The following is a 57671-nucleotide window of genomic DNA, read 5'->3' on the forward strand; positions in this document are numbered from 1 at the left end:
ATGCGTCTATCCTCTATTATCTATTTGTCTATTATCTATGCGTCTATCCTCTATTATCTATTCGTCTATCCTCTATTATCTATTTGTCTATTATCTATGCGTCTATCCTCTATTATCTATGCGTCTATCCTCTATTGTCTATCCTCTATTATCTATTCGTCTATTGTCTATCCTCTATTATCTATTCGTCTATCCTCTATTAAGCAAAATATTTTTTACTACATTTACGTTTGCCTTTACCGGGATAATTAGACCATAGACAAAAATTAAAAACTTTTAAAACTTGCAGCTGCCGTCAATCGGCAAAGCACAGCCTTACCATAAAAATTATAATGACAAAAAACAGGATGAATACACTAATCAAATCAGGTTTCCTTTTATTAACAATTACTGCATTCTGCTCCGCAGATGCGCAAAACAGGGTAAAAGCAAGCCCTGTTTTTACCAATGGTGAAGCCCAGATCGTACCGGAATTTAAAGATGCCAACCAATGGATCAGAACTGATCTTTGGGTAGAAACGACTTTTGATACCGATGGTGATGGTAAAAAAGACCGCATGCACGTGGATATTACCCGACCTTATCAAACCGAAACTGAAGGATTAAAGCTTCCGGTCATCTATGAATCGAGTCCTTACTATTCTGGGGTTGCTCCTGATGTAGAAGGTGCTTTCTGGAATGTCAGTCATGAATTGGGAGCAGCCGGAAAAGAACGCGTTCATGCAGAAGTTGTTCGCACAGGGACCCGTCCCATTATTTCCAACTCCCTCATTGCAACCTGGGTACCCCGTGGTTTTATTGTAGTTCACTCCTCTTCTCCGGGTACCGGTTTGTCGCAGGGTTCACCCACCGTGGGCGGCGATAACGAATCTTTAGCTCCAAAAGCCGTCATAGATTGGCTCAACGGCAGGGCAAACGGATACACTTCCGCTGACGGAAATGAAAAAGTAAAAGCGTACTGGACTACCGGAAAAGTAGGCATGACCGGAACTTCCTACAACGGAACTATTCCGCTTGCCGCCGCTACAACTGGCGTAAAAGGCCTGGAAGTGATCATTCCGGTAGCGCCCAATACTTCGTATTACCACTACTACCGTTCTAATGGATTGGTGCGGTCACCCGGTGGCTACTTAGGAGAAGACGTTGATGTTTTGTACGACTTTATTCACAGTGGTGATGAATCTAAACGCGCCTACAGCAATGCGAAAATCCGGGACACCGAAATGAAAAATGGAATGGACCGCATTACCGGTGATTACAACAGTTTTTGGGCAGGACGCGATTACCTTAACCACATGCCGAAGATGAAAGCGGCCCTCTTAATGGCTCACGGTTTTAACGATTGGAATGTGATGCCGGAGCACAGTTACCGTATTTATAAAAAAGCCAGAGAAATGGGCTTGGAAACAGCCATTTACTACCACCAAAATGGTCACGGCGGACCGCCACCCTTCGAAATGATGAACAGATGGTTTACCCATTATTTATTTGGGATTGATAACGGCATCCAGAAAGAACAGAATAAAGCCTTTATCGTTCGCGAGAATGATGCTCCTGATCAGCCAACACCTTACCGGGATTATCCGAACCCGGAAGCGAAAGACGTAACCTTTTATTTAACGGAAGGTGCGCCAAAAGTAGGCGGTTTAATAATGACCAAAGCTGCCGGTCAGGGCAAAGAAACCCTGGTTGATAATTATTCATTTAGCGGTGAAAGTTTAGCCAGAGCTGAAAATACCAATCACCGTTTATTATATGTTACTCCAAAGTTTTCAAAAGACCTGCATCTTTCGGGAGTCCCAAAAATCACCGTCAGACTGGCAAGCAGTAAGCCTGCTGCCAATTTATCCGTCTGGTTGGTCTCACTTCCCTGGAATGAGGGCAGAGCAGCAAAAATAACGGACAATATCATTACCCGCGGTTGGGCCGATCCTCAAAACCATGCTTCCATCAGAAAAAGCGAACCTTTAATTCCCGGTAAATACTATGAAATATCCTTCGATTTAATGCCCGACGATCAAATCATCAAAAAAGGACAGCAGATCGGGTTAATGATTTTTTCAAGTGATAAAGAGTTCACCTTACACCCGGAACCGGGAACCGAATTAACCGTTGATCTGGATGGAACAAAGCTGACTTTGCCCATTGTGGGCGGTTCGGAAGCTTTTACAAATGCAGTAACGAATTAAATGATGATTTAAGTTCAGCTTTTTATGGGACTGGCTTATACGTGAATGAGGTTCGGGGAATTCTTATTTCGAAATCGCAGATTCTTCTGACCTCAATTTACGGCTTCATCCAGATTGCGACGATATCAACAAATAAAATTCGCAAAATTGTAAGTTTTTTTTAGCATTTAAATATAAAAAAAGTCAAATTGACCTCCCAAATTCGGAGCAAATTGACCACCTGAATTTTGGCTTATTTTTTAATCTTGTGAGCTCCATAAATTCGTCTGAAAATACTGTCTCACTTAAAACACGATATTAAATTAACAACCTACATGAAAGTAATCGACACCGAAAAATGGAACAGAAAGGAACATTTTGAATTCTTCTCAAAAATGGCAAGCCCCTATTTTGGAATTACAACTGAGGTTGATTGTACTGTCGCTCATGAAAAAGCTAAAGAAAAAGGACAGTCGTTTTTTGCCTGTTATCTTCATAAATCAATGGCTGCGATCAATTCAGTTGAAGAATTGAAATTAAGAATTGTTGATCATCAGGTGGTATTATTCGATAAGATCCATGCTGGTTGCACGATTGGGAGAGGAGACGGAACTTTTGGATTTGCCTTTGTCAACTTTTCAGATAATTTCGAAACCTTCAATAATGAACTGCAGGAAGAAATCAGAGCCGTACAGAACTCCAGTGGTTTGCGGTTAAACAATGATGATGTAAAAAAAGACTTAATCCGGCATTCTACCATTCCATGGACTTCTTTTACTGGACTATTACATCCTACGGATTTTGACAAAACAGAATCAGTTCCTAAAGTTACCTTTGGGAAGTTCAGTATTCGGGAGGGCAAGAAATATTTACCGGTCTCCATCGAAGCACATCATGGATTAGCAGATGGTTTTCATTTGGCAAAATACCTGACTGAGTTTCAAAGGCAACTTGACAATGAATAAAAACTGCCGGTCTCCCGCTCTGCGATGGCGCACATCTCTAATCCGTGACTTTTACGGCACAGAATTATCATCCGAAACTTCGCTATATAAACATCCAGCATCATTCACAATTCACCCAACACCCAATCACTCAATCACTCAATCACTCAATCACTTAATTGCCAACATCCAGCATCCAGCATCATTCACCAATTCACCCATCACGCAATTCTTCCTGAGGGATGCATTTTCTCCTTATCCTTTTCTGTTTTTAATAAATTGTACAGATAATGGGATAAATCTTACCGATGTTCTATCGGTCATCTGTTTATTTTTGTCGTAAATAATAGATTATGAATTATTCAAAGAATATATCGCGTAAAAATTTCCTTAGAAATTCAGCATTAGCAGTGGCTGGTCTCACCTTAACTCCCAATATCATGAGGGCAACTTCTCTTTTAAATGATGAAAATAGCTCCACCAACGGAAAACTCATCCTAAAAAATGTAAGGCTCGAAACCGGCTTTCAATATGAAGAAGGGGAAGTGATTGCAACAAAAACAGATTTATTTCTCATCGAAGTGGAAAACGGTAAGATTTTAAAAATAGCTCCAAATAATACCAGTGCAAAAGCAGTTGACGCCAAAGGATTCCTGATGCTTCCGGCGTTCAAAGACATGCACATTCATTTGGATAAAACGTTCTACGGTGAAAAATGGCAGGCAGTAAGAAAAAGAAAAGGCGGTGTAAAAGGAATGATTGAGCTGGAAGAACAACTGATGCCCGAACTGCTGAAAACCTCTACTGAGAAAGCAGAAAAAATGATTAAACTGCTGCATTCCAAAGGAACTTCTTTTGCCAGAAGTCATGTGAATATCGAGCCCACTTCCAAATTAGATTCGTTAAAAAATCTGCAGAAAGCTTTAGAAAACAAGAAGAAAACTTTTGGTGCCGAGTTGGTCGCTTTTCCGCAACATGGCGTCTTTTATAAAAATGCTGTCCCTTATTTAAAAGAAGCCGCAACAATGGATATCGATTTTATTGGTGGTGTAGATCCTTACAGCATCGATGGAGCCATTGAGAAGACCATTGATTTTACGGTACAGCTTGCCTTAGACCATCAAAAAGGAATAGATATCCACCTTCACGAAAGCGGAGAATCAGGTTTGAAAACCGTGGAATACCTGATTGATAAAGTCAATGAAAATACGGCTTTGAAAGGAAAAACGTTTCTGAGTCACTGTTTTGTTTTAGGGAAACTGGATCAAAACAAACAGGAAGAGATTGCCGAAAAATTAGGAAATGCCCAGGTAGGAATTGTGTCCACGATTCCTTTTGGAAAACTCATCATGCCACTTCCGACCTTGCAAAAGCATGGAGTAACGGTTTATACAGGAAACGACAGCATCGTAGATCACTGGAATACCTACGGAACCGGAAGTGTTTTGGAAAAAGCCAATCTCTATGCACAATTGTATGGTCAGTCGACTGAGTTTTTATTATCCAGAAGTTTAAAACTCGCTACGGCGAATGTGCTTCCTCTGGATGATAAAGGAAATCAGCAATGGCCAAAAGCAGGAGATGATGCGGATTTGGTTTTTCTGGATGCGAGTTGTTCGGCCGAAGCAGTTTCGAGGATATCAGAAGTGAAATCATTGATTCATAAGGGAAATATGGTATTTTAACACCTAAAGATCAATGAAAATTTTATTTTTTCTATTCGCTTTTTGCAGTGTGGGCGCCTGCAAAAAAAATACCGTTCACCATTTAAAAGAAAACAGAATGCAACAGGAAAATTTAGTGAATCTGGTGATGCAAAATGACATCTTTCACGTAAAAAATGCTTTAGACAAAGGCGCTGACGTTAATATGACCGATCAAAAAGGCAGATCACTCTTACTGATTGCAGTAGTAGGAAAACAAACAGAAATGGCCAAAGTTCTGGTCGCGTATAAAGCAGATGTAAATCTTCAGGACACCCAGACGGACAGTGCTTTTTTATACGCCGGAGCAAGCGGACAAACCGAATTGGTACAGTTATTTTTGAAAAACGGCGCCCGGTTTGATGTTTTTAACCGTTACAACGGAACAGCTTTGATTCCTGCCTGCGAAAGAGGCCATGTGGAAACCGTAAAAGTTCTCGCCCATACCAAAGGTTTCCCTGTCGATCATGTGAATAGATTGGGATGGACAGCACTCATGGAAGCGGTGGTCCTGGGTGATGGCAGCGAAAAATATCAGCAGATCATCCATATCTTAAAAAATGCAGGTGCGGATTTGAATATTCCTGATCAGGACGGCGTAACCGCTTTACAGCATTCAAAATCATTAGGCTTCAGAGAAATGGTGAAAATATTGGAATCTTAAAATACAGCGTTGCATTTTGAATGCTTTTCTGTTTTAAATTTTACTAATTTTAGGCGAAAAATCATTCAGGATGAACCAACAGGCAGATCACTTTCCCGTCTTGGGTCTTCAGGACTTCAGTAATACTGAAAATTCTGGAGGACCGCTTTTATTCAATGAGCTCCATGGTGAGCGTTCAATCGATCTGCCCCATAAGCATGATTTTTTTATTCTCAATATTTTTGAAAAAGGAAGGGGCACTCATGTCATCGATTTTATTTCGTATCCCATTCAGGATCATCAGGTTCATTTGGTCTTTCCTGATCAGGTGCACCACTGGTATATTAAAAAAGGAACGGTAGGCTATCAATTGATGATCAGCAGATCCTGGTTGGAAAATCTTCTTTCGTCGCTCCGGTTTTCAGCTTTGTTTTATCAGAATCATCCGGTTATTACTCTTTCTGAGGATGCCTTCCAGTCTGTTTTGTATGAGTTTCAATGCATTAAAAAAGAAGTGGAAGCACAAAATATCTTTTGGGAAATGGTACAGAAAAGATGTGAAACAATTGGTCTGATGCTAAGCAGATCTGTTGAAGAGCGTTTCAAAAATGATGAGGCAATTCACGCTAATCCTGTTATTTCAAAATTTTTAAATTTAATTGATTTGAATTTCAAAGAAGAGCGGTCTGTTTCTTTTTATGCTGAGAAGCTTCATATTTCGGCGAACTATTTAAACATTATGTCGAAAAAATTTCTCAACACTTCCGCTTCTTCTTTAATTCAGAATAGAATTTTACTCGAAGCTAAACGTCTGCTCAAAGTGTCTGAAATGTCGGTAAAAGATATTGTTTATGATCTTGGTTTCTATGACCATGCGAGTTTTTCGAAATTTTTTAAATCAAATACAGGATTGACACCGACTCAATTCAAAGAGAAGATTTTCTGAATGAAAAATCCAATTCACCCACCACACAACCACTCAATTACTCAATTGCCAACACCCAATCCAGCATCATTCACCCATTCACAATTCAACCAAATTCACCAACCACTCAATCACCCAACCACTCAATCACCAACATCCAGCATCCAGCATCATTCACCCATTCACCCATTCACAATTCACCCAATTCACCAACTACTCAATCGCCCAACCACTCAATCACTCAATCGCCAACATCCAGCATCCAGCATCATTCACCCATTCACCCATTCACAATTCACCCAATTCACTCAACCACTCAACCACTCAATTGCCAACATCATTCACCTAATAGTCTCTCAAAAGCCCACCTTCAAAAGAGTTTTTAAAAAACGCACCAAGTTTCTCTTCGTTTGTTGCCGATAATTTCAGTTCAAATGTTAGCTTTTCAGGTCGTGGTTTTACCTCTTTGGACTTAAAATAAATAACATATTCTGTATTTGCTTTGAGTTTTTCTGATGATTTTTGGATAATCCAATCGCTGAATTGATCTTTATCCTTAGAAATTTTGAACGCCATTCGGGTAAAGTATCTTTTGTCAAGGTCATGATCCTCTGCATCGGCGCTGACGATGTAAAAGTTATCGACTTCATTGTTTTTTTGGAGCTGAAAATTCCAATAAAGATAACCATCTTCAGGAACTTTAAACTTTAAACCTGAAAAATAATAACCTTCTACTTTTAGAGGATTGGTAAATAATTGAATGGATTGACGTTCTGCAGGAAAATCAACCTGTACAAAATGAGCATTAACATTCGTCGTTTTTATCTTTTGTCCTAACGAATTTTTAACAGCTGTTACTTCTTTTCCATTTTTGTAATATGTTTTTTCATCATTTTGAGACATTCCGTTTTTATAACTTTCCACAGACTCCAGTTCTCCCGTTTCATAATATTTTTCCTCTTTTCCTTCCCGTTTGCCCTTAACGTAAAACGTAAAATATTGCAGATTGCCATTATCATAATAGTCTTTCCATTTTCCTTCTCTTACTGGCCAGCCATCTGAATCTGTCTTATAATAACTGTGATGTTTAAGGGTTCCGTTGGAATAATACTCCTTTTTCTCTTTTATTTGTGCATGACCTAACCCAAATCCTAAAATAAGGACGAAAATGGTAATAAATGGTTTCATAATTTCTGTAATATGATTGTTGTTATTTTTTTCTTCGGATCTCTTCCCAATATTTCGCTTTTTCTTGTCCTTTACAATGCTATTCCTGCCACGGTTCTAGATTTCTATAAGGTTAGCTAAACACGTGTCGTTCTTCTTTTCGCTGTCGCAATACTTTTCTGTTTGATAATAGATATTGACTTCCAGAAGGGTTTCTTGTTGAGTTACGGGATAAGGTGCATCGGTTTTTTTGAGCGGTTCCTTTTGTTACGGTCAACAAACAGGTCAACCCCAAAAGACCTGCTGTTATTTTTTCAATCGTATCCGTTCCTGATCGTACAGGAATGAATTCTTCAAAGTTCCTACAATTACAATGGGTATAAAATACCTAATAGGGGGTATTTTTAATAAAATTTTATTAATTTTATCATCTTGTTACTTAATACTTTATCAAAATGACAGGCAAAAACACAATTTTTTCATTTCAAGAAATGGAACTTAACAGGCAACTTCATGGGGTTCAAAAGAATTTAAAACAGAACGCACATGGCATTGATGATTTGGGCAGTATTCTACCCGCTGCGGTGATGCTGCATGATTTGAATGAAATGCAGCCTTTGGGGGTGAATTACATGAATAATTGGGGATGCGAGCGTTTGGGAACCTCTGCTGAAGAAGTGAATACATTGGGTGAAGCCTATTATGAAAGATATTTTATAAAAGAAGAATCGCTGGCAATTTTTAAAGGAATTCAAAACTACTTGGATGAAGCTGATTTCTCAAAGCAATACAATTTTTTTCAACGGGTAAAACTTCATAACCAGACAGATTACACCTGGTTTTATTCAATCTGTAAACTCCTGGAGAAGCCAACTGCAGAAGCTACACGGAACCAGATGATTATTCTTTCGAGTCCTGTGGAGGGAATAGACCGTGTCATTGGTCGTGTCAGCAAGGTATTGGATGAAGATCATTATATCAAAAACCATTACAAACAATTTGCGTTGCTCACCAAACAGGAAAAAAACATTATTGATAAAATTGCAAAAGGGAAGTCATCAAAAGAAATCGCTGAAGCATTGTTTATTTCCGTGCATACGGTACGCACCCACCGAAAAAATATCATCCGGAAAACCGAGTCTACTTCTTTTGCCGAGCTGCTTAAATTCGCGATGGCTTTTGAATTGGTTTAGTCAGTGTAAACGGAGCCGAACTTCAACACTGAGCACCGCCCAACTTGGTCACTGAGCGCAGCCGAAGTGCCAAAGAAAGACATGCTGTCGTGCGCTAAAAGTATATAAATCCCTCTAGTTGAACTGGACATACCTGAACCCGCTAATGCCGATTACTGTATAGATTTTCTCCCGGATTGATTTCTATCATCTCCCACCCTATTTTTTTTAATTAAATTTTTTTAATTATTCTTTAAGGAATTCCACCCACCATGGTATTATCAGGAACATCTTTGAAAACAACTGATCCTGCTGCTACGATTGAATTTTCGCCAATAGTTACCCCCTGTAAAATGGTGGCATTGGCGCCAATCCAGGCATTTTTTTTGAGGTGAATGTGCCCAACATTTAACGATGGTCTTTGTTCGGGAGAAATGGGATGACCTTCAGATAATAAACTCACTTTTGGAGCGATCAACACATTGTCTTCAATGGTAATTCCACCTAAATCCAGAAACACACAATCGAAATTGATAAATACATTTTTACCGATTTTAGTATGCTTTCCGTAATTAATGTGCAAAGGAGTAAATACGGTTACACTTTCGTCAATTTCGGTGGCTGTAATTTGGCTTAATAAATTTCTGATTTCATCAGGGTTGGACGAATTATTCATCTGAACCGATAATTTTTTCGTTTCAAAAGAAGCTTCACGCATTTTATAAGCCTGGTTGTCGTTTGCCGGAATGGTTTCCCCGTTTCTTAATCGCTCGAATATATTTGTTTCCTGCATTGTCTTATTAATTATTACAATGCAAAGTTAAAAACAAAGCCTTGCAACTGCTTTGTTGTGAGGCTCAAATCGCTTTTCTGTAAAGCTCAGTTTTCAGATTGCTGTTGGTGGAAAGCCATATTGTTTTTTAAATGCAGTTGAGAAATGAGAAGGGTTTTTAAAACCAACTTCCAGATAAACATCCTTTACTTTTTTACCATCTTCTTTTAGTTGGATATAAGCCATTTCCAGGCGTTTTCTTATCAGCCATTTTTGCGGAGTGAGGTTGCTTATTTTCTTGAAATCTCTTTTGAAAGTTGCCAAACTTCTTCCCGTGAATGAAGCAATTTGTTCCATTGAAAGTTCTTCCATATAATTATTGTTCAGGAATCCTAGAAGGTCAATTTTCCAGGGTTCAGCAAAATCAAAAAGTATAGGATAAAGTTGTTCATTGCTGTTCAGTAAAGCGTAAATTCCTTCCAGTAATTTCAAATGGACGAACCCTTCTGTTGGTTGTATATTACGGTCAAAATAGGGGGTGAGAGATTGAAACAAACTTTCTATAGCAGGATTTCGTTCGAGTTTGAAAACGGTTTTATCAGAAACTTTCACCTTATTCGGAATTTCAGATTTATTCATTTTGCTGTAAAAATCCCGAAGCACATTGCGTTTGAATGTCATCGAAATACCTTTATATAAATCTTCACCTTTGCTGTTTTTGTACATTTTCAAACGGTGGTCTCTTCTTATAAAAGCACAGTCACCTGCCTGTAATTTGATAATTTTATTTCGGTCTTCAATCACTTGTTCGCCCGAATACAAATACAGCAAAACGTGTTCAGGTGTTGAGTGAATGCACTTTTCGCTATAATCTGAAAAGCACGAAAGGAATACTCCTGAATAGTTTAAGGTTTTTAATTGGTCCTCTACTTGTACTTCCATCATTTCGCTGTTACTTTATGAATGAACAAATTTAGAATATTTATTCTTGGATCACTTTGCGGTAAAGTTCATTGCTTATTCCTGTAAGGTTCAGACGCAGGATCGTATCTTTATTCGCAGTATCGGTTTTCCTATAACGGTTGGGTATTTCTGCAAGCGGGATAAATCGAAGATTCGCTAAAACCAATCCTTTCGCTTGATCTGTTAAAAATTAAATGAATATCCGTTTTTTATCACTATGAATACTTTAATCCCGTCGTGAACACACAAAGATTTCATTTACAAATAGGCTTTTTTTTCCGAAACTTGGCAAAGTAAATTCACCAATTGACCCATTCACAATTCACCCAGTTCACCCACCACTCAATCACTCAATTGCCAACACCCAGCATCCAGCATCATTCACCCATTCACAATTCACCCAATTCACCCACCACTCAATCACTCAATCACTCAATCACTCAATCACTCAATTGCCAACACCCAGCATCCTGCATCCAGCATCATTCACAATTATTTATTTACCGGGATATTCAGTTATTTTATCAATTACAAATTTTCGTGTTGCTTCTCCATCTTTTAATTTGTATTGTATTTGACGTATATTTCCGGTCGGACTGCTATTGGTATCTCCTGTAGTAAAGGTTTTGAAACGCTGAACTAATGTTGTTTCTACAACTGCAAACTCATCGTGTCCCATGTAACCTTTGTTGGCTTTGATATTGTCTGCAATAGGTGGAAAATAGATTTGGCTCATCGATTTTCCGTTATTTACAGAGTAGCCAATCACGTTACCATAACTGCCACTCCCGGCCGACATCGTGTAAATTAAAATTTCAGGAAATCCGTCTGAGTTCAGGTCTTCAATTTCGGCATTGGTAACGGAGCCATCAATGTCCATTGTGATTTTATTATTGTCTACTTTTAAACCGGAAGGCTGGATGGTTATTTCCTGTATAGAACCTTTACCTGCAGTACTTACATCAAATCCTATATTTTGAAGAGACAATGTTTTCGTAAAAATTCTTGGGTCGGTTTGTTTTTTATCTATTGGATCACCAATTTTTGTATAAACATCACCTAAACTACCTCCGCCTGAACAGTAATAATTTAGCAATCCACCATCTTCTGGTTTTTCAGAAGCAATGGTAACGGTGTTGTTTTTAAAGGTGAACAGAATATTCTTGCCGTTAACAGTTGCTCTATAGACATTTTCCTCTATTTCTGAAGCATCGGCATCAAAAGTACAGGTTGGTTTCTTCTTATCAGCGCGGGAGCGTACTGAAATATGAATACTGTTGTTTGCCAATTGAGTTACAGATACAGCCACCCAGTCGTAACCTTCATTCCGTCTGTTATAACTTGAAGAAACATAATCTCCCACCAAGCCTGATACAGATTTACCGGAGTCATCTGTATAAATACTTTGTTCTGCGGTCTTAATATCTGTTTCGGTTTTTTCTGAGTTGTTTTTGCAACTTAAAACTGTACTTACTATTACAGCAATTAAAGTGCTTTTTTTAAAAATGTTCATTTTCGTGGCTATTAAATTAGGGGTTTGTTACTGATCTGCAACTATCGCGCAAAGATACACCTATTAAGTGCACTCCCATTGCGCGGATTTCTAATCCGTGACTTTTACTGCACAGAATCCTTACCCTAAACTTGGCCATATAAATATCCAGCATCATTCATCCATTCACAATTCACCCATCACAAAACCACCCAATCACTCAACCACTCAATCACTCAATCACTCAATCACTCAATCACTCAATTGCCAACACCCAGCATCCAGCATCATTCACCCATTCACCCAATTCACCCACCACTCAATCACTCAATCCTACCCCAACTCCACAGTCGTTTTCCCGGGCAACAGTATGCCGCTCCCATCAAAAAACCGGATCAGCGCAAATTTCAGCACTCCTTCGTGAACAGCTTCAAATACCTCATCCTCAGGAATAAAAAACGAAGCACACGGAAGCGAAACCTCAAAAACCACATCCACATATTTCAAGGAATCCTGTCCCTCATCAGGATTAATAGACCGCAGCGTAACCTCAGCTTTCGTACTTCCCTTAGGAATACGGTCAAAAAAAAGCGTCCGCTGGTCGTAATCATACCTGCATCTTTTTCCATCAGTAAGGTTCCACATAAAACCGCTCAGAATTTTTGTGCTTTCAGCATGTTGCAGACCCAGTTGCACCGTCCGCTCACCCTTTGCGGAAACGGTATCCATCTTCACCAGATCGTGCAGCATCTTGGCCATTCTACCATGAAGTTGGGGATCATTCAGATCCTTTACAAAAGGCTGAAGAGCACGCCGCAGTTTTCCGCCAAATTTTGAACAGCGTCCAAATTCAGAAGCATTATTTCTTACGTTCACGTATTTTTCTTCCTTCCGGATCTTTTTGCCGTCAAAACCGCCCGGAGTACGCGCGATGATCTTGCCGTTCATTTCATAAAACGAAAGCCCGCCCAGCTTTCCGGTAATTTTAAGGACACCTTTAAGTTCTGCCATCTTGGTAAGAGTTATAAATATTCCCAAAGATAACGAATCCAATAGATATAGAATGAATATAGTATAGATATAGTATGGTTATAGTATGCCCCATTGTCTAAAGACCGCAGGTTGCTTCACCCCATTTCGATGGATAAAGGCAAACTCACCAATATCGCGGATATGCAGTCCGTGATTCATAGCCACCACCTAAACACTGAATCACTCAAAAACCCAATCACTCAATCACTCAATCACCAGCATCCAGCACCCAACATCCCGCCTCACCTGATTCTGTGAGAGCACTATCTTCTGTGCTTAAAAATTTAGTGCTGAGTCCATTGATATTTTAGCCCCAAAGAAAACCATCTCGTAGGCATCGGTACCGCACCTGCTTCCTGATAATCGGCATTAAAAAGATTGGTTACCTCGGTATACAAAAGGAAATCCTGCACTTTGTAATTGAGACGAACATCGGCAATGGTATAGGCATCACCCAGCTCGCGCTTTAACCACCGGTCTTTAATTTGAAAGGAAAAATCGTTGATGCTATAATGAATTCCCGCAACCAACTGATGTTTCAAAGATTCTAAAATATACTTCGACTGCTTTTCCGTAGAAGTTGCGAAGGAGGGATTCAGATAATTATAATTGACATCGTACCCGAAAGACTGCGTATCTGTTACCTTAAAATCCTGCTGTAACCTTGCATACATACCCTCCATTTTATTTTGTCCTAAATTGTAGGGCGAGTAAGGCTGTGAAGGATTGTCGCGCACCCAGTCGATAAAATCGGTAATATTGCGGTAAAAATAGCCGGTTTTAAACTGAAGGTTTCCTTTATTGTACTGCACATTGCCTTCGTAATTCCAGGCACTCTCAGGTTGCAGCAATGCATTTCCTACATTTCCGGGGCGTTGGTTTAAATAGAGATCTGTAAAAGAAGGAATCCGCTGTCCGGATCCGATACTCGTGGATATTTTCCAATACCCATTCAAAAGATAGGCGACATCAATTCCAGGATAGAGCTGATAGCCAAAATCGGTATTGTAGTTTCCGTAGAGTCCGGCCGTTGCTCTTATTTTTGGTCCCAACTCTGTTTTCAGCTCTGCGTACATTCCGTGATTATCGCGGTGGTGCTCCCCAATATTTGAACTGTTGATTTTTTCCAGCCGGGACTCTACACCGAAACCGAAAGTTCCGATCTGTGTTTGCAGGCTGCTGTTTAATTCCAGCATCAGTGCGTTGGTGTAATGAAGAGAACGTGCTTTGTTTAAATTATCTTTATAATACCGGTAATCATCTTCGCCATAGCGGTCACTGATTCTTGGCGAAACCGTAAAATTGCCAAAGGTGTGTTTGGAGGAAAGACTGAAAACAGAAGACTCTGTATGTTCTTCTGAATTGATATCACCGGGAGCAGCATAAAAACCGTTGGCACCAAAGTGGTTTCGGGCATAACCCGCCATCGCCTGAATGCTGTTATGCTCATTAAAGTCATAATTGCCGTTATAAAACAAACGGGTATTTTTGGCGGCCGAATTGTAGCGTTGCCCGTTGTAATCGCTTTGCGCCACCGAAAAAAGTTGACTTTGCTGATCTCTTCCAAACATGCCGGTAATCTCCGCAGAGGTACCGCCATACATTCCGGAACCATCGCCTTCGTCCTTCGATTGAAAAGAACTTCCGGCCTGAAGATCTGCAGTCACAGACGATCGCTTTCCTCTTTTGGTCACAATATTGACGGCGCCGGTCAAAGCATTGATTCCATAAATCCTGGCTGCGGCACCACGGATGATTTCAATATGGTCGATCGCACTTAAAGGAACCGGAAGATTCATCATATTATGGGCAGATTGGGCATCAATCATTTTCACGCCGTTGATCAGAACTAAAGTCTGTTCAGAAGTTCCGCCATCAATAGAAATATCGGCTTGCGTTCCAAAGGGACCCCGCTGGCGGATATCTACGCCACTGATATAAGACAAAACCTCATTCAGCGACTTTGCCGGGAGGGACTGAATTTGCTTTTGCGTAATGACCTGAATATCGCGGGTTGCTTCACTAAATGGAGTTTGCAGTCGGTTTCCCTGAATCATTAATTCCTCCAGATCATTACTCTTCATTGTTGAGTCCGTACTTCCATTATTTTGCTGAGCGAAGGCAGATATTGTAGAGAACAATCCTAAACTGAATATTACTTTTTTCATAACTATTTTCTAAACCGTATTATTTTTAATTGGGCTGCAAAGGTTTGGATAAAAACAGTAATTTTGGTAGTCCGAAATTTAAATAATGAGTAGTCCGGTAAACCTCCCTTTTCAATCCTTTGTCAAAATAGACCGCCGTAAAAAAGACGCGGTGTATCTGCAGATTGTCTATCAATTCATTAATGCGGTCAAAAACAACCTTTTAGAAGCTAACGACAAGCTTCCCGGCAGCAGGATCATCGCTGAAAACCTTCAGATTCACCGGAAAACAGCAGTCGCTGCGTTGGCAGAACTTCAGGATCAGGGATGGGTAGAAACGCTTCCCAACATCGGGACGTTTGTCAGAAATCCGGAACTTTCTACAACACAGGTCAAAAATACCAAAGCTTTTCAGCATCCTCCTCTAAAAGCCCCTTTTCATTTCAGGAAAGAATTTATTTTAGATACGCCTTTAGAAAGAAATCAGGAAAAACTGTCTTTTACGGATGGCATCCCCGATTATCGAATTATTAAATCTGAAGAACTGGTACGCTTTTACACCTCCGTAATCCGGAGAAAAAAACAGTCGGCAACCGCCCAAAATAGCAGTGATGGAAGTTTATTTTTCAGAGATCAACTGAGCTGTTATCTGAATATAACTAGAGGATTTCATCTCTCACGGGATTTTTTACTGCCTGTTTCAGGCCTCGAAAAAGTACACTCCATCCTGTCGCGCTTACTGATCAACAAAGGCGATGTCATTTTGGTCGAAGCGCTCAGTTATTTTTTACCCAATATGATTTACAGCCAGGCGGGAGCCCAATTGAAAACCATTCCGGTGGATGAAGATGGAATGGATATCGATTATATCAGAAACCATTTTAAACCCGGGGAAATACGGCTGGTTTATATCAACACCAAATGCCAATATCCGACAACGGTTACCCTTTCTGAAAAACGAAAAGCACAGTTATTACTCCTGGCCGAAGAATACGATTTCATTGTGCTCGAAGATGATACTGATTTTGAATTTTCCGGGGTGAAAAATAAAAAGGATACGCTCTTGAGGAAAAATGGGGGAAAACGCGTCCTCTACATCGGTACCTTCGGACGGTTTCTACATCCCGGTTTTCAAATGAATTTTCTTATTGCTCCAAAAGACCTTCTGGAGGAAGGCGCAAAATACCTCAATATCTTTGGCAAACCGGATTCGATGATGGAAAAAGCGTTGGGCGAACTCATTCATCAGGGAGACATTCACCGGTATCAAAGAAAATCCACCAAAGTAATTGCCGAGCGGAAAGAGGTCTTTACGGGATTGCTCAGCACCCACTTTAAAAACGAGATCACTTTTACAATTCCGATTTCAGGTTTGGCATTTTGGATCCGGTTTAAGGACTCCTTATCGCTGACGGATCTTCAAAAAAGAGCCAAAGAAAAAGGGCTCTTTATTCCAATGACCTGTCTTTACCAGAACCGAACAGTCACCGCTTTAAGGCTGGGTTTTGCCCCTCTTAACCTGCAGGAAATGGAAGATGCAGTAGAATTGCTCGGTGAGGCGTATTTTGAGGTAATTAAAGGAGAAAAGATTTAAAGACCATCAATAAAAGGATAATAGCGCCTTCTGAATTATCGGTTTTTACGCACCATGTTTTTTAACGCAATAGTTCATGACTTCACCAACTTTGTCAAAGTTAGTCGGAGCACGGTTTCGGATTGTAATGGAAGACAAAAATCTTCGGACTTCCTGATGGGAGCTGAAGACTGTTTCGCTAGAAAAAAGAAAGATGATTCAACTACGGTACTGGCCGTAACCTCAGCTTTCGTACTTCCCTCAGGAATACCATTCACAATTCACCCAATCACTCAAAAACTCAATCAACCATCACACAAAACCCCGCATCATCTGATTTTCTCAATTCACCCATTCACTCAACCACTCAACCACTCAAATACTCATCACACAGCATCCAAAATCCAACATCCAACATCCCGCATCATCTGATTTCCTCAATTCAGCCATTCATAATTCACCCATTCACTCAAACACTCAATCACTCAACCACTCAATCACTCAACCACTCAACCACTCAAATACTCAATCACACAGCATCCTACGAGCTAACCTTTTTTCAAATGAACAGAATTATTCGGAATAATAACATATATTGCCGTAAATTTACAGATTAGCATCAGAAAACCCGGCTTCTTTGTTTTTTTTAAAGTTTTATACACAAAAAGATACCTATTATTAAAATTTCCTATATGCGAAAATTTTTTATTTTGACTGTAATTTTTTCTTCACTGTCCGTTTTTTCGCAGACTGGCAGTGTAGGGATTAACACTGACCAACCTGACCAAAGTGCAGTTTTAGACATTAGAAGTACCACCAAGGGGCTACTGATCCCAAGAGTGACGTCCAGTGAACGGGAAAATATTGCGCGTCCCGCAAATGGTCTGCTGGTTTACGATATTGGTTCTAATAGCTTTTGGTTATATAAAAATTCCCTATGGACTGAAATCATTTCGGGATCGCCCACTATTAAAACGATCGTTAATGACTATACTGTTACTTCTGCCGATAGCGGGAAGATATTAGAGTTTAATTCTGCAAATGATGTGATCTGTACCATTCCGGTCAATTTATCCCCAGGACTTCAGTTTTCCGTCACCCAGTTAGGGAAGGGAAATGTGGTATTCAAATCAGCAGACAATAATGTTATCATCAAAAATGCATATGGCTTTACAAGAACAGCCTTACAGTATTCAAAGGCGGGATTGGAAGTTGCAGGTAATTCAGAGGTTATACTCTCTGGTGATTTAAGATAATATGAGAAAACTTATATTCGTATTGCTTTTAGTATTTGTAAAAGGCCTTTCACAAGGTGTTTTACCCGTTAGCAGATATAAAGTACATCAGGTAAATCAAGTAAATCAACCTGTTTTAGATGTAATTTCCACCGGTTCTACGTTTGCCTACAGCTTAAGAAAACTGAGATCATCCTATACCGGTTACGCAATAAGGATCAGGAATATCAACAACAATTCTACTGCGGATATTTTTTTTGATAAAAATGATGGGGTAAGTAATGTAAGCAATGCCGTAATAGTTACTCCAGGAACTTCCCCATATTCTGTCGGGCAGACTGTTCCATTATCCACCTTCAGGGAAACCAGTAATTTGTCTGTTGAGATTTGGTACAATCAGAACGTTTCCGGGTTTAATGCCATACAAAATACTGTTGCCAATCAGCCTTTTCTCGATTTTAGTGCGGGATCCGGGTTTTTACCGGCATTATTATTCTCCGGTACCAATTCAGCGAACAGCAGATTTTTAGTAGTACAGGGAAACATCAGTGAGATCTGTCCGGGTGGCCTCGGCTCGTTTTTATTGGTTACCAAACCAACTGCTAATGCAGTTCAGGGTTCTTTTGGTTACATTAACAGCAGCACAAATTGGCGGTGGAGTTTCCATTTTAACTGGAACGATGGGAATCTCTATTTTGATGCGGCAGAACTTTGCTGTCAGGGTAACAGAAATTTAAACAATAATGCCAATCTGAATTTATGGAAGCAATATAGTTTTGTAAGAGATGCCACTACAAAAAGTGTAAGAACAAATACCATCGCGCGGATGAATAATTCTTCATCTATACAGGCAACCTCCAGTCCGGGCTTCGGTTTTGGTATAGGGATTTATATGGAAAATAGTGCACCTGGAAATATTACTGGCTACCAGGGCGCGATATCCGAAGTTATTATGTTTGAAAAAGCGCTCAGCAACCAGGAAATCATACCGCTGGAGCATAATCAGATGGATTACTGGAAAATTTATTGAAAGCTTAGTTAGTCCCGGAAGTTATTATTTTTGGTGAAATATTTTTTTTAAAAAAATTAAATGAGGATAATAGGAATGCTGCTGCACTATTATTACTTATGCTTCCTTTGGTGACTGGCGGCAGCGTTTACACCGATGTAATCCGGTTTACCTTCTGATATTTCATCCACACAGTTTGACAATAAATAGCTGACAGGGTGCTCCTCAGCACTGCCTGCAACAGTATCGCAGAATGCTTTCAATGATGCCGTTTTCGTCATAATATTCCCACTCACCCTGAGCTCCGGCATACAGTTGTTCTTTTTAAAGCTGGGAACGGAGCGCCGGCGAACCATTCCTGATATGCAGCCTTTATCAGCCTTTGCGGTTTTGAATACCGGCGGGACTGCTGTGCCTGGGTTTTACATCGCCTTTGCCGGTTCGGTTTTTAGGGGGAGGGGGAATAAAATAATTTTAAAAATGTTACGTCTTCATAACCTTATCACCGGTAAGCATAGAATTAAAAGTAAATAGACTGCCTCTTTTTTAGAATTTAAGTTTTAACGCAAGTCCAAATGTATTTCTGTTATCGTGTTTGAACATGGTAGGAGTAAAATCGAAGGCAACATCCGTGTTATTTCTTATACTGTTCAATTCCTTTACAGCCGCTCTATAGGAAGACCCTCTCGCTGAAAGACCACGTACTAAGGAAACCACTCCCACAAGACCGAGCGTCCCCCCAAACCCGTATGCGCCCGCCTGGTAAACTTCTTTCATTCCGATTTCTGTTCCTTCAGACTCTTTTTCATCCGCTGAAAGAGAGTTTAAAAGAAAATAAGCTCCGGCTCCTCCTGCGAGATAAAGAACACTGCTTAAAAAATTTCCGGACCGTTCATTGTCTGTCGCGGTGATGATACGCTGATAGTGATTGATAAGACCATCCGTCGCGGTCTGACTTCCGAAGGTCTGTCTTTTACTTTTCATATACTCCACAGGATTGCCGGAAGACATCAGATACTGCGCTTTTATCATCTGCTCAATGGCCTGCTCATCTCCACGTTCTGCCCGCTTTTCATACTGGTTTACAATTTTGTACGCTTCGCTGTCATTTTGTTGCCGTCTCAACTGCTCGCGCTCGTATCTCCTTTCCTTTTCCTGTGCATCTTGCATGATTGCCTGCGTAAACAGGTCGGTTACACCGCTCACTGCCGCTTCTACCTGTTTATTGGCAGCTTCCTGCTGCATCCTTTCACGCTCAAGTTTTGCCAGTACATTTTCCGTTTCCTTTCTTTTAAGCTGCTCGGCAGCGGCCTGTCTGTTTTCCTGCTGATCTGAAGGTGCTGCGTTGTTCCGGGCCGAATGAGAAATCTGAGTGTAAGCCGTTTCCGTGGTTTGATGAATGCTTCCGTCCGGCCTCTTTATATAAGGAATACCGTTCTGACGAAATACCTGCACATATTCTCCGTTCACCTTTACTTTTTCAGATAATTCATGTGAAGATGATTTAGCAGACGGAGAACCAGTAGCGGCGGGACTATTTTGACGCTTATCATTAGCACTCTGGGAAAACCGCGAATTTTTATCGGCCTCTTGTTTTGCCTTTTCTTCCGATGCCTTTTTTTGTTTTAACTCATCGTCCTGTTTCTTCCTTTTTAATTCGTCTTCCTGTTTCTGTCTTTTTGATACCGCTGCAGCTCGGTCTTTTTCAGAAATATTTTCTATATTAACAATCCGGTAAGATACGGAAGAGATCATGCTGTACAGCAGACTGCCGGACGCATCTTTTCCCATTGATCTCCACGTATCTTTGGGACAGGAGCTCTCCGTAAGCCGAACCGCCGATCCTATACCATCGGTCGCATAAGGCTTCCCAACTGTTTGTGAGGGCTCGATGGTAATTCCATCTCCTAACGGGCCAAGTTGGTGAGTTTTTTCAGAGCCGCATACCAATTGAGCTCCATATTCTATATAAACTTTAAGTTTGTCGGCGGTGTTGTTTTTTACCAAAATCCGGTAATCCTGCGTCATCGCTCCAAATGCACTGTTCTTCTCCTGATACATTAATGTCACATGAACCCGTGGATCCTGCTGCGATACCGGAATGTCGACCATATACTTTTGCCCGGAGAGGTTAATAGTTTGCAGCAGAAGAAAAGCCGCCAGAAGTAATTTTACTGTTTTCATATTTTATAGTTTTAATATTGTTCTGCCTGAAAAAGAGGAGAAACATGTTTTATCATCCTATTCATAACATAGCACAAAATTCTGTAAAATATCAAAATCACGAAATACCCCATTTGGGGTATTTATTAACAAAATTTTATTAATTTTACTTAATAGATGTTAATTTTAATTCAAATAACAAGCGTATGTCAAAAAAACACCATCCGCTGATTAAAGTCTGGAACATGCATCCGGGAAAACGAAGTCTTATTCCTGTGATCATCGCATTCCTCCTTACCGTGTTACAAGTCATCGCACCTTAAAACCACTATAAAAATCAACTCCCCTTCCGTTAAAAAATAACTTAAAACCGAGTATCTCAAAAGCCCAAAGCCCCTTGTGACTGGTTATTTTATCGAAACAAACGCAAATAAATAAATCGAAAAATTATTACTTAGAATAAAAATGAACTGTACAAACTGCAACAACAAAGTAAATCATCACTTTTGCCCCAACTGCGGGCAAGCTTCAAAACCGAAAAGAATTGACGGACATTATATCATTCACGAAATTCAACACGTTTTACATTTTGAGCGTGGAATTTTATTCACAGTTAAAGGGCTGCTTATCAATCCAGGACAAAATATCAGAAATTATATTTCAGGAAACAGAAGCCGCCTTGTAAAACCTGTTATTTTTATAATTATAACATCTTTAATTTATACGCTTATAAGTCATTTTTTTCATATTGAAGAGGAATATATCAAATACGAAGGATCGGAAAAATCTTCGGTTTTCAAAATTGTACGGTGGTTACAGGCAAATTATGGCTATATGAATATTTTGACAGGTATATTTATTGCGGTCTGGCTAAAATTGGTTTTTAAAAAATATAAATACAACTTTTTTGAATTGCTCGTAATGTTATGTTTTGTATTGGGGATTCCAATGTTGATCTATGCTTTTTTTGCTTTTATCGAAGGAATTACGGATATCAGATTATTAAACATCGCAGGAATAATTGGGGTGATTTATGTAATTTGGGCAATGGCTCATTTCTTTGAAAAAATGAAAACAGTTAACTATTTCAAAGCACTGGTCTGCTATGTATTGGGATTAATCACATTCTTCATTTTTATATTTGCAATAGGCATAACCACTGACGTGCTGACAAAACATTGAAAAGTACGATTAGTTACTTTTAATATATTGGTAAATTCATGGACATCTTCTATGACGGTGACCACAGGAAATATTCGGCAGTGGCGAAAACCAATTGAAATAAAAAAGTGCGGAGAAAAAATTTGAATTTTCCCCGCACGTCAATTGCGTTATGGATATCTGGAATCAGTAATAAAAATATTTTTATTCTGCGCCTTTTTAAGTGTAACGTTTAATGATCACGCTGTAATCCCAACATCTTTACCTAAAATTCAAATATAAACCCAAAATACGGCAGCGGAGAAGACCGTTTGATCTGTTCATAATGGAAATTATAAACCTGCTCATCTTTCGGTGCATTTGGATTATGTATGATGCCATTCCCGCTCGCGTCCCGCTCTAAACCAATGACAGGCAAAGCACTTGGATTGTCGGATCCGTAAACATTCACCACATCTACATAGAAAGTCAACTGCCATTTGTTGAAAATCCATTTCTTTTCTACGCGGATATCCAACTGATGAACCAGATTTCCGCGAAGGGTGTTGAGTTGGCTGTAATCTGAAACCGGTCCGTTCGTAATATTCCAGTTGTACACGAGTTCACTCCTGTTGATATCATACGGTGTTTGCGGAAAACCACTTTGCATGCGGAATCTTGCACCGATATTCCAGTTTCTTTTAAAATATTTTCCACCGGTCAAGGATAAAATATGTCTGCTGTCCCAACTTGATGGTAATAAATCGCCTTTTGCATCACTAAATTTAGAATAACCGAAAGTGTAAGAAGCAATTCCGTAAAAATCATTGACGGTTCTTTTTTGCGCTAGAACTTCCACGCCATACGTTTCACCAGTTCCGCGACTGTCTAGAGGTTCGGTTCCCACCACACCAAAATCACCGCCAAGATTGGCCAGCGAAATTTGATTTCTTAATGAGAACGGATAGTTGCGGTATTTTTTATAATACCCTTCTAAAGTAATGCGCAGATTATCTTTACCGTTAAACTCAAAACCAGTGACGACCTGCGTGTTTTTGATATATTTCAAAGTATTTTTATTCACCAGATTCCCGTTTTGCTGAAAACCTAACGCCGTGTAAGTCGGCAACATATAATAGATTCCGGCATTGGCATTAAAGGAAAACTGCTCGGCAAACAGATACCTCAAAGAAGCTCTGGGAGAAAACTGTTCTAAAGGATTATTGGTAAGCTCAGAATAATTGCTGGCATCTAAACGGAATCCGGCAGAAACTTCCATCTTATTGTCAAATAATTTTTTTGCGCCCTGAAGATACAATCCGTACTGAAACAGATCGAGATCAGAATCCGACTGATCGGTAACCGGTCCGTTTTGAGTAACGGTTTTTACAAACGACCGGTTGGTAAAATTGGAGAAATTAAGATGGGCACCCGAGCTTAGTTTATAATCCGCAATCCGGAAATTACGGTCCACCCGGATTTTATTTTCACTCTCCTGGGAATGATAATCCAGCAGTAAATTCTCCGGAATTTCTATATTTTTAAAATATTTGGTGGATTTATTATCGAGCATATTTCGGCTCCAGGTAAAAAGCCAGTTCCCGTTTTCTACCAAATGACGGTATCCCGTTCCGATGGTATAATTCCATTGTGGGGAAACCGGCAACCTTTCAATTAATGTTTGATTGTACAGAGATTCATTGGCTTTTTCATTAAATTTAAATTCATCAAGCGCGCCTAAACCCAGAAAATAAAGTTCATCACCCGATCGGAATTTTTTAGAAATTTTAAAAGTAGCATCGCTGTAAGACGGTAAAAACGGAAGTCCCATCGCTTTAAATAAAAACTGAAGATTGGATTTCCGTGCGCTGAAAAGTCCGGTCCAGGATTGATCTCTGGAAAGTGGGCCATCGGCCATCAACTGAATATCATCAAAACCCACCACTCCTTTATAACCGATTTTATCTTTTCGGGCCTGTTTTAAATTAAATTCAAAAAGCGAAGATAAAGCACCGTTTCGGTTGGCTGGAAATGCACCGCTGTAAAAATCGACATCTTTAATAAAATCAATGGTCAGGATTCCTTTTGGCCCGCCACTCGCACCCTGAGTCTGAAAATGGTTGATCACCGGAACTTCAATTCCATCGACGTAAAATTTGTTTTCGGCGGAAGAACCACCGCGGATAAACAAATCATTTCTAAAAGTCGCTGTGGTGCCCACTCCCGGAAAAGAAAGAATTGCTTTCGAAATATCCCGGTTGGAACCCGCATTTTTCTGAACTTCTTCACTTGTAATATTCCGCAGAGAAAGCGGACTTTCGGCCGTAGATTTATAGGCTTTTTTGGAAATGACGACCTCATCAATATTCGCCGTTGACAGTTTGGTAAGCCCAACCGAAAAACTTAGATTTTGATTCGGCAGAACATCGATATCCTTTAAAAGTCCTTCTGAATAACCTTCCGAAGAAACTTGAAACTGATAAACCCCTACCGGAAGATTGGATAATGATACATTTCCGTCGCCCCGGAATTGAATGTCCGTAGCGTTTACCGTTACCGTTGCAGAAAGCGGTTTCTTGCTGAAATCGTCATATACATTAATGTTGATGCTTCCGGTTTGTGCAGAAAATAGGGACGCAAATAATAGTGCGAATAATAAAGATAATTGATTCATAAAGAAATTGATCTATTTTTTTTTAAATATAAGAAATGTTAAATGAAATCGAGGGTCATTAAATACACGACAAACGCTGTAAATCCAGTGTAAACCAACCCTATAAACACGGCAATTCCCAGTCTTTTGTGAGACACCGAAAATTTTCCGGGCAGTGTTTTTTTAAATTTCCGACGGGACTTTATCATCAGAAAAGTCCATAAAATATAGGTGAGCACTGCACCGGTAATGTGAGCGGCGAGAAGGGTTTTAAAAACCGGATTATCGGCATGGGAACTGTCTTTGAACATGCTTCCCGAGCCACCCGAAAAACGGATGAGCAACTCCAACACCAGAACCGCCGCGATGCAGAATACATACACAAGCGTTTGTATTTTTTTATGGGTTTTATAATCTTTCTCTCTTGCTTTTTTAATGGCGTAATAACTAAAAGCCGGCGCGAGAAGCGTTATGACCAAAACGCCCGTCATAATGAAAACGGTTAAACTCATGAATATTTATTTAATGCTGCAAAAATGCAACTAAGAAACAAGGAATTCAAATTTATTAGACGAACCGGCAGTTTTTCGGGACGAATTTTTTGTTAATACGGAAAAAAAATGATGTAATTTGCATCATCGTGAATCAACTGAATATCCTTAAAAAATCTTTACCTCCCGTTCTCGCGTGGCTTTCACTGGCAATTATTTTGTTGGTGCTGGTTCCATTGGCTTATCCGGTGAAATTACCGCTGGAATATCATTTTTATAACTTCATCTTATTTTGGATTCTTTTTGGGGTTTATTATCTGAATGTGAATTTCCTTATCCCGATCATTTACAAAAAATACGGCCTCATTTCTTATCTCGGAAGTATTATCATCATTGGGATTGTTACGATTTTCTTCATGGATGAGATCCAAAATGCACTCCAAATCCGGCAATTAATTCATCAAAGATTAAATCCGAATGAACCCTACGTTCGAAAAAGAAACGTTTTTATTTACTTCTACATCATTATTTTATTAGCCATTATTTTACTTTCGGGAATAATTTTGCAGTTGGTGAGAAAATGGAACCGGGAAGAGAAAAACAACAGTATTCTTCGGGAAGAAAAGGCTAAAGCAGAATTAATGACTTTAAAAGCCCAGATTCATCCGCACTTCTTCTTTAATACCCTCAATACGATTTATGCCCTCTCCCATTCCGATGTCCCGCAATCTCAGGAAGCTTTGCTGAAACTTTCAAAAATGATGCGTTTCGCAATGAATGAAGAAAACCGCGAAAAGGTAAAACTGCAGGAAGAGATGGAGTTTATTAAAAATTATCTCGATTTAATGAAGCACCGCTTGCCAACTAACGTAGGTTTTAAAGCTGATATTTTAGACGTAAAATCCGATATAGAAATCGTTCCCATGATTTTACTGACCTTTATCGAAAACTGTTTCAAACATGGAATTACGACGGAAAAACCATGCGGAATCAGCATTGAAACGCAACTGAAAGGCACTACATTTACGCTGAAAACGCAGAATGACATTTTTGAAAACAAGGCAAACGCTCTTGATTCTTCAGAAATTGGAATCGACAATACCGTCAGGCGTTTAGATATCTTATATCCGCAAAATTACACCTACCGATCCCACAAAGAAAACGGAACCTATTATTGTGAACTGCAAATCAATCTGAAATGAAAATACGCTGTGTTGCCTTGGATGATGAACCTTTAGCACTGAAACTGCTTTCAGAATTCCTTTCAAAAATCGAGTTCTTACAGCTGGAAGCCTCATTTTCTTCCACGCCGGACGCTTTGAAATACATTTCTGAAAAAGAGATTGACTGTATTTTTCTGGATATTGAAATGCCCGGTTTAAACGGAATCGACCTGAGTAAAATCTTAAATAATTTTACAAAAAAACCCGAAATCGTTTTCGTAAGCGCTTATGGGAAATATGCAGTCGACGGCTTTAAACCGGATGGAGCCGATTTTCTGCTGAAGCCTTACAGTTTTGAAGAATTAAAAGACGCCGCCCAAAAAGTGTTGAATTCCATTGAATTCAAAAACACCAAAACGACCGATGATTCTTTCTTTATTAAAATTGATGCGCAACAGGTCAAACTGATCTCATCTGAGATTCTGTATATCGAAAGCATGCGGGATTATGTGAAAATCTACACCAAAAACCGCGATGTCCCGTATATTCCTTTGATGACTTTAAAAAAAATTAAAACCGTTTTAAACGGGAAATATTTTCTGCAGATCAACCGCTCCCAAATCATCAACATTTCAAAAATAAGTGCTTACGGAAAAAACAGCCTGACCGTGACAGGAAAAAAATTTGCAGTAACCGGGAAATTTCAGAAGGAATTTGAGAGGCGTAAACTGACTTTTGTATAATACATTTGGCATTCAACGCCGCGTCTTTATTGCTCATCCCAATGAAGTCCACCAGAATCGTCACCATAACGAATTCTAAAATAGAGATCCGGTCTTTTATCCCCAGCAGGATACTGATTTATAAAAACCTTTTAAAACGCTGTCATAAAATAGTTTTCCGACCTTGATTTGGGCTTCATTGCGGAGGTATAAAAATTAAAACACACCGATTTTAAATTGGAAGTTTTTTTGGAAATCTATAAATCAGCCCTTTACCTTCGTTTTTGCTCCACCAATCTAAGAACGCTGAATAAAATCCATGGAACGACGATTAATTTTTCAGTTTTTAAAATTGTTTAGAAATTAAATGTTGTATATTTGCACCATAATAACGCGGGGTAGAGCAGTAGGTAGCTCGTCGGGCTCATAACCCGGAGGTCGCACGTTCGAGTCGTGTCTCCGCTACTAAACAAAGAGAATCAAAAAATTGGTTCTCTTTTTTTGTGTGTTCTTTTTGTTTTATGTTTGAATGATCAATGCTGCGTAATTTTTCAGCCATTTTAACAAATCATTTTTTCCTTTTCAGATGATCCAAAATTTTTGCTTAGTCCCAAGTTTTGATGCCGATCCTCCTTTTTAAATTTTCAGATTATCCAAATTTTCGGAATCCGGCTCGGAAAGAAATTTCCATAAAAAAATCCCTATAAGTATAAACTTATAGGGATTTGTGCGGAGAACTAGGGATTCGAACCCCAGGACCTGTTACAGTCAACAGTTTTCAAGACTGCCGCAATCGACCACTCTGCCAGTTCTCCAATGAAATTGATTTCTCTTTTTCAGTGGTGCAAATATAAAGACCTTTTATATATTGACCAAATTATTTTTACAAAAAAGTTTTAAATCCTTCATTATCAAAGGGAAAATTAATTCTTAATGACTTGCAAACCCAGATAAACAGCGGCTAAACCCACCATAACACTCAATAAAATATAAAATATCAATATCGGATAGTGCCCACTTTGCCATAATGAATAGCTTTCGGCGGAAAAAGTAGAGAAGGTGGTGAACCCTCCACAAAATCCGGTAATCAACAGAAACTTCAAATAATTATCTACTTTTATGAAATAAGATGTAAGCACGCCGATCAAAAAACAACCAATCATGTTCACCAAAAAAGTACCCATCGGAAAGGAATTGATATTCCATAACTTCTGGGTATAGTTGGAAACCAGGAAACGCAGTACGCTTCCCAATCCTCCTCCTATGAATATGTAAAATAGATTTTTCATTTTTAAGTAACCATCCAATGCCCGATCTTAAAAGTCTCTGCCCGGCAAAAAAAATGTCCGCCCACACACTTGGCTCCTTTTACTTGGCTTTCTTTACTTTTACTTGGCTCTTTTTACTTTTTACTTGGTTCATTTCACCCGACTCTACGCCAGTTCGCCTAAATACTTCTCCGCATCCATAGCAGCCATACAACCACTACCTGCCGCAGTAATCGCCTGTCTGTACTGACTGTCCTGCACATCACCCGCCGCGAAAACTCCTGGTAAATTCGTTTTCGTTGAACCTGGAAGCGTGTTGATATATCCGTTCTCGTCTAAATTGATCTGACCTTTGAATATATCTGTATTCGGTTGGTGTCCGATTGCGATAAAGATGCCGTGAACATCAATTTTTGAGGTCTCCTGAGTTTGATTGTTAATCACCACAGCTCTTTCAACCAAAGAATTTTCGCCTTCAATTCCGGTCAGTTCGTGATTGAATAACACTTCGATATTCGGGGTATTGCTCACGCGGTGAATCATCGCTTTGGAAGCACGGAAATGGTCTTTTCTCACCAGCATTGTAACTTTGCTGCACAACTTTGCCAGATAAGTAGCTTCCTCCGCTGCGGTATCTCCTGCTCCAACAACAACAACTTCTTTGCCTTTGTAGAAAAATCCGTCACAGGTTGCACAGGCAGAAACTCCTCCACCGGAATATTTTTTCTCGTCATCCAGGCCTAAATATTTTGCAGTCGCACCGGTAGAAATAATGACGGATTTGGCCCAAATTTCTTTTTTTCCTGCCCAAAGCTTGTGAATCCCACCAACTTCCTGAGAAAATTCAGCTTTGGTAATCATTTCGTAATGAACTTTGGTTTCGAATCTTTCGGCTTGTTTTTGCAGATCCATCATCATTTCGGGACCGGTAATTCCGTTCGGATATCCAGGAAAATTGTCAACTTCGGTTGTGGTCGTTAATTGTCCGCCTGGTTCAAGACCAGTGTATAACTCAGGTTTCAAGTCGGCTCTGGCCGCATAAATCGCAGCAGTAAAACCGGATGGTCCGGAACCTACGATGACGCAGTCTAAAATATTGTCTTCCATTATTTAAAATTAGATTTAAAATTGAATTTTTAAAGTTTTCAAAAATCGGGATTTATTTCGGGTTATCGAATTATTTGGCGATGAATTTTTTCGATGACTGAAAATGCGGGATCATTTTGCATTTGAAATTACTTTAATAAAAAGCGTTTAAAAGTAAGAATGCAAAAAAAGAGGAATACTTTCTTAGAAACAGACTAGATATATTATAAACACATAAGACACATTAGTTTCTAATATTTTCATTAGAAAAAAGGACACATTAGTTGGAAAATCAAAGATTTTCTTAACTCATCCCGTTTTGGGAACGGGACAAGTTGTGAACTGATGTGACTTATTTATTTTTAGTTTTACTCAACTTATGTCTTAAAAATAAAAATAGTTTTTAAAACTAAACAGGCTCTAAAAGAAAACTTTCTAATCATGACATGAAAAAATCTTGTTAAAAAATCCCAACCGCGACCCGACCTGAATGGAGCTCTTTTTGCGGAACGAAGTGGAATAAAAAAGCGGGAATGGAGGGCGGAAATGTCGCCCCCAAAAAAAATATAAAGTAAACATTCGACGCAGTCAAATAGTCGCCCAAAAAAGATAGATACTAAGTCTGAACTTTGTATTGGTCGATATGCAAAATTTTGTAAACCATCTCTTTCAGCAATTCACCGTCGGTCATATTGATGGCGCCCAGTCCTTTGCTTTTGAGGTCGATTTCGCGTAAAATAGAAACAGCCCGTGTACAGTTTTTGAGATTATAAAAACGTGCCGCTTCCGCAAAATCTTTCAGAAAATAAGGATTGACGCCCATTACAGAAGCCTGGCTTTGTGGCGATTCTGCTTTCATGGTGTGAAAAATAATGAGGTTCGAAAAGAAATTATACAGATTTCCCGTGGTCATCACCAGGGAATGCGTCTTTGATTTCCCCATATAATGCGCGATTTTGAAGGCACCAAATTCGTCTTTTTTTCCCAGCGCTTTGATAAGTTCGAAAACGTTGAAATCTTTGCTGATACCGATATTTGTTTCAATCGTCTTTTCGTCGAGGATTTCACCTTCTTTCAAAATCATTTTCAGTTTCTGCAGTTCATTGGAAATCCGCGATAAATCGGTACCCAAATATTCGGCAAGCAAAGTTGGAATATTCGGTTTGGCTTTTAGTCCCGCGGTTTTAAGTTCAGAATCAATCCATTTTGCAATATTGTAATCTTTGACTTTTTCACTAAGAAACAGCATCTTTTTCTGCGTCAAAGTTTTGACAAATGCTTTCCGTGCATCTACTTTTTTGTATTTATAAGCGATAATTAAAACCGTAGATTCCACGGGGTTATCGGCGTAAGCCAACAACGCTTTGCTTTCAGCTTCAGTGAGGATAATATCCTGGGCTTCTTTTACGATAATCACTTGCCGGTCGCCCATCATGGGAAACTGCCTCGCCAGAGAAAGTACCTCAGCAAACGTGGTGTCTTTTCCGTACACTACAGTTTGGTTAAAGGCTTTTTCATCTTCCGTTAAAACATCGTTTTCAAATGATTTTAAGGCAACGTCCATAAAATAGGGTTCTTCGCCATGAAAAAAATAAATAGGCAAAAGCTCTTTATTTTTAATATTTTTGAGGATTAAATCTAATTCTTTCATAAATGGAACTTCCGAAACTGAATTTTAATGAGGATTTTGACTTTCAAATCAAGAGAGACAAAGATAAGTTTTTTATTTATGATCTGGTACGCAAATCCTGGCTTCTGCTCACGCCGGAAGAGTGGGTACGGCAACATTGGGTGCATTATTTTCACCTGACAAAACGCAGAAACTTATCGTCTTTGATTTTAGAGAAAAAGCTGGTGTTGAATGGAACCACAAAGAGAATAGATCTTTTGGTGACCGAAAAAACGGTCGCTAAAATCCTGGTTGAATGCAAAGCACCCCATATTAAACTGACCGAAAAAACCTTCGAACAAACAGCACGATACAATTCCGTTTTAGATGCAGAAGAAATTATTTTGAGCAATGGTTTGCAGCATATTTCCGCGAAGTTTGTTGATGGAAAATATGAATTCTACAAGGGTGAATTTTAAAGCTCATTTCTTTCCGATGCTATTTTCACCATCAATCCTGACTATTGTTATAACATAAACATTGTTTGCTTTTTGACATTTTGAACCTTAGTTTTGCACCATGACAAAAACAAACGGCACTTTTCTCTCTATTTTACCCTTGCTCCTCTTTGTAGGAATTTTTTTAGGATTCGGAATTTACAATCAGGATTTTTATGCTTTGCCCTCTCCCATCGCTGCTTTGATCGGAATTGTTTCCGCCTTTGTTTTGCTGAAAGGAAAAGTGAATGAAAAAATCGATACTTTTTTGAAAGGTTGTGGCGATGGTAAAATTCTGACCATGTGTATTATTTACCTTCTGGCAGGCGCTTTTGCAACGGTTTCGAAAGCCACGGGAAGCGTTGATACCATTGTGAACTTAGGTTTGAATTATATTTCGGCGGCGTATTTTCCGGTGGGGATTTTTGTGATAGCCTCATTTCTGTCTTTTGCGTCAGGGACGTCGGTGGGTTCCATCGTAACTTTGGGCCCGATTGTTATTGACCTGGCAGAAAAAAGCGGTTCTCCCTTAGGATTAATTGGTGCCGCTTTGCTTTCGGGAGCCATATTTGGCGATAATCTTTCGGTGATTTCAGACACGACGATTGCTGCGACACAGAGCTTGGGCTGCGAAATGAAAGATAAATTCCGGGTCAATTTCAAACTCGCTTTACCTGCGGCAATACTAGCCATTATTATTTTAATTATTATCGGATTTAATCAGGAAGCGACCTCTGTTGTAATGGAACAAAAGGATTTTAATTTTATGCTGATCCTTCCCTATTTGCTCGTTATCACACTTTCTATTATTGGGATTAATGTCTTTGTCGTGCTCTTTTCAGGATTGCTTTTTGCGGGCGTTTTAGGAATGGGTTACGGAACTTTTGGCCTGATGGATTTTGCCAAAAGCAGTTATGAAGGTTTTACCAGCATGACCGAAATCTTTCTGCTTTCGCTTCTTACCGGCGGTTTAGCAGCTTTGGTAGAACGGGCGGGCGGAATTAATTTTCTTTTAAGAAACATTAATAAAATCATCAATTCCAAAAAAACGGCTTTATTAGGAATTGGCGGATTGGTAACGGTGGCGAATTTCTGTGTCGCCAATAATACGATCGCCATTCTAATCTCCGGCAAAGTCTCCAAAGAAATTACCGAAAAATACGGGCTGAAACCTCAGGAAAGTGCTTCCGTTCTCGATATATTTGCATGTTATGTTCAGGGAATTATCCCGTATGGCGCGCAGATCTTGATTCTGATTTCTCTCAGCGGTTTCAAAATGAGTTATACCGATTTGGTTTTAAATTCTTTTTATCTGCATCTATTACTGGCAATTACTTTGATCTCGATATTAGTCAGAAAAAAAACTTCTGCCGTAACACCAATGACAACTTAAATTAAAATATGGCAATTAAAAATATTATTTTCGATTTCGGCGGCGTGGTGATGGATTGGAATCCGCGCTATTTTTTCAAAGATCATTTTAAGGATGATGAAAAGATGGAACATTTCCTCAAAAATATCGCAACCGATGAATGGAATGCAGAACAGGACCGCGGACGGACTTTAGCCGAAGGAACGGAAATCCAGGTGGCCAAACATCCGGAATGGGAAAAAGAAATCCGGGCTTATTACGACAACTGGACGACCATGTTGAAGTCAGAAATCCCACATAACGTCGCTGTTTTACGAAAACTGGAACATTCTAAATATCATCTTTTTGGCTTGACCAACTGGTCGGCAGAAACCTTTCCTTACGCATTGGAAAATTATGATTTCTTTAAGATCTTTCAGAACAAAATCGTAGTTTCCGGAACGGAAAAACTCATTAAACCAGATCCAACTATTTGGGAAGTTTTACTGGAACGGTATAAAATCAAAGCTGAAGAATCAGTCTTTATTGATGATAATGCCAAGAATATTGAATTGGCGAAAAGTCTGGGATTTATCTGCATTCATATCAAAAATGATACAGATTTAGAAAAGGAATTAAGAGATTTGGGAGTGGCGTTTTAGTTTCAACTCACCCCTTATAACGAAAATAAGAAGTGACGAAACTTTATAAATTAGAGTTTCTTCACTTCTTTCTCATTATTAAAACTACGATTATTATTCTTCCCGATTCACCAAATCCATCGAAAATGCAGGCATGCAGATGGCCAGATAATCACAGGGGTTTTCAAACGGATTGCTGTACCGAACGCGCGCGCCTTTTTCAATCAGAATGCTTTGTCCGGTTTCTAAAACGACGGTTTCACCATCGATTACAAACTGCTTTTTCCCTTTAATGATATAGGTAAATTCATCGAATTCGGGGGTTTGAAAAGGTTCGCTCCAGTTGGGCGGTGCCACCATGTGAGCTATGGAAATATCAGAATTCCCGGTGGAATTTCCCCAGATTTCTTCAATGAGTTTTCCGTCTGTTGTTGGAACAACGAAAGGTGATTTTTGAATTTTATATTTTGACATAAAGAAGTTTTAATAGTGATTCAAAATTACGAATTAATCTTTTCCTTTCCGAAATCCAAAACTGAAAATAAAAATGATTCAGAAAGTCTATGAGGAATTCAGATGAACATTCGGTTCATTATATGTAAATTTATCCTTAATAAAATTTAAAATGATGATACGATCCTTATTATTAACAGCAACAATTATGGTTTCAAGCAGTTTATTCAGTCAAAAAATGAACACCGTTTCTTATCAGGACGGAACTCAAAAACTCAGCGGTTTGGTTACCTCAAATGCAGGAAAAAAACTGCCCGGAGTTTTGATTTTACCGGCGTGGAAAGGTATTGATGATGAAGCGAAAGCCGCTGCATCCGATTTGGAAAAACAGGGTTATATTGCCTTCATTGCAGATATCTATGGCGAAGGAAACCATCCGAAAGACAATGCGGACGCCGCAAAAATTGCGGGTTCCTACAAGCAGAATTATGAAGCGTACCAGAAAAGAATTGCTCTGGCCTTAGACCAATTGAAAAAAAACGGAGCGATTCCTGAAAAAATCGCGGTGATCGGCTACTGTTTTGGCGGAACAGGCGCTTTGGAAGCAGCGCGCGGAAATCTTCCCGTTGCAGGGGTTGTTTCTATTCATGGCGGTTTAGGAAAGGACCAGGCCCGAAAAAACGGACCGATTGCTGCCAAGGTGTTAGTTGAAAATCCGGCTGACGACCAAAGTGTAACTCCGGAAGCTTATAACAGTTTGATCAAAGAAATTAAGGAAGGAAAAGCCGATTGGCAAATCATCACTTACGCCAATTCTAAACATACTTTTACGAATCCGGAATCGCCGGATTACAATCCGGTGATGGCGAAAAGAGCGTGGAATCATACTTTGATGTTTTTGAAAGAGATTTTAAAATAAGGAAAACGCTTAGCTTTATTTTTTTAACTTCAAAAATTTTCATTCTTCTTTTATTTAATAACTTAAAAAAAATCCTTTTCAAAAAATTATTGAAAAGGATTTAATATAAAGATTTGATTTGGTCTAAAACTGCATTTCAGGAATTTCTCCGTCGATGATTAAATCGGCCTCCGTAGATTTTATAATTTGTTCCACAGAAACGCCGGGTGCTCTTTCTAAAAGTTTGAAACCATTTGGTGTAACTTCTAAAACAGCCATTTCCGTCACTACTTTTTTCACGCAGCCTACTCCGGTTAAAGGTAATGTGCATTTTTTAAGGATTTTACTTTCGCCTGCTTTATTCACATGCATCATGGCAACAATAATATTTTCGGCAGAAGCCACAAGATCCATCGCGCCACCCATTCCTTTCACCATTTTTCCGGGAATTTTCCAGTTGGCGATATCGCCGTTTTCGGAAACTTCCATAGCGCCGAGAATGGTTAAATCTACTTTTTTGCTTCTGATCATGCCGAAACTGAACGCCGAATCAAAGAATGATGCGCCGGGAAGTGTGGTGATGGTCTGCTTTCCGGCATTGATTAAATCCGGATCTTCTTCACCTTCGAAGGGAAACGGTCCCATTCCGAGGACCCCGTTTTCACTTTGAAATTCTACCGAAAGATCGTGAGAAACGAAGTTCGCAACCAAAGTCGGAATTCCTATTCCGAGATTCACGTAATAACGGTCTTTCACTTCTTTGGAAATTCTTTGGGCGATTTGTTCTTTTGTAAGCATGATAAAAACTTTGACTGCAATTTAAATAAATTTCATTTCATATAAAAATGAGATTGATCCAATCGATGAGATTTCGCAAACAATCAGAATTATATCAGTAGTTTTGCACCTTATTATTTTACAAAAATGAAAACGCTTTTACATTATTTAAAACCTCATAAATGGTTGTTGATTATATCTTTATTTTTGGCCACCATCAATCAGGTATTCTCCCTGTTTGGTCCTGCGATTACGGGAAATATCCTCGATCAGCTCGTCACGCATCCGAACTTTTTTGACAAAGAAAAACTGTTGCCCAGAAATTTAGATGAATATTTTTATGGATCTGATCTTTATCACGGGGTCTTCTATTTTCTCGGACTTTTGATCGGAACGGCGATGGTAAGCCGAATTGCCAAAGCTTTTCAGGATTATGTCGTCAACGTGATTACCCAAAAATTCGGAGCCAATATTTTCACCGATGGATTACAGCATTCCATGGCACTTCCCTACCAGGAATTTGAAGACCAGAGAAGTGGTGAAACGCTTTCTATTTTAACGAAAGTTCGGGAAGATTCAGTGAAGTTTATAACGAATTTCATCAATATCTTTTTCGGGATTCTGGTGAGTATTATTTTCGTTTCTGTTTATGCGATCCGCCTTCACTGGTCCATTATGCCGGTATATGTGGTGGGAATTCTAATTATCTCTTTCATCACCAATTTACTCAGCAAAAGAATTAAAAATATTCAGAAAACAATCGTTGCCGAAACCAACAGTTTAGCCGGAAGCACAACGGAAAGTCTGCGAAATATCGAAATCGTAAAAAGCTTGGGCTTAACGAAACAGGAAGTGAAACGCCTGAACAGCAATACCTACAAAATTTTAGGATTGGAATTACGAAAAGTAAAAAGCATCCGTTCTTTAAGTTTTATTCAGGGAACGATGGTGAATTTTCTGCAACAGATGATTACGTTCACGTTGCTGTTTCTGATCTTTAAAAACATCGTAACGCCGGGACAATATTTATCCTTAATGTTTTACGGATTCTTTATTTTCGGACCGATGCAGGAAATCGGGAATATTATTATCTCTTATCGCGAAGCACAGGCTTCACTAAATAATTTCGATATGCTGATGAAAAAACCGGCAGAACAGAAACCGCAAACACCGAAAAAAATCGGTGCGATTGAAAAACTGGCTTTCAATCATGTCTCTTTTCAGCACCGCTCTGCTTCCTATAAAGCTTTGAATAACATTTCTTTTGAAGTGAAAAACGGTGAAACGATCGCATTTGTTGGTCCAAGTGGTTCGGGAAAAAGTACGTTGGTGAAATTGCTGGTCGGATTGTACCGCCCTAAAGAAGGAACTATTTTCTATAATAATATCAACGGGAATGAATTTGATTTCGATGAACTGAGAAATCAGATCGGTTTTGTCACGCAGGATACCCAGCTTTTTGCCGGAAGCATCAAAGAAAATCTCCTGTTTGTAAATCCGGATGCGACGGAAAAAGACTTAGAAATGGCTTTGAAAAAATCCAGCTGTACCGCCTTAATCCAAAGAGCCGAAAAAGGAATAGAAACCATCATCGGCGAAGGGGGTTTTAAATTAAGTGGCGGCGAAAAACAGAGAATTGCCATCGCACGCGCTTTACTCAGAAAACCGCATTTGCTGATTTTCGATGAAGCGACATCGGCTTTAGACAGCATTACAGAAGAAGAAATCACTTCTACGATTATCGATGTTTCGAAAGAAAAAGAGCAGATCACGGTTCTCATCGCGCACCGGTTAAGCACCATTATGCACGCCGACCGGATTTATGTTTTGGAAAAAGGACAGGTTATCGAGACCGGTTCTCATGAAGATCTACTGATTGAAAAAGGGTTGTATTATGCGATGTGGAGACAACAGATTGGGGAAAGGAAAGTTGTGGAGAGTGTTTAAAAATTTTGTAATTTTAAATAAAGAAATCAAAATTATATAACCTTGTAAAAAATAGGATTATGGACAACATTTTAATCACCCCTAAAAACGAAAAGCAATTGAATTTGCTCAAATTATTGCTTGAAGAAATGAAAATTCAGTTTAGATACGAAAAAAATTAAATTGAATCTATAAATCCTGAGCTCGAAAAAAAAATAAACGAAGCTCGACAAGAAAAAAAGAAGGAAAACTATTAACCATTAATCCCAAAAAAATATGGGAAAGTATATAGTTCAACTTTCAAAAAGAGCTTTGAAGGATTTGAAAGCCATTAAAAAATCGGGCAGAAAATTGGATATGGAAAAGGTGCAAACTTTTCTCATTGAATCAGAAGAGCATCCACGAACCGGCGCAGGTTCGCCAGAACAACTAAAGTACCATGACGGCGAAGTTTGGAGCAGAGAAGTTAATAAAAAAGTTCGCTTTGTGTATGAAATTTTTGAGGAAGAAGTTTCTGTTACGCTTATACAATCTTTGGGGCATCACAACGATAAGTAAAGTTTTCTGATTAAAAACCTCCACTCCTTAACTTTAGAAAAATGATTCTCACGAAAATTTGTTGGTCGAAAAAAGTTTGTCTTACGCGATGGGGAGACAGCAGATTGGGGAAAGGAAAGTGATTTTAAACTAGATATTAAAAATACCGACTCCAATTCACTTTTTCACAAAAAAGATAGACTAGAGCCTATTCTTATAAAAACTTTGCCAAAGTTCGGAACTTTGGCAAAGTTAATTTATAAAGAGAACTCTTCGGAGATTCTAATTTCGTTTCCTTACCGTTCGCTGCTCAATTCTTTTTTCGAACTTTTCTCCCTGAAAAATTCTTTGAACCATAATTCCGGGAATATGGATTTCGTTGGGATCAAGTTGTCCGGGTTCTACGAGTTCTTCTACTTCAGCAATCGTGATTTTTCCGGCACCAGCCATGGGCGCATTGAAATTTCGGGCGGTTCCTTTGAAAATTAAATTTCCTGCGTGATCGCCTTTCCAAGCTTTTACAATGGAAAAATCGGCTTTATAAGCGTGTTCGAGAATATGCATTTTACCGTCAAAATCTTTGGTTTCTTTTCCTACCGCGACTTCAGTTCCGTAACCTGCAGGCGTATAAAATGCGGGAATTCCACATTGTGCGGCGCGGCATTTTTCGGCCAAAGTTCCCTGGGGCGTAAGTTCTACCTCGAGTTCACCGGAAAGCATCTGTCTTTCGAATTCGGCATTTTCGCCGACGTAAGAAGCGATCATTTTTTTGATCTGCTTTTTCTGCAATAATAATCCCAGACCGAAATCATCAACGCCGGCATTATTGGAAATACAGGTAATATCTTTTACATTGCTTTCTACCAAAGCATTAATTGAATTTTCAGGAATTCCGCAAAGTCCGAATCCTCCGACGATTAAGGTCATTCCGTCGCTGATTCCGGCGATGGCTTCCTGTACGTTTTTTACTCTTTTATCAATCATTTTAAAATTGTTTTTTAATTTGATCCTGTTACTTTCAGACCATTAAGGTATTCGGGATCTGCCAGAACTGACCACAATTACTTTCCTTTTTTAAGGGCTGTTAAATTTAACAATTTTTTCGGAACTTTTCACCCTTTGGAAATCTTTGATTTTCAGCATAAAACCTCATTTAAGGGATGGAAGCGGCATTCTTTTTTTATGGAAGGAGAAGGAAGCGCAAAAAAACAGAACGTACAGCCCGACCTGAGTGAGGAAATAGAGTTTCGTTTTCTGACGGGAGGTAATGACCAGGCGAAGGGCGCCCAAGAAGAGTAAGGTCAAGAAAGTGGTTATTTATTTTTTGTAAAGTGTTGGTAGATTGTATTTTTTGTCTTATTTTTGCAGCCTGTTAATCAACCTCTGACGAAAGGCGTGAACGTTGTTTAGCTTGACAAAAATATTTTTTATAAAAAAAATGGATTTATTACAGTACGTACAGGACAAGTACATTGCAAAAAAAGAATTTCCTAAATTCAAAGCCGGTGATACCATCACTGTGTATTACGAAATTAGAGAGGGTGCTAAAACCAGAACCCAGTTCTTTAAAGGAGTTGTTTTGCAGATTAGAGGAACAGGAGGTACCAAAACTTTTACCATCAGAAAAATGAGTGGTGATGTTGGAGTACAGAGAGTTTTCCCTATGAACATGCCAGCTTTGCAAAAAATTGAAATCGACAGAAGAGGTAAAGTAAGAAGAGCGAGAATTTTCTACTTCAAAAACCTTAGAGGTAAAAAAGCGCGAATTAAAGACGCTTCTTACAAAAAGTAATTCAATTTACGATATTAGAAAAACCCATCAATTTATTTTGATGGGTTTTTTATTGCTGTAATGCCAAGATACATTCTTCTCTTATCTTATCTTCCAAAATCATTAAAATCACTAAACCCTAATTCAAAAATCGATTTGAAATAATTCCTTTAGAAATAATGAGAAAACTGAACCGTTTTTGCATAAAAAAAACCGCCCTGATCTGACAGGACGGTATAAAAATATTAATTACATATTATTTTTTTATCATCAATTTAGAAGAGTAATTTACTCCTAAACCTGTAACTTTCACTACATAAACTCCATTTGGAAGAGCCTGTGTCTTTACTGCATCGCTGGAAGCAATTTTCTGGCTGGAAACTAATTTTCCTGAAGCATCATAGATTTCAACACTTATTTTTCCTAAGATATTCTTCGCCGGTTTGATGAAGAATTCGTCTTTCGCAGGGTTTGGATAGATGCTCATTGCATTATCAGCTGAAACATTACTTGTTGCCAAGTTCTTACATTCTTCAGGTACATCATAATCTTCAACTTGATCCATAATACTTAATTTTGAACCAGCAGAAGCATTAACTCCTAACCCTCTCTTCGCAAAAGTCTCCCAAATCATACATTTATCTGCACCACCTGTTGTGGCAAGTTCTGCTTTTAAAATAGCATTTCTTCCGTCGATAAAAGTTGGGCTACAAGGCTGTAATTTCAAACCATCAACAACAAGTTGTAATACTCTTGTACTGCCGTTGGTTTTATTTGCCATTACATCAGAAGAATATCCATATTTTTCTACATATTTCCAATGGAGATCCCACAGCATCGTTGCCCAAACGAACCCAATTGAATGAACTAATGGATCAGCATCGGTTCCCATTCCATTGGTATTTGCATACGTAAAACTATTGATACCAAAATTAGGAGAATATTTTGCAGGACGGAGTCCACCTCCGGTAATGGGCTCAGAATTTACAAAAGTTGCGATTCCTCTTGGAATATCTTTGGTATCGCCAGTACGGTTTGTCAACATTAAAGCAAAGAAATCGGACCAACCTTCACCCATCTGTTCTGTTGACCCAGCGGGTGTCAAACAAGAAAAACCATCACCGGTTAATCTATTGGAAATTCCATGGCCATATTCATGAATAACAATTCCGTTGTCAAAACTTCCATCTTTTGTTTTTTGGGTAGATGCATCATACTTCAAAGTAACATTCACATTTTTTGTAGCTAATAAATTCTTAATATAAAGCCCTTCATCATTTTCAATTAAAACTGATGGAATTTTAATAGTAGAATCAGTTCCTCCCATACCCGATGTTGGCGTAGAGTCTGGTAAATTATATATGATTGCTGCAGTTGCACCGGCATCTTGAGCTATTTTCACCTTCACGGTAAATCCGCAAGTTCCTCTTTCTATCAAACCAATTTTACCCGTAAGTGATCCTGCAGGAAGAGGTGTACACCCATCCGCAACTGAGGCTATTTTCACATCACCGGTTACCCCGGCAACAGTTAAACTGGGTCCAAAAGTGGTTGAAACTACGTTGGGTACAGTTCTACCAATCGCTTCTGAAGGCGAATTATAAAAAACCCTATTGACTATAGAACCATCGAAAAGATACATCTGCATTCTTGGTCTGCTTCCATCAGAGGGTGTATAAAAATTAGCGTTATTTCGACCGCCTCCATCTTGCGCTTCCGCTTGAACATAATCATTCTGCTGACCACCTTTTCCAAAGTTATAGGCCTGAAAATTTCTGGCCGTTTCAGTAAAACCTAAACGATAGAAAATATCATGAACTTTATTATTGATGTAAAATAAATTGGTAATAGACGCATTTAGGTTAAAAGCCGCAATATCTTCCATAATAGGGAAATCGAAAATTCGGTTCGTGCCGCCATCGGCATACGCTCCAGCAGTATTACTCTTCGCCATGTCGTCATAAGCCATCACGTTGTTCCCGCGGGTTGTATTGTAATTGCCGACGTAAGTTCCGCCTGAGATAGAGTGCCACCCTTCTGGAGAGGCATCTAAAAACCAGGGATTACTTACTACTGAACGATTGCCGTGGTTTGGACTTTCTAACGGCAAAGCAAACACATTGTAGCTTGCGCTATTGGGCGCTAAAGCGATAGGACCTATCATTACAGTCTCATCACTGAATTTTTCTGAAAAACCAACGGGCAAATGGGAGGAATAATCATGGTGAAAAGCATCGTGGTTAAAAGTACAAGAAAGTGTTAAATTATCTTTCCTCAAAATCTCTCCGGTCATTGCATCTGCAAGCACATCCCAGTAATTTGAAGTTCCTTTTTCCTCAAAAATAAACTCATAGCATAATTTCAACTCACTGCTGTCCTGCGTTTGAAAATAGATCAGTCTGTTTTTCACCGTAGGAATCCCATCTTTATCGCTTTCATTAATTCCTATTATTTGATACTGGGATGGATTCTTTAAACCTAATTTCTGTGCCGCATTTGCGAAAGCAATAGGGCCGGCAACTGCCGAAGTGGGCTTAGCTGCACCTGAATAATTATTTTTGAAATCATCTTCATAATAGGTTACTTTTGATTCTTTGATTAAAGCGGTTCCTAATGCATTATAAACAGGGATTCCATTATAAGTCTGTTGGATTTTCACCACATCGCCTTTCATTGAGGTAGAAAAATCTTCACTAATGATCTCGAAGTTCTTTAAATCAGTTTTCATGAAATTATTCTGTGCAGAAATATGACTTTGAATAATCGTCTTAAAATCCTGCGAATTCGCATTCCCAAAAGAAAACAGGAAGCATACGGCCGCAATCTTCAAAGGTAAATTTCTATTTTTCATATATATTATTTATTTGTCGCCGAATTTATAAAAAAAATAGACATATTTTAAATTTTTAACACAAAAACACCAATAACGTTCACTTTAATTTTAAATATGCATGCAGGTTCCTGTGGATCAGATAGTAATTCGCGGCTGTAAATATAGATCTTCATCGATTTTAGCACCTTGAAGGACAAACTCACACATAACCTAAGAAATAATTCTGCGAAAAATGAAATCAGTAAGAGTATTAATATATTTGCAAAAAAAATGAGCTGTCTTTCGACAGCTCAAATTCTATAGTTTGAAAATCAAGGCTTATTTACCTTCCATTTTCTTTTTCAATTCTGCTAAAACATCTAAATCACCAAGAGTTGATTTTTCTTCGTTGTTTGAAGAACCTGTTGATTTGTTAGATGAAGTATTAGATGATGCCTCTCTTACATTTTTCTTTTCTTCGTCTCTGAAGATTCCTGTATGAGAAACCACTACTCTTTTGAATTCTTTGTTGAATTCGATCACTTTGAAATCAGCGCTTTCTCCTTTCTTGATTTTAGATCCGTCTTCCTTCTCTAATAATCTTGATGGACAGAATGCTTCAACTTCCAGATCTTCGAACTGAACCTGAGCTCCTTTGTCGAAAACTTCAGTTGCTGTTCCTGCGTGTACAGTTCCTTCAGCATATTTAGTTTCAAATTTATCCCAAGGATTCTCCTGTAACTGTTTGTGACCTAAAGATAATCTTCTTGCTGCTGTATCTAATTCTAGAACTACAACTTTCAATTGATCTCCAACTGCACAGAATTCTGATGGATGCTTGATTTTCTTAGTCCAAGAAAGATCAGAAATATAGATTAGTCCGTCGATACCTTCTTCCAGTTCTACGAATACACCGAAGTTAGTAAAGTTTCTTACTGTTCCTGTGTGCTCTGAACCTACCGGATATTTAGCTTCGATATTCGACCATGGGTCTTGGCTTAACTGCTTCATACCCAAAGAGATTTTTCTGTCTTCTCTGTCTAAAGTTAAAACTTCTGCTTCAACTACATCTCCTACTTTTACGAAATCACCAGCACTTCTTAAGTGAGTTGACCAAGACATTTCTGAAACGTGAATTAAACCTTCAACACCTGGAGCAACTTCTACGAATGCACCGTAATCAGCAAGTACTACTACTTTACCTTTTACTTTGTCTCCAACTTTCAAGTCAGCAGAAAGAGCATCCCAAGGATGAGCTTCTAATTGCTTCATACCTAACTGGATTCTTGTTTTCTCATCATCAAAATCAAGGATTACCACTTTCACAGTCTGTCCGTCTTCCAGGATTTCTGATGGGTGATTCACTCTGCTCCAAGAAAGATCGGTAATGTGGATTAATCCATCTACACCTCCTAAGTCAACGAATACACCGTAAGAAGTAATATTCTTAACAGTACCTTCTAATACCTGACCTTTTTCTAACTGAGCGATGATCTCTTTTTTCTGACCTTCGATATCTGCTTCGATTAACGCTTTGTGAGATACGACAACGTTTTTGAATTCCGGGTTGATTTTCACAACTTTGAATTCCATTGTTTTACCTACGAACTGATCGTAATCTTTAATTGGTTTCACGTCGATTTGAGAACCTGGTAAGAATGCTTCAATACCATGAACATCTACGATCATACCTCCTTTTGTTCTTGATTTTACAAAACCATTAACGATTTCTCCAGTTTCGTGAAGTTCGTTAACTCGATCCCAAGCTTTCAGGATTCTGGCTTTTCTGTGAGATAATTGTAATTGACCTGATTTATCTTCTCTTCTGTCAACCATTACTTCAACCTCATCACCTGCTTTAAGCGCTGGATTGTAACGGAATTCGTTTAAAGAGATTACTCCTTCAGATTTGAAGTTGATGTCAACAATCGCTTCTTTGTCAGTAAGTCTTACAACTTTACCGATAAGAACGTCGTTGTCCTGAAGATTGTTAAGAGATCCATTATAGATTTCTTCCAGATCACTTTTCTCCTGTCTGGATTCTGCATCTAGACCTGATTCAAATGAATCCCAATCAAACTGTTCTGGAGCTACGTTTTGGTTCAAAAGAACCTCTGCTTTGTCTGTCGTTTCTGACATAATTAAATAATTTGTATTCTTTATCTTTCAATATCTGGCTTAATGTGGTTGTTTGAAAAATACAGAAGATGTTAGTTGTTAATGTTTTACCTTAGCCAAATGCTTCCACAAAAAGTGGTGCAAAATTACGCTATTATTTTACAATACCTATTATTATCAATGAAATTTATGATGATTTTATGATAAAAAAAGACTTTAATAAATGCATTCCCTTACCTTTGCAAAATGGAATTACAGACAATTTATCAAAACCTGCAGATTCAGGATCTGAATCAAATGCAGAAAACGACTTATAAAGCTTCAGAAAACAACAAAGACGTTATTCTTCTTTCGCCTACAGGATCAGGGAAAACACTGGGTTTTCTATTTCCCGTTTTAAGAAATTTAAAGAGAAACACCACCGGAATTCAGGCGATTATTTTAGTACCGTCCAGGGAATTAGCACTACAGATTGAGCAGGTTTTCAAAAGCATGGGCACCGATTACAAAGTTACGGTTTGCTACGGCGGTCACGATAAAAAAATAGAAGTTAACAATTTAATTGAAGCTCCTGCACTATTAATAGGAACACCGGGCAGAATCGCTTATCATTTAAAAAATAACAATTTCGATCCTTCCACCATTGAAACTATGGTTTTAGATGAATTTGACAAATCGCTGGAATTTGGTTTTCATAATGATATGAGTTTCATCATTAATGAAATGCCCAATCTTTCGCAAAGAATATTGACTTCTGCCACCGCAATGCCGGAAATCCCGGAATTCACCGGAATCGAACGTCCTGAAAAGGTTGATTTTCTGAAAGTTTTGGAAATAAAACCAGATTTTCAACTGAGGAAAGTAATGACTACTTCAGAAGAAAAGTTAGAAACGCTATTTACTTTACTATGTAAAATCGGGAATAAAAGAACCCTCATTTTTTGCAACCACCGGGACGCGGTCGACCGTATTTCGGAACTACTCAAGGAAAAAGGAATCTCACGAGAAACCTTTCACGGCGGAATGGAACAAGATGAAAGAGAACGTGCTTTGCTCAAATTCAAAAATGATTCTTCCCGTATTTTAATCACCACCGATCTAGCTTCCAGAGGTTTAGATATTCCTGAAGTGGAATCGATTGTCCATTATCAATTGCCTCCGAAAGAAGACGCGTTCGTTCACAGAAACGGACGGACTGCCAGAATGAACGCAAAAGGTTTTGTCTATTTAATAATGACAGAGGATGAAAATTTCCCTTTCATTAAAAAAAACACACCCGAAGAAATTCTTACCCAGGATTATAAAATGCCGGCTAGAACGCCTTTTCTAACCATTTATATCAGCGCTGGAAAAAAAGATAAAGTAAATAAAGTGGACATCGTAGGTTTTTTAATTAAAAAAGGAGAACTGCAAAAAGAGGATATTGGACTGATTGAAGTAAAAGACACTACTTCTTATGTCGCGGTAAACAGGCAAAAAGTGGTTGCTTTGCTAAAAAAATTAGAAAACCATAGACTGAAGAATAAAAAACTGAAAATCGAAATTGCTTATTAAAAATACCACGAATACACGAATTTTTCTTCAATGGGATGAAAATAAAAAACACTCCGCTGGTTTCTATAACCTCCATCAATTTTTAATTCGTGTATTTGTAGCAAAAATGACCGATAAAAATAAGTTTGCCCTGAAAATGAGCAATATTCTATTCAGAAAAGTCTTAATTTTTATGTAATTTTGTTTTTTGACCTTTTCCAAATGAAAATTAATTTACCAGATAAGCTCTATTATTCTATTGGCGAAGTTTCCAAAGCTTTTGATGTCAATGCTTCGCTGATTCGTTATTGGGAGCAGGAGTTTCCTATCATAAAGCCCAAGAAAAACAAAAAAGGAAACCGATATTTTACTCCGGAAGACATTAAAAACCTGAAGATAATCTATCATTTGGTTAAAGAAAAAGGCTATACGCTCGATGGCGCCAGAATCGCTTTAACTACCAACTCTAAAATCTCTGAAACCGTCTCGATGATTGACCGGCTAGAGTTTGTAAAAGCTGAATTACAAAAATTAAAAGAATCACTCGCAGAAAGAGCCGAATAAAAATAACTGTTTTTGTTAATAAAAATAGGTGTTTTTCACTTTTATACGATTTTTTTTCATAATAGCTTTACGGAAAATTACTATCATGAGATTCTCCGTACCATTATCAGCAGCAAAAAATTATTTTCTGGGCTTTGCAGTAGCCTGTATTTTTTTGGGGTCTGGCTTGTACTTTTTCAATACCGACAAAACTGACGAAAAAGCACCGCTCACTTTTTTAGAGAGTTTAGAAACAGAAAACCTCACGACTAAAAAAGTCAGTTTAACCAAATTTAATCCGAATGACCTCGATGAACAGCAATGGATAAATTTAGGATTCTCTGAACGGCAGGTAGCCACCATCCTTAAATATAAATCTGTGGTGGGCGGAAATTTCAGTTCAAAGGAACAGTTCAGGAAATGCTATGCCATTTCGGAAGAAAAATATATGGAATTAGAACCGTATCTGCTTCTTCCCGACCACGCAAAAAAATCGAATTCTTACCAAAATTATGTGCGCAGTTACAGCTCCGGAAGAACTTACTACAGCGCTGCCACTTCACCGAAGAAGGGGTTATCTATTCCCGAAAAATTTGATCCTGACGCTTACAGCATCAATGATTTTATTAATTTAGGTTTTACAGAAAAGCAAGCCATTTCGATTTTGAAATATAAAAACTATCTGGGTGGAAGTTTTATCAGCAAAGAAAAATTTAAAGAATGCTATATCATCAGCGAAGAAAATTACAGAAAACTGGCCCCTTATTTACTTCTTCCTGAAACAGCTTCTGGAAACAGTTTCGAAAAAAAAACCTTTACAAGCCAGACTTCCTCCCATGAAAAACCAGCGGTTACTTATTCCCAATTTGACCCAAACACGACCAACCTTGAAGGCTGGAAAAATCTGGGTTTTTCTGAAAAACAAGCACAGGTAATCATTAATTACAGAGACAAAAATCTGAAAGGAAGCTTTAAATCATTAGAAGACATCGCCCGTTGCTTTGTAATTTCTGCGGAAAAATTTGAACAGTTAAAACCCTATATCATTTTAAATTCCCAAAATCTAAATAATAGAAACTTACCAAATCCGCCTGTTACTATAAACAGTCCTCCTCCTTATCAAAATGCCAAAACGCCAGGTAGTGAAGAAACAAAAACTGATTTTACGAAAACAGATTTGAACAAAATCACTTTCAAACAATTGATAGAGTTTGGTTTTGATGAAAAAAGTGCTGCAAGTTATATCGGATTTCGAAATAAATTGGGAGGATTCGTTTCTGCCAAGCAGATTGTCGACACCTACAATATCGACAGAGATCTCGCTGAAAAGCTGATAGCAACCGCACCTTTATCTACAGATAACATTCCAAAATATGCTCTGATGGACGCCCCGGAATCCTGGTTGAAAAGCCATCCGTACTTTAAATACTACGCCGATAAAATCATCTACTATAGAATCAGCTATTCGGATGAGAAAAAATTTTTCAGAACAATGAACATCAAACCCGAAGCAGAGCAGAATATGAGATTATACCTTAAATAAAAAATCAGCTTCCGGGGAAGCTGATTTTTTATAAAACACCGTCATTATTAGTTTTTGATAAACTTCAATGATTCTTTATCAAGTTTTAAAATATAGACGCCAGGATTCAACTTTTGAACATTGATGAAGTTTTTATTCTTAAACGGTAAATTCTCCTGCTGAATAAATTTTCCTGAAATATCGTAAATAGAAGATTTTTGAATTTTCTCAACCTGCTTTCCTTTGATGTATAAAGTATTTCCAACCGTAGGATTCGGGTACACAGACCAGTCGTTACTGCTGTAAATACTGACATCGGAAGCTGCTAAAACTCCTAAATTCTCACAATAATCTGTCGGGTAACTTTGCCACTCCGAAAGCGAAAAAGTTTTGGCAGGATTCGTCACTGATGGCAATCTATAAAGGGAAACATCGGATAAAGTTGATGAATTATTCATTCCGTAAGTTCCGATCGCCTCTACGGTGGTGGTATTATATTTCAATTCCATATAATTACTTCCCACGAAAGTCATTTGTGGAGCTGCGGAAACAAACTTCGCCTGTTCATTAGTAATGCAAGATAAATTAGCTCTCGGATTAAGAACTACAAAAGTTTCGTTATGCTCCACAGTTCCTTCCAATTCATAAGGAGCCGGAGAATAATAATTTGTTCCGCTATAGAACTGAATATTGATGCGATACTTGTTCAAATTAACAGCATGCCCGGTTTTATTCGTGATTTCAATAGCTTTATTATCAGCTGTTCCTTCCAAATATTTGGTAATCATTAAATCTTTTGCATAAATATCCTCATCTAAAGTGGTTACGGACAACAAATTACTTTCCGGTGATTCGGTGTAATTTCGGTAATATGCTTTTACCGTAAATTGATAAGAGGTAGACGGAGAAAGATGATCTGCCGTAAAATTTGCATTTTTTGTATAGCCAACCGAATTTCCGTTTTGAAAGATTTTATATCCCAAAACATCGCGATCTGAAGAAGGAGTCCAGATTAAATTAACAAAATACGCACTGGTCTGCGAACTGCTTAAATTCTGTGGAGCTTGCGGAGTTATGACCGCGTGACTTTGCGACCAAATTGAGTCGACCCATTCGGGATGATCGATGAAGGGATTTCTGTTTTTCTGAATCGCATACACCGCATTGTTTCTCTCAACTTCTTTAGGCGAAACGGGATCATTCTTATGCCATTGCAGAAGCATTGCTAAAAACCAATCTTCATAAGCCTTCTCTTCTGTTCCATCCAGAGGGCTTGTGTCATTTGCTGGCGAAGTACCGTTATAGTAATTGAAAGAATTTAATTTTCCTTCATACCGAACCACATAATACAATAAAGTTCTGGCAATATCACCTTTAAATTCGGAATTTGGCTCATAGACTCTGCCAGTATAAGCGGAATTTGGCGTGCCGTTTTTACTGATTTTAGAACCATTGGTAAAAGTGTAATAATTCGGTGTTCCTGCAATTCCGTAAGGATAATTACTTCTTAGTTGATTAATTTTCGCATCGGTAGGGATCACAAAAAACAAATCAGAATACATAGGATAATTGCTGTTGAAACTACTTTGCGGCATCATGTGTTCGCGGTTATACCCCAACCCTTCCGTTGCGGCAGAACTGATGAGATTTTCTTTGGTATAATGATAAGCAGTGGTTCCGTTTGGATTATTGCTGTACATATCCAGTAAATAAGTAGTGTTCGATGCATCATAATCATAATAATGATCCACGTCGGTTTGTCCATAGAAATTGGGCAAATCGCCATAATGCCAGGTAATGGTTTTGGAGGAAATGATATCATGAAGTTTCGATTTTAGTTCATACCCATTAAGCCCAGAAGTTCCGTCATAATAATTTGTCGGCGATTGAGAAAAAAAGAAGACAGGCAATAAGAAAACAGAAAATAAAAGTTGTTTCATTGTTAAAATTTTGGATTGCTAAATTAGTTAAATAACTAATGTTTGATAACTAAAAATCATTAATTTTTTATGAATTTTTTAAACACTGACAATACTTTTTGAAAAAAGAACCATCTATCACATATATTTTAAAGTTAAAAAAAATTTTCTTAATACATCATTTTAATTATCTTTGAAAACAAAAATAATATATGAACAGCGAGACTACTCACAACCTTAATATGATCGCAGAAACCGCCAGAGATTTTGCAGAAAAAAATATTCGTCCTAACATTATGGACTGGGACGAAAGCCAAACTTTCCCCGTAGAATTATTTCACCAGCTGGGTGATATGGGATTCATGGGAATCGTGATTCCGGAAGAATATGGTGGTTCGGGTCTGGGTTATCACGAATATGTGACTATTCTGGATGAAATCTCACAGGTAGATCCTTCGATAGGACTTTCTGTCGCTGCCCATAATTCACTGTGTACCAACCATATTTATGAATTCGGGAATAAGGAACAAAGACACAGATGGTTGCCGCAACTCGCTTCCGGTAAAGTCATCGGTGCCTGGGGATTAACCGAACATAACACCGGATCCGACTCTGGTGGTATGAGCACTACGGCCGTAAAAGATGGTGACGACTGGATTATTTCAGGAGCAAAAAACTTTATTACGCACGCCATTTCAGGAGATATCGCTGTAGTAATGACCAGAACCGGCGAAAAAGGAGCCAGAAATAATTCTACTGCCTTTGTTTTAGAAAAAGGAATGGCCGGATTTACGTCAGGTAAAAAAGAAAACAAATTGGGAATGCGCGCCTCAGAAACAGCAGAACTTATTTTTGACAGCGTAAGAGTTCCCGATGCAAACCGTTTAGGTGAGGTTGGTTCCGGCTTCAAACAGGCGATGAAAATCCTGGATGGAGGTAGAATTTCTATTGCTGCCTTAAGTTTAGGAATTGCAAAAGGTGCTTATAAAGCGGCTTTGAAATATTCGAAAGAAAGACATCAGTTCGGAAAAGCAATCAATCAGTTCCAGGCGATTAATTTCATGTTGGCAGATATGGCCACCGAAATCGATGCTGCCGAATTATTGATTCAGCGTGCTTCAAATCTAAAAAATGCCAAACAGCCAATGACCAAAGAAGGCGCAATGGCAAAATTATATGCTTCTGAAGCCTGTGTAAGAATTGCTAATAATGCCGTTCAAATTTTCGGAGGTTATGGTTATACCAAAGATTTCCCGGCTGAAAAATACTACAGAGATTCTAAACTCTGTACGATTGGAGAAGGAACTTCTGAAATCCAGAGATTGGTTATCGGAAGAGAAATTTCAAAATAATTCTTGTAGAAAAAAATATAATTAAAAGCTGCTTCATTCATGAGTCAGCTTTTTTATTTATTAAACTGAATGTATATATTTGTTAAAATTAAAAATTGAATGGATAAAATAGATTCCCTAAATCAGGTTGCAGAATTTCACAAAACATTTAATGCGCCTGTACTGGAAAAACCGGCAATTCCCGACTTTGACCGGTGCAACTTGAGAATTGCACTTTTGCAGGAAGAATTAAATGAACTGAAAGACGCCATCGCCGACAAGAATATGGTGGAAATTGCAGATGCTTTGTGTGATTTACAATACGTTTTAAGCGGAGCCGTTTTGGAATTTGGGTTGGGCGAAAAATTTGTCAGATTATTTAATGAAGTTCAGCGCTCCAATATGTCTAAAGCGTGCGCAAACCAACAGGAAGCTGCAGAAACAATCGCATTTTATAAGGAAAAAGGTGAAGCTGCTTACGCGCAAAATTCCGGGGATAAAATTAATGTACACCGCCTGTCTGATCACAAAGTTCTCAAAAACCTCTATTACTCACCCGCAGATCTGAAAACCATCCTGGAAGAATAATTATAATAATCCATTTTCAATTACCTATACAATGAGAAATTTCACTAAAACAATACTCACTGCATCTACGCTGTTTCTTGCGTTACAATCCTGCAATTCACAGAAAATTGTGATAAACCGTGAAGTAGAGACAAAAAATGATGGAAAAATGCTTTTAGGACCTCAAACAAAAAATCAACTCTTAAAAGAGCCTTACAATGAATGGTTCGGAAAAGAACACGACGAATACCAAATTGATCAGAAAGCAATTGCCGAACTGAAAAAAGAAAAACTGAATTCTTACAATATCACTTTGGTAATGGGAACCTGGTGTGAAGACAGCCACCGCGAAGTTCCCAGATTATTCAAAATATTGGAAGCGGTTGGATATCCGGAAAATAAACTTACCATGATCGCGGTCAACCGTAAAAAAGAAGCTCCGAACGGCGAAGAAGGCCCCTTAAATATTCAGCGGGTCCCGACCATCATCGTACAGAAATACGGCAAAGAAATTGGCAGGATTATTGAAAGTCCTTCAACAGGATATCTGGAAAGAGATTTAGTGGATATCCTTAAAAAAGACAATACATCCCTCAAAGATTTAATAAAGTAAATTTGAAAGCAAACCAAAAACCATTATTCTTTATCGCCGGCGCAGTAGTGATGTTGCTCCTCTTTTTTCTGTGGAATTCTTTAACAAAAAAAGCTGAAGACAAAGTTCAGAACGATTATTACATCATTACCAATCAAATAAGAAAGCTGAATAAACTGGTCGTGCTGGAACAGGATTTCTCGAGCATGCAGAAAACGAAAATCACCTCACAGATGTTAGGCAGCTCGCTGCTACCTTCCTCTGAAAAGCAGATTATCACCTTTACCAAAACCAATGCACAGGTAACCTTCGACTTGTCTAAAATGAAAATAAAAGTTGATTCTATCAATAAAAAACTCATTATTACAGAATTACCAAATGCAGAAATCCGAATCATTCCAAGCGTTGAAATTCAATCTTTGGATGACGCTTTCTTTAATCGGTTTACCAGCAAAGATTTTCAGAAAATCACCAAATCAGCAAAAGACAACGCTTATAAAACGGTCAACCAAAACAGACTTCGGGATGAAGGTAAAAAACAACTTTTAAAAGATTTAGATCAAATATTTGTTTTGGCAAAGGCTTTGAACTATAAAATAGAAGACCAGACCGGTCAGATCGATTTATCAAAACTTTAATTATCAAAGTATGGATTCTCCCAAAAATAAAAAAAACAAAGAAGCCCGCGTAAAAAAGGAAAATGAGGATTTACCCAATCTACCGGCCGCCACTGAAGAAATAAAAAATGAACATGCTGTAAAAAAACAAATTAAAAAAAGTTCCCGATTACAGCCCGATGGCAAGACTGACAATACAGATCAAAACAGCGAAAATTAATTTTCGCTGTTTTTTATTGTTAAAGTATTATTAAAGTCCGTCAGCACCAGCCAAATGTCACACAATTTGCATGCAATATGTTACGCATACCATTTTGCAGAATCCAACAAATTTTCAGCAATGACATATACTATAACCGGAGTTTTCCCAACCATCGACGACGCAATTTCAGCAGCCGAAAGCTTAACCAAAGCAGGATTTATCAAACAATTTCCTGGTTTTACAAAAAATACTAAATTTCAACCTGAATCTTTGATAGAAGATCATTTTATCGACCGGAATGAAATTTCAGTGTATACCCCCAACTTAAACCGGGCGCATAAAGCGAAAAATATTTTGATAAAATTTGGAGCTGAACTCAATAAGATAACAGGCATCTGCCACGAAAAAATACAGGATGCAAAACTAGCAAAGACCTCGTTTATGCACTCTAGAAAGAGAAAAAAACTAAAGAAAAGTAATATCAAGTTTAACCAGGAGCCATTAAACTGATGCCTCATCAATATTTTTTTTAATAGTTAGAAATCGTCTCAAAATGAAAATATAGGGACGATTTCTTATTTTGAAGATGAGTTTAACAACTTCAGAAAATAAACTTTTCATTTTCAAAATCCAAACCCTTTATCTTCAACACTCAAAAATTTCTCATATTTTGGAACTGAATACCATCAGTTTGCACTAATGGATAGTTTTCAATAAAAGACAATCCGATAAAGCAAAAAAATCCTTATTTTTGCAACTTAAATTTTTAGTTCAAAATGATTAAAATCACTCTTCCCGATGGAAGCATCAAAGAATTTGAAGGCGCGATAACTCCGCTTGACGTAGCAAAATCAATTAGCGAAGGTTTGGCAAGAAACACCATTTCCGCAATTTTAAACGGAACACAGGTAGAAACAACCACTCCTATAACCACAGATTCTACGCTTCAATTGCTGACCTGGAACGATGATTTGGGTAAAAAAGCATTTTGGCATTCCTCTGCTCACCTTTTAGCACAGGCGATTATGGAGTTTTATCCGGAGGCAAAATTAACGATAGGTCCGGCAATTGAGCAGGGTTTTTACTATGACGTAGATTTCGGCGACGAATCTTTATCAGAAAAAGATTTTGAGAAAATAGAAAAGAAAATGCTGGAGAATGCAAAAAAAAATACAACCTTCAGTCTATACCCTGTTTCAAAAGCAGATGCGCTAAAAGAATACGCCGACAATCCATATAAAACAGAATTAATTTCTAACCTGAATGATGGGGAAATTACTTTCTGTACCCACGATAACTTCACAGACTTATGTCGTGGCGGCCATATTCCGTCAACCGGAATTGTAAAAGCAGCAAAAATTCTTAACGCAGCCGGAGCTTATTGGAGAGGAGACGAAAAAAACAAACAGTTAACCCGCGTGTACGGAATCACTTTCCCGAAACAAAAAGATTTAACTGAATATTTAGAACGTCTTGAAGAAGCAAAACGGCGCGACCACAGAAAACTGGGTAAAGAATTAGGAATCTTTGCTTTCTCTGAAAAAGTAGGTGCAGGTTTACCGTTATGGTTACCAAAAGGGACTGCACTCCGCAAAAAACTCGAGGATTTCCTATCGGCTGCTCAGAAAAAATCAGGGTACGAATTCGTAATGACGCCGCATATTGGTGCCAAAGAATTATACGTAACATCCGGTCACTGGGATAAATACGGCGCTGACAGTTTTCAGCCCATCAAAACTCCGAACGAAGGTGAAGAGTTTATGTTAAAACCAATGAACTGTCCACATCACTGCGAAATCTATAAAGTGGGGCAATGGTCTTACAAAGATTTACCAAAACGTTTTGCAGAATTCGGAACGGTTTACAGATACGAACAGTCAGGAGAACTCCATGGTTTGACCAGAGTCCGTGGCTTTACCCAGGATGACGCACACATTTTCTGTACACCAGATCAGTTGCTGGCAGAATTCGAAAATGTAATTGATTTAACACTGTATGTTTTTAAATCTTTAGGATTTGAAGATTTTGTCACTCAGGTTTCTTTAAGAGATCCGAAGAACAAAGAAAAATATATCGGCAGCGATGAAAACTGGAAAAAAGCAGAAGATGCGATTATACAGGCTGCTCAAAAGAAAGGCTTAAACTATGTGATTGAATATGGCGAGGCAGCTTTCTATGGTCCTAAACTCGATTTCATGGTCAAAGATGCACTCGGTCGTAAATGGCAATTGGGAACGATTCAGGTAGATTATAATTTACCGGAAAGATTTGACCTCTGGTACAACGGAAGCGATAATGAAAAACACCGGCCAGTGATGATTCACCGTGCGCCATTCGGTTCTATGGAAAGGTTTATTGCAATTTTGCTGGAAAATACAGCAGGAGATTTCCCTCTTTGGTTAGCTCCAAATCAGTTCACTATTTTACCGATAAGTGAAAAATATGTGGATTATGCAAAAAAAGTTTCACAATTGCTGGAAAATCACGATATTTGTGGACTGGTTGATGAACGAAACGAGAAGACGGGTAAAAAAATCCGGGATGCAGAATTACAGAAACTGCCATTTATGCTGATCGTAGGTGAAAATGAAGAAGGTACCGGAACAGTTTCTGTAAGAAGAAGAGGTGAAGGAGATCTGGGCACCATGAGCGTAGAAGACTTTATCAATTACTTCAAAAAAGAAGCAAAAATTTAAAAAAAATAGAATTTAACCAATTAAAATAAGACACCATAGCACAAAAATTTCATTACAGAGGTAGAGGTCCACAGAGACGTGTTCAAGAAGATTTGCACCAGATTAATCAAAAAATCCGGGCAAGAGAAGTACGTTTAGTAGGTGATAATGTGGAACCAGGCGTTTATCCGCTAGAAAAAGCTCTTGAAATAGCAAAAGATCAGGAATTAGATTTAGTGGTTATTTCAGATAAAGCAGAACCTTTTATTTCCAGAATTCTGGATTATAAAAAGTTTCTTTATGAGCAAAAAAAGAAGCAGAAAGAACTAAAGGCCAAACAAGTAAAAGTGACCGTAAAAGAAATCCGATTCGGTCCGCAAACCGATGAGCATGATTACGATTTCAAGAAAAAACACGCCGAAAAATTCTTAGAAGAAGGTTCAAAACTGAAAACTTACGTTTTCTTTAAAGGCCGTTCAATCATCTTTAAAGATCAGGGAGAAATCCTTCTTCTTAAGTTGGCTCAGGAATTAGAGCACGTTGGAAAAGTTGATCAATTGCCGAAATTAGAAGGCAAGAGAATGATTATGATGATGAGCCCGAAAAAACCGGCTAAGTAAATTTGATGATCAGTTGATTTTTCAACTTTGAATTATAAAATAGCAAAGAGATTCTTTTGAATCTCTTTTTTTTTGCGTTAAAATCAAATATCTTTTTTACAATCGTACGCTGAAAATAACAATGGAAGAGGGAAAAAATAATGTTTAGACAAGACAGTTTAATTACAGAAAAATTTTCATTTAAAGAAACTTTACCGAAATTTCCGTTTCAGGGTTTGTGTTAAAAACTTGTAAAGTTGACTATAGGCATTGATTTTGTCATCATTTTTGATATGATATCAACTACCAAATTACCATTAATAATATTAAAAAATTAAAATTATGTCGTATACCATCGTGGGAATGTTCCCGAACAATGAAGATTTAGATAGAGTCGAAAGACAATTCGAAAGTGCCGGTTTTCCAAAACAAGATTATACTATTTCGCGCTATTCCACTTCAGCATTAGACGACAAATCCTCAGGTTTTAATCATTTCAAGGAAGATGAAAAAACTTCGGGATTTTGGCATTGGCTTTTCGGTGATAATG

At 38.4% G+C, this 57671-nt stretch carries 50 protein-coding genes and 2 tRNA genes (1 of these 52 running past the window's edge); 32 read left to right on the forward strand and 20 right to left on the reverse strand.

Annotated features, from left to right (window positions below):
- Positions 1-347: 347 nt before the first annotated feature.
- From NBC122_RS12575 to NBC122_RS12595, 5 genes are all read left to right on the forward strand, one after another.
- Positions 348-2189, forward strand: a complete 1842-nt coding sequence (locus tag NBC122_RS12575; RefSeq protein ID WP_133440711.1) for a Xaa-Pro dipeptidyl-peptidase — start codon at positions 348-350, stop codon at positions 2187-2189.
- 314 nt (positions 2190-2503) lie between these two features.
- The gene (locus NBC122_RS12580; protein WP_133440712.1) at positions 2504-3133 is read left to right on the forward strand and encodes a chloramphenicol acetyltransferase; all 630 of its coding nucleotides are present in this window, start codon (positions 2504-2506) and stop codon (positions 3131-3133) included.
- 332 nt (positions 3134-3465) lie between these two features.
- Positions 3466-4797, forward strand: a complete 1332-nt coding sequence (locus NBC122_RS12585) for an amidohydrolase (RefSeq protein WP_133440713.1) — start codon at positions 3466-3468, stop codon at positions 4795-4797.
- A 13-nt stretch (positions 4798-4810) separates the two neighbouring features.
- Entirely contained in the window at positions 4811-5479 is a 669-nt protein-coding gene (locus NBC122_RS12590; RefSeq protein ID WP_133440714.1) for an ankyrin repeat domain-containing protein, read from the forward strand.
- Positions 5480-5549: 70 nt separating this feature from the next.
- Positions 5550-6404, forward strand: a complete 855-nt coding sequence (locus tag NBC122_RS12595; RefSeq protein WP_133440715.1) for a helix-turn-helix domain-containing protein — start codon at positions 5550-5552, stop codon at positions 6402-6404.
- A 324-nt stretch (positions 6405-6728) separates the two neighbouring features.
- Here the strand turns inward: NBC122_RS12595 and NBC122_RS12600 are convergent, their stop codons facing one another.
- Positions 6729-7571, reverse strand: a complete 843-nt coding sequence (locus NBC122_RS12600; protein ID WP_133440716.1) for a toxin-antitoxin system YwqK family antitoxin — start codon at positions 7569-7571, stop codon at positions 6729-6731.
- A gap of 470 nt (positions 7572-8041) precedes the next feature.
- Between NBC122_RS12600 and NBC122_RS12605 the strand changes: the two genes are divergently transcribed.
- Positions 8042-8743, forward strand: coding sequence for a response regulator transcription factor (locus NBC122_RS12605; RefSeq protein WP_165983221.1), 702 nt, complete (start codon positions 8042-8044; stop codon positions 8741-8743).
- A gap of 232 nt (positions 8744-8975) precedes the next feature.
- Here the strand turns inward: NBC122_RS12605 and NBC122_RS12610 are convergent, their stop codons facing one another.
- The 5 genes from NBC122_RS12610 to NBC122_RS12635 form a co-directional block, all read right to left on the reverse strand.
- Complete coding sequence (locus NBC122_RS12610; protein ID WP_133440718.1) at positions 8976-9515, reverse strand: DapH/DapD/GlmU-related protein; 540 nt, start codon at positions 9513-9515, stop codon at positions 8976-8978.
- A 93-nt stretch (positions 9516-9608) separates the two neighbouring features.
- Entirely contained in the window at positions 9609-10439 is an 831-nt protein-coding gene (locus NBC122_RS12615) for a helix-turn-helix domain-containing protein (protein WP_246012370.1), read from the reverse strand.
- Between the two features lie 514 nt (positions 10440-10953).
- Complete coding sequence (locus NBC122_RS12620) at positions 10954-11970, reverse strand: PliI family lysozyme inhibitor of I-type lysozyme (protein WP_133440719.1); 1017 nt, start codon at positions 11968-11970, stop codon at positions 10954-10956.
- 312 nt (positions 11971-12282) lie between these two features.
- A complete protein-coding gene (locus tag NBC122_RS12630; protein WP_133440720.1) occupies positions 12283-12960 on the reverse strand; it encodes a hypothetical protein in 678 nt (225 codons plus the stop codon).
- A 305-nt stretch (positions 12961-13265) separates the two neighbouring features.
- Positions 13266-15149: a TonB-dependent receptor plug domain-containing protein gene (locus tag NBC122_RS12635; RefSeq protein ID WP_133440721.1), complete on the reverse strand. Its 1884-nt coding sequence runs from the start codon at positions 15147-15149 to the stop codon at positions 13266-13268.
- 85 nt (positions 15150-15234) lie between these two features.
- Here NBC122_RS12635 and NBC122_RS12640 point away from each other — a divergent pair, with 85 nt between their 5' ends.
- The 3 genes from NBC122_RS12640 (at position 15235) to NBC122_RS12650 (ending at position 18966) form a co-directional block, all read left to right on the forward strand.
- On the forward strand, positions 15235-16722 hold the full coding sequence (locus tag NBC122_RS12640; RefSeq protein ID WP_133440722.1) for an aminotransferase-like domain-containing protein: 1488 nt from the start codon (positions 15235-15237) through the stop codon (positions 16720-16722).
- Positions 16723-17411: 689 nt separating this feature from the next.
- Complete coding sequence (locus NBC122_RS12645; protein WP_133440723.1) at positions 17412-17957, forward strand: hypothetical protein; 546 nt, start codon at positions 17412-17414, stop codon at positions 17955-17957.
- A gap of 1 nt (position 17958) precedes the next feature.
- Positions 17959-18966: a hypothetical protein gene (locus NBC122_RS12650; protein WP_133440724.1), complete on the forward strand. Its 1008-nt coding sequence runs from the start codon at positions 17959-17961 to the stop codon at positions 18964-18966.
- Between the two features lie 92 nt (positions 18967-19058).
- Here NBC122_RS12650 and NBC122_RS12655 read toward each other — a convergent pair whose 3' ends face one another.
- Positions 19059-19256: a hypothetical protein gene (locus tag NBC122_RS12655; RefSeq protein ID WP_133440725.1), complete on the reverse strand. Its 198-nt coding sequence runs from the start codon at positions 19254-19256 to the stop codon at positions 19059-19061.
- A 235-nt stretch (positions 19257-19491) separates the two neighbouring features.
- A complete protein-coding gene (locus NBC122_RS12660; protein WP_133440726.1) occupies positions 19492-21129 on the reverse strand; it encodes a hypothetical protein in 1638 nt (545 codons plus the stop codon).
- A 444-nt stretch (positions 21130-21573) separates the two neighbouring features.
- On the opposite strand from NBC122_RS12660, the gene NBC122_RS12665 reads away from it, so the two are divergent.
- A complete protein-coding gene (locus NBC122_RS12665; RefSeq protein WP_133440727.1) occupies positions 21574-22290 on the forward strand; it encodes a DUF3667 domain-containing protein in 717 nt (238 codons plus the stop codon).
- A 244-nt stretch (positions 22291-22534) separates the two neighbouring features.
- On the opposite strand, the gene NBC122_RS12670 is transcribed toward NBC122_RS12665, so the two are convergent.
- Together NBC122_RS12670 and NBC122_RS12675 are read right to left on the reverse strand one after the other, a co-directional pair.
- Positions 22535-24922, reverse strand: a complete 2388-nt coding sequence (locus NBC122_RS12670) for a TonB-dependent receptor (RefSeq protein ID WP_133440728.1) — start codon at positions 24920-24922, stop codon at positions 22535-22537.
- Between the two features lie 38 nt (positions 24923-24960).
- Entirely contained in the window at positions 24961-25413 is a 453-nt protein-coding gene (locus tag NBC122_RS12675) for a DUF420 domain-containing protein (protein WP_133440729.1), read from the reverse strand.
- 128 nt (positions 25414-25541) lie between these two features.
- On the opposite strand from NBC122_RS12675, the gene NBC122_RS12680 reads away from it, so the two are divergent.
- The 3 genes from NBC122_RS12680 (at position 25542) to NBC122_RS12690 (ending at position 27742) form a co-directional block, all read left to right on the forward strand.
- Positions 25542-26594, forward strand: coding sequence for a sensor histidine kinase (locus tag NBC122_RS12680; protein WP_133440730.1), 1053 nt, complete (start codon positions 25542-25544; stop codon positions 26592-26594).
- Positions 26591-27298 (forward strand): LytR/AlgR family response regulator transcription factor, encoded by a 708-nt coding sequence (locus NBC122_RS12685; RefSeq protein ID WP_133440731.1) that lies wholly within the window; start codon positions 26591-26593, stop codon positions 27296-27298. Before NBC122_RS12680 ends, NBC122_RS12685 begins: the two co-directional genes overlap by 4 nt.
- Before the next feature lie 371 nt (positions 27299-27669).
- Positions 27670-27742: transfer RNA gene (locus NBC122_RS12690), tRNA-Met, on the forward strand.
- A 265-nt stretch (positions 27743-28007) separates the two neighbouring features.
- On the opposite strand, the gene NBC122_RS14415 is transcribed toward NBC122_RS12690, so the two are convergent.
- From NBC122_RS14415 to holA, 4 genes are all read right to left on the reverse strand, one after another.
- Positions 28008-28092, reverse strand: a tRNA-Ser gene (locus NBC122_RS14415).
- Positions 28093-28200: 108 nt separating this feature from the next.
- Entirely contained in the window at positions 28201-28566 is a 366-nt protein-coding gene (crcB, locus tag NBC122_RS12695) for a fluoride efflux transporter CrcB (protein ID WP_133440732.1), read from the reverse strand.
- 144 nt (positions 28567-28710) lie between these two features.
- Positions 28711-29652 carry a thioredoxin-disulfide reductase gene (gene trxB, locus NBC122_RS12700; RefSeq protein WP_133440733.1) on the reverse strand — a complete coding sequence of 314 codons (942 nt, stop codon included), beginning with the start codon at positions 29650-29652 and terminating at the stop codon, positions 28711-28713.
- A 595-nt stretch (positions 29653-30247) separates the two neighbouring features.
- Complete coding sequence (gene holA / locus NBC122_RS12705; protein WP_133440734.1) at positions 30248-31282, reverse strand: DNA polymerase III subunit delta; 1035 nt, start codon at positions 31280-31282, stop codon at positions 30248-30250.
- 2 nt (positions 31283-31284) lie between these two features.
- Between holA and NBC122_RS12710 the strand changes: the two genes are divergently transcribed.
- The 3 genes from NBC122_RS12710 (at position 31285) to NBC122_RS12720 (ending at position 33750) form a co-directional block, all read left to right on the forward strand.
- Positions 31285-31719, forward strand: coding sequence for a type I restriction enzyme HsdR N-terminal domain-containing protein (locus NBC122_RS12710; RefSeq protein ID WP_133440735.1), 435 nt, complete (start codon positions 31285-31287; stop codon positions 31717-31719).
- Positions 31720-31819: 100 nt separating this feature from the next.
- A complete protein-coding gene (locus NBC122_RS12715) occupies positions 31820-33130 on the forward strand; it encodes a Na+/H+ antiporter NhaC family protein (RefSeq protein WP_133440736.1) in 1311 nt (436 codons plus the stop codon).
- An 8-nt stretch (positions 33131-33138) separates the two neighbouring features.
- A complete protein-coding gene (locus NBC122_RS12720) occupies positions 33139-33750 on the forward strand; it encodes an HAD family hydrolase (RefSeq protein WP_133440737.1) in 612 nt (203 codons plus the stop codon).
- 93 nt (positions 33751-33843) lie between these two features.
- Here NBC122_RS12720 and NBC122_RS12725 read toward each other — a convergent pair whose 3' ends face one another.
- Positions 33844-34203: a cupin domain-containing protein gene (locus NBC122_RS12725; protein ID WP_133440738.1), complete on the reverse strand. Its 360-nt coding sequence runs from the start codon at positions 34201-34203 to the stop codon at positions 33844-33846.
- A 154-nt stretch (positions 34204-34357) separates the two neighbouring features.
- On the opposite strand from NBC122_RS12725, the gene NBC122_RS12730 reads away from it, so the two are divergent.
- The gene (locus NBC122_RS12730; protein WP_133441127.1) at positions 34358-35101 is read left to right on the forward strand and encodes a dienelactone hydrolase family protein; all 744 of its coding nucleotides are present in this window, start codon (positions 34358-34360) and stop codon (positions 35099-35101) included.
- A gap of 123 nt (positions 35102-35224) precedes the next feature.
- Here the strand turns inward: NBC122_RS12730 and NBC122_RS12735 are convergent, their stop codons facing one another.
- Positions 35225-35878 (reverse strand): CoA transferase subunit B, encoded by a 654-nt coding sequence (locus tag NBC122_RS12735; protein ID WP_133440739.1) that lies wholly within the window; start codon positions 35876-35878, stop codon positions 35225-35227.
- A 126-nt stretch (positions 35879-36004) separates the two neighbouring features.
- On the opposite strand from NBC122_RS12735, the gene NBC122_RS12740 reads away from it, so the two are divergent.
- Together NBC122_RS12740 and NBC122_RS12750 are read left to right on the forward strand one after the other, a co-directional pair.
- Positions 36005-37804, forward strand: coding sequence for an ABC transporter ATP-binding protein (locus tag NBC122_RS12740; RefSeq protein ID WP_133440740.1), 1800 nt, complete (start codon positions 36005-36007; stop codon positions 37802-37804).
- 255 nt (positions 37805-38059) lie between these two features.
- Entirely contained in the window at positions 38060-38341 is a 282-nt protein-coding gene (locus NBC122_RS12750; protein ID WP_133440741.1) for a type II toxin-antitoxin system YoeB family toxin, read from the forward strand.
- A 261-nt stretch (positions 38342-38602) separates the two neighbouring features.
- Here NBC122_RS12750 and NBC122_RS12755 read toward each other — a convergent pair whose 3' ends face one another.
- The gene (locus NBC122_RS12755; RefSeq protein ID WP_133440742.1) at positions 38603-39304 is read right to left on the reverse strand and encodes a CoA transferase subunit A; all 702 of its coding nucleotides are present in this window, start codon (positions 39302-39304) and stop codon (positions 38603-38605) included.
- A 454-nt stretch (positions 39305-39758) separates the two neighbouring features.
- On the opposite strand from NBC122_RS12755, the gene rplS reads away from it, so the two are divergent.
- Positions 39759-40112, forward strand: a complete 354-nt coding sequence (gene rplS, locus NBC122_RS12760; protein ID WP_133440743.1) for a 50S ribosomal protein L19 — start codon at positions 39759-39761, stop codon at positions 40110-40112.
- 235 nt (positions 40113-40347) lie between these two features.
- Here the strand turns inward: rplS and NBC122_RS12765 are convergent, their stop codons facing one another.
- Positions 40348-42942, reverse strand: a complete 2595-nt coding sequence (locus NBC122_RS12765) for a T9SS-dependent M36 family metallopeptidase (protein WP_133440744.1) — start codon at positions 42940-42942, stop codon at positions 40348-40350.
- Positions 42943-43242: 300 nt separating this feature from the next.
- Positions 43243-45042, reverse strand: a complete 1800-nt coding sequence (gene rpsA / locus NBC122_RS12770; RefSeq protein WP_133440745.1) for a 30S ribosomal protein S1 — start codon at positions 45040-45042, stop codon at positions 43243-43245.
- 225 nt (positions 45043-45267) lie between these two features.
- On the opposite strand from rpsA, the gene NBC122_RS12775 reads away from it, so the two are divergent.
- From NBC122_RS12775 to NBC122_RS12785, 3 genes are all read left to right on the forward strand, one after another.
- Positions 45268-46575 (forward strand): DEAD/DEAH box helicase, encoded by a 1308-nt coding sequence (locus NBC122_RS12775; RefSeq protein ID WP_133440746.1) that lies wholly within the window; start codon positions 45268-45270, stop codon positions 46573-46575.
- Positions 46576-46776: 201 nt separating this feature from the next.
- The gene (locus tag NBC122_RS12780) at positions 46777-47118 is read left to right on the forward strand and encodes a MerR family transcriptional regulator (protein WP_133440747.1); all 342 of its coding nucleotides are present in this window, start codon (positions 46777-46779) and stop codon (positions 47116-47118) included.
- 85 nt (positions 47119-47203) lie between these two features.
- The gene (locus NBC122_RS12785; RefSeq protein WP_133440748.1) at positions 47204-48640 is read left to right on the forward strand and encodes a helix-hairpin-helix domain-containing protein; all 1437 of its coding nucleotides are present in this window, start codon (positions 47204-47206) and stop codon (positions 48638-48640) included.
- A 47-nt stretch (positions 48641-48687) separates the two neighbouring features.
- Here NBC122_RS12785 and NBC122_RS12790 read toward each other — a convergent pair whose 3' ends face one another.
- Positions 48688-50559, reverse strand: coding sequence for an endonuclease (locus NBC122_RS12790; protein WP_133440749.1), 1872 nt, complete (start codon positions 50557-50559; stop codon positions 48688-48690).
- A gap of 191 nt (positions 50560-50750) precedes the next feature.
- On the opposite strand from NBC122_RS12790, the gene NBC122_RS12795 reads away from it, so the two are divergent.
- From NBC122_RS12795 to NBC122_RS12835, 9 genes are all read left to right on the forward strand, one after another.
- A complete protein-coding gene (locus NBC122_RS12795) occupies positions 50751-51890 on the forward strand; it encodes an acyl-CoA dehydrogenase family protein (protein WP_133440750.1) in 1140 nt (379 codons plus the stop codon).
- A gap of 99 nt (positions 51891-51989) precedes the next feature.
- Positions 51990-52457 carry a pyrophosphohydrolase domain-containing protein gene (locus NBC122_RS12800; protein WP_133440751.1) on the forward strand — a complete coding sequence of 156 codons (468 nt, stop codon included), beginning with the start codon at positions 51990-51992 and terminating at the stop codon, positions 52455-52457.
- Between the two features lie 31 nt (positions 52458-52488).
- Entirely contained in the window at positions 52489-53049 is a 561-nt protein-coding gene (locus tag NBC122_RS12805; RefSeq protein ID WP_133440752.1) for a TlpA family protein disulfide reductase, read from the forward strand.
- Between the two features lie 50 nt (positions 53050-53099).
- On the forward strand, positions 53100-53666 hold the full coding sequence (locus tag NBC122_RS12810) for a DUF4230 domain-containing protein (protein ID WP_133441128.1): 567 nt from the start codon (positions 53100-53102) through the stop codon (positions 53664-53666).
- Between the two features lie 10 nt (positions 53667-53676).
- Positions 53677-53865, forward strand: a complete 189-nt coding sequence (locus tag NBC122_RS12815; RefSeq protein WP_133440753.1) for a hypothetical protein — start codon at positions 53677-53679, stop codon at positions 53863-53865.
- Positions 53866-53985: 120 nt separating this feature from the next.
- On the forward strand, positions 53986-54357 hold the full coding sequence (locus NBC122_RS12820) for a hypothetical protein (protein WP_133440754.1): 372 nt from the start codon (positions 53986-53988) through the stop codon (positions 54355-54357).
- Positions 54358-54623: 266 nt separating this feature from the next.
- Positions 54624-56543 carry a threonine--tRNA ligase gene (gene thrS / locus NBC122_RS12825; protein ID WP_133440755.1) on the forward strand — a complete coding sequence of 640 codons (1920 nt, stop codon included), beginning with the start codon at positions 54624-54626 and terminating at the stop codon, positions 56541-56543.
- 92 nt (positions 56544-56635) lie between these two features.
- Positions 56636-57142, forward strand: coding sequence for a translation initiation factor IF-3 (infC, locus tag NBC122_RS12830; protein WP_185145765.1), 507 nt, complete (start codon positions 56636-56638; stop codon positions 57140-57142).
- 321 nt (positions 57143-57463) lie between these two features.
- Positions 57464-57671, forward strand: the 5' end (the start) of a protein-coding gene (locus tag NBC122_RS12835; protein WP_133440757.1) for a hypothetical protein. Its footprint extends 317 nt past the window's final position; 208 of the gene's 525 nt are visible here — the first part of the coding sequence; it begins with the start codon at positions 57464-57466; the stop codon falls past the right edge of the window.

The organism is Chryseobacterium salivictor, assembly GCF_004359195.1.
Classification (GTDB): Bacteria; Bacteroidota; Bacteroidia; order Flavobacteriales; family Weeksellaceae; genus Kaistella; species Kaistella salivictor.

Coding starts and splice junctions, on each gene's coding strand:
- crcB (WP_133440732.1), bottom strand. CDS start 28,566: ATGAAAAATCTATTTTACATATTCATAGGAGGAGGATTGGGAAGCGTA.
- NBC122_RS12620 (WP_133440719.1), bottom strand. CDS start 11,970: ATGAACATTTTTAAAAAAAGCACTTTAATTGCTGTAATAGTAAGTACA.
- NBC122_RS12590 (WP_133440714.1), top strand. CDS start 4,811: ATGAAAATTTTATTTTTTCTATTCGCTTTTTGCAGTGTGGGCGCCTGC.
- rplS (WP_133440743.1), top strand. CDS start 39,759: ATGGATTTATTACAGTACGTACAGGACAAGTACATTGCAAAAAAAGAA.
- NBC122_RS12615 (WP_246012370.1), bottom strand. CDS start 10,439: ATGATGGAAGTACAAGTAGAGGACCAATTAAAAACCTTAAACTATTCA.
- thrS (WP_133440755.1), top strand. CDS start 54,624: ATGATTAAAATCACTCTTCCCGATGGAAGCATCAAAGAATTTGAAGGC.
- NBC122_RS12635 (WP_133440721.1), bottom strand. CDS start 15,149: ATGAAAAAAGTAATATTCAGTTTAGGATTGTTCTCTACAATATCTGCC.
- trxB (WP_133440733.1), bottom strand. CDS start 29,652: ATGGAAGACAATATTTTAGACTGCGTCATCGTAGGTTCCGGACCATCC.
- NBC122_RS12640 (WP_133440722.1), top strand. CDS start 15,235: ATGAGTAGTCCGGTAAACCTCCCTTTTCAATCCTTTGTCAAAATAGAC.
- NBC122_RS12730 (WP_133441127.1), top strand. CDS start 34,358: ATGATACGATCCTTATTATTAACAGCAACAATTATGGTTTCAAGCAGT.
- NBC122_RS12600 (WP_133440716.1), bottom strand. CDS start 7,571: ATGAAACCATTTATTACCATTTTCGTCCTTATTTTAGGATTTGGGTTA.
- NBC122_RS12660 (WP_133440726.1), bottom strand. CDS start 21,129: ATGAAAACAGTAAAATTACTTCTGGCGGCTTTTCTTCTGCTGCAAACT.
- NBC122_RS12630 (WP_133440720.1), bottom strand. CDS start 12,960: ATGGCAGAACTTAAAGGTGTCCTTAAAATTACCGGAAAGCTGGGCGGG.
- NBC122_RS12810 (WP_133441128.1), top strand. CDS start 53,100: ATGTTGCTCCTCTTTTTTCTGTGGAATTCTTTAACAAAAAAAGCTGAA.
- NBC122_RS12755 (WP_133440742.1), bottom strand. CDS start 39,304: ATGATTGATAAAAGAGTAAAAAACGTACAGGAAGCCATCGCCGGAATC.
- NBC122_RS12725 (WP_133440738.1), bottom strand. CDS start 34,203: ATGTCAAAATATAAAATTCAAAAATCACCTTTCGTTGTTCCAACAACA.
- NBC122_RS12605 (WP_165983221.1), top strand. CDS start 8,042: ATGGAACTTAACAGGCAACTTCATGGGGTTCAAAAGAATTTAAAACAG.
- NBC122_RS12720 (WP_133440737.1), top strand. CDS start 33,139: ATGGCAATTAAAAATATTATTTTCGATTTCGGCGGCGTGGTGATGGAT.
- NBC122_RS12585 (WP_133440713.1), top strand. CDS start 3,466: ATGAATTATTCAAAGAATATATCGCGTAAAAATTTCCTTAGAAATTCA.
- NBC122_RS12790 (WP_133440749.1), bottom strand. CDS start 50,559: ATGAAACAACTTTTATTTTCTGTTTTCTTATTGCCTGTCTTCTTTTTT.
- NBC122_RS12685 (WP_133440731.1), top strand. CDS start 26,591: ATGAAAATACGCTGTGTTGCCTTGGATGATGAACCTTTAGCACTGAAA.
- NBC122_RS12740 (WP_133440740.1), top strand. CDS start 36,005: ATGAAAACGCTTTTACATTATTTAAAACCTCATAAATGGTTGTTGATT.
- NBC122_RS12785 (WP_133440748.1), top strand. CDS start 47,204: ATGAGATTCTCCGTACCATTATCAGCAGCAAAAAATTATTTTCTGGGC.
- NBC122_RS12715 (WP_133440736.1), top strand. CDS start 31,820: ATGACAAAAACAAACGGCACTTTTCTCTCTATTTTACCCTTGCTCCTC.
- NBC122_RS12595 (WP_133440715.1), top strand. CDS start 5,550: ATGAACCAACAGGCAGATCACTTTCCCGTCTTGGGTCTTCAGGACTTC.
- NBC122_RS12655 (WP_133440725.1), bottom strand. CDS start 19,256: ATGCCGGAGCTCAGGGTGAGTGGGAATATTATGACGAAAACGGCATCA.
- NBC122_RS12815 (WP_133440753.1), top strand. CDS start 53,677: ATGGATTCTCCCAAAAATAAAAAAAACAAAGAAGCCCGCGTAAAAAAG.
- NBC122_RS12580 (WP_133440712.1), top strand. CDS start 2,504: ATGAAAGTAATCGACACCGAAAAATGGAACAGAAAGGAACATTTTGAA.
- NBC122_RS12775 (WP_133440746.1), top strand. CDS start 45,268: ATGGAATTACAGACAATTTATCAAAACCTGCAGATTCAGGATCTGAAT.
- NBC122_RS12800 (WP_133440751.1), top strand. CDS start 51,990: ATGGATAAAATAGATTCCCTAAATCAGGTTGCAGAATTTCACAAAACA.
- NBC122_RS12735 (WP_133440739.1), bottom strand. CDS start 35,878: ATGCTTACAAAAGAACAAATCGCCCAAAGAATTTCCAAAGAAGTGAAA.
- NBC122_RS12675 (WP_133440729.1), bottom strand. CDS start 25,413: ATGAGTTTAACCGTTTTCATTATGACGGGCGTTTTGGTCATAACGCTT.
- NBC122_RS12820 (WP_133440754.1), top strand. CDS start 53,986: ATGACATATACTATAACCGGAGTTTTCCCAACCATCGACGACGCAATT.
- NBC122_RS12575 (WP_133440711.1), top strand. CDS start 348: ATGAATACACTAATCAAATCAGGTTTCCTTTTATTAACAATTACTGCA.
- NBC122_RS12765 (WP_133440744.1), bottom strand. CDS start 42,942: ATGAAAAATAGAAATTTACCTTTGAAGATTGCGGCCGTATGCTTCCTG.
- NBC122_RS12795 (WP_133440750.1), top strand. CDS start 50,751: ATGAACAGCGAGACTACTCACAACCTTAATATGATCGCAGAAACCGCC.
- NBC122_RS12780 (WP_133440747.1), top strand. CDS start 46,777: ATGAAAATTAATTTACCAGATAAGCTCTATTATTCTATTGGCGAAGTT.
- holA (WP_133440734.1), bottom strand. CDS start 31,282: ATGAAAGAATTAGATTTAATCCTCAAAAATATTAAAAATAAAGAGCTT.
- NBC122_RS12805 (WP_133440752.1), top strand. CDS start 52,489: ATGAGAAATTTCACTAAAACAATACTCACTGCATCTACGCTGTTTCTT.
- NBC122_RS12610 (WP_133440718.1), bottom strand. CDS start 9,515: ATGCAGGAAACAAATATATTCGAGCGATTAAGAAACGGGGAAACCATT.
- NBC122_RS12670 (WP_133440728.1), bottom strand. CDS start 24,922: ATGAATCAATTATCTTTATTATTCGCACTATTATTTGCGTCCCTATTT.
- rpsA (WP_133440745.1), bottom strand. CDS start 45,042: ATGTCAGAAACGACAGACAAAGCAGAGGTTCTTTTGAACCAAAACGTA.
- NBC122_RS12665 (WP_133440727.1), top strand. CDS start 21,574: ATGAACTGTACAAACTGCAACAACAAAGTAAATCATCACTTTTGCCCC.
- NBC122_RS12650 (WP_133440724.1), top strand. CDS start 17,959: ATGAGAAAACTTATATTCGTATTGCTTTTAGTATTTGTAAAAGGCCTT.
- NBC122_RS12710 (WP_133440735.1), top strand. CDS start 31,285: ATGGAACTTCCGAAACTGAATTTTAATGAGGATTTTGACTTTCAAATC.
- NBC122_RS12750 (WP_133440741.1), top strand. CDS start 38,060: ATGGGAAAGTATATAGTTCAACTTTCAAAAAGAGCTTTGAAGGATTTG.